General features: G+C 56.4%; 44 protein-coding genes and 9 pseudogenes. 24 read left to right on the forward strand and 29 right to left on the reverse strand.

Annotation, left to right across the window (positions count from 1 at the left end; translation table 11 throughout):
* The 3 genes and pseudogenes from C492_RS14470 to C492_RS23065 form a co-directional block, all read right to left on the reverse strand.
* Positions 1-731 (reverse strand): annotated as a pseudogene (locus C492_RS14470) (transposase); the annotation flags it as partial.
* Between the two features lie 91 nt (positions 732-822).
* A complete protein-coding gene (locus C492_RS23060; protein WP_083898856.1) occupies positions 823-1428 on the reverse strand; it encodes a GNAT family N-acetyltransferase in 606 nt (201 codons plus the stop codon).
* Between the two features lie 50 nt (positions 1429-1478).
* A pseudogene (locus C492_RS23065) lies at positions 1479-2190 on the reverse strand (DDE-type integrase/transposase/recombinase).
* A 102-nt stretch (positions 2191-2292) separates the two neighbouring features.
* Between C492_RS23065 and C492_RS24995 the strand changes: the two are divergent.
* Complete coding sequence (locus C492_RS24995; protein WP_083898857.1) at positions 2293-2751, forward strand: helix-turn-helix domain-containing protein; 459 nt, start codon at positions 2293-2295, stop codon at positions 2749-2751.
* Positions 2752-2867: 116 nt separating this feature from the next.
* The gene (locus C492_RS25000) at positions 2868-3506 is read left to right on the forward strand and encodes an IS630 family transposase (protein ID WP_049893085.1); all 639 of its coding nucleotides are present in this window, start codon (positions 2868-2870) and stop codon (positions 3504-3506) included.
* Positions 3507-3609: 103 nt separating this feature from the next.
* Here C492_RS25000 and C492_RS23075 read toward each other — a convergent pair whose 3' ends face one another.
* Entirely contained in the window at positions 3610-5079 is a 1470-nt protein-coding gene (locus C492_RS23075) for a flippase (RefSeq protein ID WP_008424868.1), read from the reverse strand.
* Positions 5080-5341: 262 nt separating this feature from the next.
* Here C492_RS23075 and C492_RS23820 point away from each other — a divergent pair, with 262 nt between their 5' ends.
* Complete coding sequence (locus C492_RS23820) at positions 5342-6244, forward strand: hypothetical protein (RefSeq protein WP_152424921.1); 903 nt, start codon at positions 5342-5344, stop codon at positions 6242-6244.
* 59 nt (positions 6245-6303) lie between these two features.
* On the opposite strand, the gene C492_RS25945 is transcribed toward C492_RS23820, so the two are convergent.
* Together C492_RS25945 and C492_RS23085 are read right to left on the reverse strand one after the other, a co-directional pair.
* Positions 6304-7131, reverse strand: a complete 828-nt coding sequence (locus C492_RS25945) for an AAC(3) family N-acetyltransferase (protein WP_083898859.1) — start codon at positions 7129-7131, stop codon at positions 6304-6306.
* A 309-nt stretch (positions 7132-7440) separates the two neighbouring features.
* Positions 7441-7782, reverse strand: a pseudogene (locus C492_RS23085) (ISH3 family transposase); the annotation flags it as partial.
* A gap of 227 nt (positions 7783-8009) precedes the next feature.
* Between C492_RS23085 and C492_RS14495 the strand changes: the two are divergent.
* Entirely contained in the window at positions 8010-9185 is a 1176-nt protein-coding gene (locus C492_RS14495; RefSeq protein WP_239643445.1) for an O-antigen ligase domain-containing protein, read from the forward strand.
* Positions 9186-9444: 259 nt separating this feature from the next.
* Here C492_RS14495 and C492_RS14500 read toward each other — a convergent pair whose 3' ends face one another.
* Positions 9445-9660 (reverse strand): helix-turn-helix transcriptional regulator, encoded by a 216-nt coding sequence (locus C492_RS14500; RefSeq protein ID WP_049893096.1) that lies wholly within the window; start codon positions 9658-9660, stop codon positions 9445-9447.
* A 203-nt stretch (positions 9661-9863) separates the two neighbouring features.
* On the opposite strand from C492_RS14500, the gene C492_RS14505 reads away from it, so the two are divergent.
* Positions 9864-10748: a hypothetical protein gene (locus C492_RS14505; protein ID WP_049893087.1), complete on the forward strand. Its 885-nt coding sequence runs from the start codon at positions 9864-9866 to the stop codon at positions 10746-10748.
* Between the two features lie 383 nt (positions 10749-11131).
* Positions 11132-12367, forward strand: coding sequence for a Zn-dependent hydrolase (locus C492_RS14510; protein ID WP_008424879.1), 1236 nt, complete (start codon positions 11132-11134; stop codon positions 12365-12367).
* Here the strand turns inward: C492_RS14510 and C492_RS14515 are convergent.
* Entirely contained in the window at positions 12351-13655 is a 1305-nt protein-coding gene (locus tag C492_RS14515) for an amidohydrolase (protein WP_049893088.1), read from the reverse strand. The two genes, C492_RS14510 and C492_RS14515, sit on opposite strands and share 17 nt — an antisense overlap.
* Before the next feature lie 190 nt (positions 13656-13845).
* Between C492_RS14515 and C492_RS14520 the strand changes: the two genes are divergently transcribed.
* Together C492_RS14520 and C492_RS14525 are read left to right on the forward strand one after the other, a co-directional pair.
* Positions 13846-14583 (forward strand): DUF5058 family protein, encoded by a 738-nt coding sequence (locus C492_RS14520; RefSeq protein WP_239643446.1) that lies wholly within the window; start codon positions 13846-13848, stop codon positions 14581-14583.
* Between the two features lies 1 nt (position 14584).
* Entirely contained in the window at positions 14585-14845 is a 261-nt protein-coding gene (locus tag C492_RS14525; protein WP_008424883.1) for a hypothetical protein, read from the forward strand.
* A 174-nt stretch (positions 14846-15019) separates the two neighbouring features.
* On the opposite strand, the gene C492_RS14530 is transcribed toward C492_RS14525, so the two are convergent.
* Positions 15020-16192 (reverse strand): ISH3 family transposase, encoded by a 1173-nt coding sequence (locus C492_RS14530; RefSeq protein ID WP_049893089.1) that lies wholly within the window; start codon positions 16190-16192, stop codon positions 15020-15022.
* 61 nt (positions 16193-16253) lie between these two features.
* On the opposite strand from C492_RS14530, the gene C492_RS14535 reads away from it, so the two are divergent.
* A complete protein-coding gene (locus tag C492_RS14535) occupies positions 16254-16763 on the forward strand; it encodes a hypothetical protein (RefSeq protein ID WP_239643447.1) in 510 nt (169 codons plus the stop codon).
* A 1306-nt stretch (positions 16764-18069) separates the two neighbouring features.
* Here the strand turns inward: C492_RS14535 and C492_RS14540 are convergent.
* The 5 genes and pseudogenes from C492_RS14540 to C492_RS25385 all read right to left on the reverse strand — a co-directional run.
* Positions 18070-18426: a calcium-binding protein gene (locus C492_RS14540; RefSeq protein WP_049893098.1), complete on the reverse strand. Its 357-nt coding sequence runs from the start codon at positions 18424-18426 to the stop codon at positions 18070-18072.
* A 169-nt stretch (positions 18427-18595) separates the two neighbouring features.
* A complete protein-coding gene (locus C492_RS14545; protein ID WP_008424890.1) occupies positions 18596-19090 on the reverse strand; it encodes a hypothetical protein in 495 nt (164 codons plus the stop codon).
* Positions 19087-19446 (reverse strand): hypothetical protein, encoded by a 360-nt coding sequence (locus C492_RS14550; RefSeq protein WP_049893090.1) that lies wholly within the window; start codon positions 19444-19446, stop codon positions 19087-19089. Before C492_RS14550 ends, C492_RS14545 begins: the two co-directional genes overlap by 4 nt.
* 303 nt (positions 19447-19749) lie before the next feature.
* Complete coding sequence (locus C492_RS14555) at positions 19750-20070, reverse strand: DUF7344 domain-containing protein (RefSeq protein WP_008424892.1); 321 nt, start codon at positions 20068-20070, stop codon at positions 19750-19752.
* Between the two features lie 131 nt (positions 20071-20201).
* Positions 20202-20570: pseudogene (locus tag C492_RS25385) on the reverse strand (hypothetical protein); the annotation flags it as partial.
* A gap of 1115 nt (positions 20571-21685) precedes the next feature.
* Between C492_RS25385 and C492_RS14565 the strand changes: the two are divergent.
* Positions 21686-22447 (forward strand): annotated as a pseudogene (locus tag C492_RS14565) (transposase); the annotation flags it as partial.
* A gap of 98 nt (positions 22448-22545) precedes the next feature.
* On the opposite strand, the gene tnpC reads toward C492_RS14565, so the two are convergent.
* Positions 22546-23916: an IS66 family transposase gene (gene tnpC, locus C492_RS14570; protein ID WP_394295478.1), complete on the reverse strand. Its 1371-nt coding sequence runs from the start codon at positions 23914-23916 to the stop codon at positions 22546-22548.
* Between the two features lie 228 nt (positions 23917-24144).
* Between tnpC and C492_RS14575 the strand changes: the two are divergent.
* Both C492_RS14575 and C492_RS25950 read left to right on the forward strand, forming a co-directional pair.
* A pseudogene (locus C492_RS14575) lies at positions 24145-24324 on the forward strand (IS5/IS1182 family transposase); the annotation flags it as partial.
* A 54-nt stretch (positions 24325-24378) separates the two neighbouring features.
* Positions 24379-24825 (forward strand): annotated as a pseudogene (locus C492_RS25950) (sugar-transfer associated ATP-grasp domain-containing protein); the annotation flags it as partial.
* A 20-nt stretch (positions 24826-24845) separates the two neighbouring features.
* Here the strand turns inward: C492_RS25950 and C492_RS14580 are convergent.
* From C492_RS14580 to C492_RS14585, 3 genes are all read right to left on the reverse strand, one after another.
* Complete coding sequence (locus C492_RS14580; RefSeq protein WP_008424899.1) at positions 24846-26075, reverse strand: RNA-guided endonuclease InsQ/TnpB family protein; 1230 nt, start codon at positions 26073-26075, stop codon at positions 24846-24848.
* Complete coding sequence (locus C492_RS23835; RefSeq protein ID WP_152424923.1) at positions 26076-26219, reverse strand: DUF2080 family transposase-associated protein; 144 nt, start codon at positions 26217-26219, stop codon at positions 26076-26078.
* 1227 nt (positions 26220-27446) lie between these two features.
* Positions 27447-28859: an SWIM zinc finger family protein gene (locus C492_RS14585; protein ID WP_008424903.1), complete on the reverse strand. Its 1413-nt coding sequence runs from the start codon at positions 28857-28859 to the stop codon at positions 27447-27449.
* Between the two features lie 183 nt (positions 28860-29042).
* Here C492_RS14585 and C492_RS14590 point away from each other — a divergent pair, with 183 nt between their 5' ends.
* Positions 29043-30014, forward strand: a complete 972-nt coding sequence (locus C492_RS14590; protein WP_008424905.1) for a hypothetical protein — start codon at positions 29043-29045, stop codon at positions 30012-30014.
* A 427-nt stretch (positions 30015-30441) separates the two neighbouring features.
* Here the strand turns inward: C492_RS14590 and C492_RS14595 are convergent, their stop codons facing one another.
* Complete coding sequence (locus C492_RS14595) at positions 30442-30753, reverse strand: MTH1187 family thiamine-binding protein (RefSeq protein WP_008424907.1); 312 nt, start codon at positions 30751-30753, stop codon at positions 30442-30444.
* Between the two features lie 762 nt (positions 30754-31515).
* Between C492_RS14595 and C492_RS14600 the strand changes: the two genes are divergently transcribed.
* Positions 31516-31821 (forward strand): hypothetical protein, encoded by a 306-nt coding sequence (locus C492_RS14600; RefSeq protein ID WP_008424909.1) that lies wholly within the window; start codon positions 31516-31518, stop codon positions 31819-31821.
* 414 nt (positions 31822-32235) lie between these two features.
* On the opposite strand, the gene C492_RS14605 is transcribed toward C492_RS14600, so the two are convergent.
* A complete protein-coding gene (locus C492_RS14605; protein WP_008424911.1) occupies positions 32236-33462 on the reverse strand; it encodes a Cdc6/Cdc18 family protein in 1227 nt (408 codons plus the stop codon).
* Between the two features lie 397 nt (positions 33463-33859).
* On the opposite strand from C492_RS14605, the gene C492_RS14610 reads away from it, so the two are divergent.
* Together C492_RS14610 and C492_RS25390 are read left to right on the forward strand one after the other, a co-directional pair.
* Positions 33860-35056 (forward strand): Cdc6/Cdc18 family protein, encoded by a 1197-nt coding sequence (locus C492_RS14610; RefSeq protein ID WP_008424913.1) that lies wholly within the window; start codon positions 33860-33862, stop codon positions 35054-35056.
* A gap of 391 nt (positions 35057-35447) precedes the next feature.
* A pseudogene (locus tag C492_RS25390) lies at positions 35448-35896 on the forward strand (hypothetical protein); the annotation flags it as partial.
* 430 nt (positions 35897-36326) lie between these two features.
* Here C492_RS25390 and C492_RS14615 read toward each other — a convergent pair.
* Positions 36327-37307: a M14 family zinc carboxypeptidase gene (locus C492_RS14615; protein WP_008424914.1), complete on the reverse strand. Its 981-nt coding sequence runs from the start codon at positions 37305-37307 to the stop codon at positions 36327-36329.
* 312 nt (positions 37308-37619) lie between these two features.
* Between C492_RS14615 and C492_RS14620 the strand changes: the two genes are divergently transcribed.
* Positions 37620-38612, forward strand: coding sequence for a M14 family zinc carboxypeptidase (locus C492_RS14620; protein ID WP_008424917.1), 993 nt, complete (start codon positions 37620-37622; stop codon positions 38610-38612).
* 206 nt (positions 38613-38818) lie between these two features.
* Here C492_RS14620 and C492_RS14625 read toward each other — a convergent pair whose 3' ends face one another.
* Positions 38819-39100 (reverse strand): helix-turn-helix domain-containing protein, encoded by a 282-nt coding sequence (locus C492_RS14625; protein WP_394295479.1) that lies wholly within the window; start codon positions 39098-39100, stop codon positions 38819-38821.
* 244 nt (positions 39101-39344) lie between these two features.
* Here C492_RS14625 and C492_RS14630 point away from each other — a divergent pair, with 244 nt between their 5' ends.
* Complete coding sequence (locus tag C492_RS14630; protein WP_008424921.1) at positions 39345-40322, forward strand: hypothetical protein; 978 nt, start codon at positions 39345-39347, stop codon at positions 40320-40322.
* Positions 40323-40570: 248 nt separating this feature from the next.
* On the opposite strand, the gene C492_RS14635 is transcribed toward C492_RS14630, so the two are convergent.
* From C492_RS14635 to C492_RS14645, 3 genes are all read right to left on the reverse strand, one after another.
* Positions 40571-41227, reverse strand: a complete 657-nt coding sequence (locus C492_RS14635) for a hypothetical protein (protein ID WP_008424923.1) — start codon at positions 41225-41227, stop codon at positions 40571-40573.
* 33 nt (positions 41228-41260) lie between these two features.
* Positions 41261-41527 carry a hypothetical protein gene (locus C492_RS14640; RefSeq protein WP_008424925.1) on the reverse strand — a complete coding sequence of 89 codons (267 nt, stop codon included), beginning with the start codon at positions 41525-41527 and terminating at the stop codon, positions 41261-41263.
* A gap of 757 nt (positions 41528-42284) precedes the next feature.
* Positions 42285-42509, reverse strand: a complete 225-nt coding sequence (locus tag C492_RS14645) for a hypothetical protein (protein ID WP_008424927.1) — start codon at positions 42507-42509, stop codon at positions 42285-42287.
* A 495-nt stretch (positions 42510-43004) separates the two neighbouring features.
* Here C492_RS14645 and C492_RS14650 point away from each other — a divergent pair, with 495 nt between their 5' ends.
* Complete coding sequence (locus tag C492_RS14650) at positions 43005-44222, forward strand: O-antigen ligase family protein (protein WP_008424930.1); 1218 nt, start codon at positions 43005-43007, stop codon at positions 44220-44222.
* A gap of 132 nt (positions 44223-44354) precedes the next feature.
* Here C492_RS14650 and C492_RS14655 read toward each other — a convergent pair whose 3' ends face one another.
* Positions 44355-45617 carry an O-antigen ligase family protein gene (locus C492_RS14655; protein ID WP_008424932.1) on the reverse strand — a complete coding sequence of 421 codons (1263 nt, stop codon included), beginning with the start codon at positions 45615-45617 and terminating at the stop codon, positions 44355-44357.
* A 185-nt stretch (positions 45618-45802) separates the two neighbouring features.
* Between C492_RS14655 and C492_RS23110 the strand changes: the two genes are divergently transcribed.
* A complete protein-coding gene (locus C492_RS23110; protein WP_083898860.1) occupies positions 45803-46984 on the forward strand; it encodes a glycosyltransferase in 1182 nt (393 codons plus the stop codon).
* The gene (locus C492_RS14670; protein ID WP_008424937.1) at positions 46981-47826 is read left to right on the forward strand and encodes a hypothetical protein; all 846 of its coding nucleotides are present in this window, start codon (positions 46981-46983) and stop codon (positions 47824-47826) included. The genes C492_RS23110 and C492_RS14670 overlap by 4 nt, the downstream gene beginning before the upstream one ends.
* 70 nt (positions 47827-47896) lie before the next feature.
* On the opposite strand, the gene C492_RS14675 is transcribed toward C492_RS14670, so the two are convergent.
* Both C492_RS14675 and glmS read right to left on the reverse strand, forming a co-directional pair.
* Positions 47897-49219, reverse strand: a complete 1323-nt coding sequence (locus C492_RS14675; protein ID WP_008424940.1) for a phenylacetate--CoA ligase family protein — start codon at positions 49217-49219, stop codon at positions 47897-47899.
* A gap of 449 nt (positions 49220-49668) precedes the next feature.
* Complete coding sequence (glmS, locus tag C492_RS14680) at positions 49669-51456, reverse strand: glutamine--fructose-6-phosphate transaminase (isomerizing) (protein WP_049893095.1); 1788 nt, start codon at positions 51454-51456, stop codon at positions 49669-49671.
* Between the two features lie 552 nt (positions 51457-52008).
* Here glmS and C492_RS25395 point away from each other — a divergent pair.
* The 3 genes from C492_RS25395 (at position 52009) to C492_RS14690 (ending at position 54470) form a co-directional block, all read left to right on the forward strand.
* Positions 52009-52209, forward strand: a complete 201-nt coding sequence (locus C492_RS25395; protein ID WP_083898861.1) for a DUF7835 family putative zinc beta-ribbon protein — start codon at positions 52009-52011, stop codon at positions 52207-52209.
* A gap of 302 nt (positions 52210-52511) precedes the next feature.
* On the forward strand, positions 52512-53333 hold the full coding sequence (locus C492_RS14685) for an undecaprenyl-diphosphate phosphatase (protein WP_008424943.1): 822 nt from the start codon (positions 52512-52514) through the stop codon (positions 53331-53333).
* Between the two features lie 579 nt (positions 53334-53912).
* Positions 53913-54470: an exopolysaccharide biosynthesis polyprenyl glycosylphosphotransferase gene (locus C492_RS14690; RefSeq protein ID WP_008424946.1), complete on the forward strand. Its 558-nt coding sequence runs from the start codon at positions 53913-53915 to the stop codon at positions 54468-54470.
* Between the two features lie 154 nt (positions 54471-54624).
* On the opposite strand, the pseudogene C492_RS14695 reads toward C492_RS14690, so the two are convergent.
* Positions 54625-54827, reverse strand: a pseudogene (locus C492_RS14695) (ISH3 family transposase); the annotation flags it as partial.

Raw genomic sequence — 54827 nt, forward strand, 5'->3', positions numbered from 1 at the left:
TCGCCGAGCGAGCGCTTGGCTGTCGAGTACGACGTTTCGGCCATCCAGCGCTGTGAGTAGCCCTTTGCCCGGTTGAGCACGTTGTTCAGAGCTGCTTTCGGTGAGGATCCACGATAGTGAACGAGGTACTCAACGTCAAATGCGGCAATCTCGTACTCGGTATGCCAGTCTTGGAAGCCGTTGTCGGCGGCGACGGACTACAGGTCGTCCGCGTTTCGGCGGACGACCTGCGGTCCAGTCTTCGTATCGTGCTTCCACCGTGCTGTGATGTGAACGTCGAGAACCGCAAGCGATTCCACATCAGTTAATGTCGTCACTTTCAGCGTCTGTACGGTACTTCCTGACCGCTGGCGGAAGTACGACGACGTACGACGACGGTCGAAGAACGTGCTGTCGAGAGCGGCATGGCCAGACTGCGGGTGCTGCTGCGCGGAAACGCGCAGCAGCGCCCGCCATACCCACATTTTCAGCCGGTCGAACGATTTGTAGATCGTGGTGTAGTCCGGCAGATCGTCCCGATCTAAGCCGAGTGTTTCACGAATCTCGGCCATATACTTCAGCCGATTCGGCGTTTCACGGTAGCTGTGGCCTTCTTCGAGCCGAAAGCAGTGCAGAACAACGTGGACCCAGCGGGCGAACCCGCCGCTGGCGGGCTCGCCCGCGTGCTTCCCCAACGCTTGTTTAGCTAGATCACGACACTGCTCAACGAAGTCGAGGAGATCGATTTCCATAGGACAGAATCGAATTCCTCGGCTTCATCCTTCTAAGCCACCGATATCGGCTGATGAGATCGCTATTCAACAGAGCACTTTCATCAATCTATCAAACACGGCAAGTATCGAGAATACGCCTCTTTAATTGAGGTATACTTGGTACGTCAATTTGGACCGTTGTATATTCTCTACCGCCACGCTCAACAGAAAGGAAATTTACGCCGAAAAATTTCACCAGGTGATTTACTGATAGAAGTTTCATTCCAAGATCGCGGTTTGCTTTGAGAGAAGCTTTATTAGCTGACTCAACCACGGTAAGTACAACATCAGCTTTTTCAGATAGAGATTTTTCCACTCGTGCAGAATGAAGATCAGAGTAAATTCCTTGCCGTCGGTAGTCTGGATCAACAGACGCATCGAACAACAGAGCTTCACCAGGCCGAACGGCAATCTTATCGTGCCAGACAATTTTCTGCGGTATTAGCAGCCAACTAGTACCGACAATTTCTCCATCCCTTCGGGCAACTGCAATAGATGTATGGCTTGCTTCTACCCGCTTAGTAAGTATATCTTTATTCCGTTTATTTTCTAAATAATTAAAAACATCGCCTGGTGGCTTGTCGTAAAGCATAATATCCGCATCTGAATTTCCTCCCGACGTTCTATCGGTAGTTGCGAGTACATATCTGTTTTTATAGAACAGCGTTTCAATCATAGCATAACTGTTCTATCTCAATATGCATATATCCTAAGAATCAATATTGACTATCTTCTTTCCGTGTTCTCAATATCTTGCCAATGGCATTGTCTAGTTAGCACCTTTTCCGGTGTCTGTCCGTTGAGTGACTGATGCGGTCGCTGTGTGTTATAATAGTGTGCATATTGTTCAGGCCAACTTCTGACACTCGTCCGACTGCCTATCCACGAATTGTGGAAGCGGTCAACCCATATCTTTGATGTGGGAAACCGGTTTTCGATGCGGTTTGATTGATATAGTTGAGTTGACCGCTCAAATCGTGACGACTGAGGGCAGTCAGATAGCCGTAGTCATCGACGAGAAACACCGTCTCAGAGAGATCGAGTTTCTCGGTGAGTCGATGGAGGAACGCAACAGCTGGATCGGTGCCGCGTCATCCGAACATTGCGACATCAGGTATTAGCCGTGACTCTAGGTCTATTTCGGCATACACCCAAGACCAGTTACCGTTGATCTTGACAGCGGTCTCATCAATAGCGAGCCGCAACGGCTTTGTCGTTAACGGGTTTGGAACGCTGTCAGCCAGCCAATGTACCTATCGTAGCCACTGAAAGTCAGTGCGCACCCGATCGCACGACTACTGTGCGATCGGTGTGCAAACAGTTTCAGTTGTTACTATAGTACCAGACCGTTCTGTGAGAGCGCTCAACGCCTAAGCTCGTTCTCCCAAGCTTCTTCTAAATTCCCCTCGTAGCTCTCGCTGAGAAGGTCTGCGAGCATTATTGCTAATCCACCCAATGTTTACTTCTCAAACTGACTCAACTAGTGCGCTCGCAAGCGTCGACTGCTTAGCTTATTTCCTCTGAGCGCCTCTTTACAGGGATGGGACGGAAGAAGCACATCGTCAACCTCTCTGACGAGGAACGAAGCGAACTTGAGGCGTTTATTTCGACGGGTGAACACAGAGCTGAGGACATCACCCGTGCACGAATCCTTCTAAAGGCTGATGAGGGGCTCACAGATCCCGCGATCTGTGAGCACCTCGACTGTTCGATCTCCACACCATATCGCACGTGCAAAGCGTACTCCGAGCGAGGGCTTGCGGCGCTTCACCGCCGCAAGCCCGACCGCGACTACGAGCCAAAGTTCGATGGCCGTGGTGAGGCTCATTTGATCGCACTCGCGTGCTCTGAACCACCAGAGGGGCACTCTCGATGGACGTATCAACTTCTCGCCGATCGGTTGGTCACTCTCGAGGAGATCGACCTCGAGTCGATCTCCCGAGAGACCGTTCGACAGCGACTAAAAAACGATCTGAAACCCCATCGCTCGAAATACTGACTGATTCCAGCAAAACAGAACGCTGAGTTCGTCTACCGCATGGAAGACGTTCTTGCGCTCTACCACGAACCGTATGACGAAGACCGCCCAGTCATCTGCTTCGATGAATCGAGCNCATGGAAGACGTTCTTGCGCTCTACCACGAACCGTATGACGAAGACCGCCCAGTCATCTGCTTCGATGAATCGAGCAAAACGCTCCACAGGCATGTACGCGACCCGCTCCCGGTTGCACCGGGAGCGGTCGCATGCGAAGACACCCACTACGAACGCAACGGTGAGCGAAAAATCCACGTCGCCACCGAACCGCTCACCGGCTGGCGGCACGCCACGGTCACGCCGAGACGACGCAAGCGCGAGTTCGTCGAACAAATGCAAGAGCTTGCGGATGAGCACTACCCGGATGCAGGCTGCATCCGGGTAGTGCTCGACAATCTCAGCACGCATAATCCGGCTGCCTTCTACGAGTTTTATACCCCGAAGGAAGCACGAGAATATCTCGACCGATTCGAGTTTCACTTCACGCCGAAACACGGGAGCTGGCTCAACATGGCGGAAATCGAGCTGAGTGCGCTTCGCACCCAGTGCCTCAACCGACGCATTCCTGACGCGGCGACACTCCGAACGGGGGTCGCCGCGTGGGAAACCGAGCGCAATGAGATTCCCGTCTCGATCGATTGGCAGTTCACTGCCGATAATGCTCGAACGAAGCTACATCGGCTCTATCCAACCATCAAGAAGAAAGAAGCGGACTAGACTATCCACGCTTGCGAGCGCACTAGACGTGCCCTTTAGTGAGGTCTGACAACTACCTGCTTCCTTTGAATGAATAACCTATCTTTCATAGACAGCACGCAACCTACAGTGAGTAAACGCCTTTCAAATCTTCCGAATCGACATATCCAAATGAGATTATCAGTAGAAGCCAAGTGAGGAGACCAGATATTCCACCAATTATCAGAGTGTAGATACCTGCTACTTGATCTACAGCAGTTATTATAACGATTGACAGAATACTGGTTATCAATACTATTTTCATCAGATCAGATATGAAATTACGTATATTAATACCTACGTCAATATGCATTATATAGAGGGTGCTCATGGTATAAGCCCCGTAAGATAAAAGAGTAGCGATCGCAGCACCTTCTACTCCGAAAAAAGGAATAAGCAGTATGTTTAATAGCACGTTTAAGACTGCCGTTATTATCTTAGACCAGGCCCTTATTTTAGCCCTACCAAGGAAATCTAGTCCATTGCTAGTGATTCGAGTGATTGCTTGCAGTATTGTATAACCACACATAATTTGTAAAACAAGCGTAGCACCTGCGTAATCATTTCCAAATACTATCTTCAAGAAATCTTTACTTACTATAACTAACCCCGCGGCCATTGGTACATATAATAAGAGTGAATTTATTAATGATTTATAATACATCTGCCGAACACTATCTAAATTACCAGATGCCTTTTGTGCACCGAACGTAGGTGAAATCACAAACCCCAATGCTGTTGCCGGTGTACCAAGAAACCTTATCACTTGCTTGCTTATAGCGTAATAACTTACAAATATTGGAGAGAGAAAGAACCCAATTAAAATAGTATCAAACTCCTTATCTATTCTGTCTGCTGTATCTGTTGCTGTAAGTGGTAAGGAATATTCTACAATTCTACGCTTTAAACCAGATTCCATAGCTATTTCAGAACCTCCTTTGGTATAGTAATCTCTGTATAGAATTAATAGACCTACGGAAGAAGCAAGTAAAACTCCAGCTAAGTACCCAAGAAGCCCGCCTATTGCGCCATAACCTAGTAATACTAAACCGACAGAGAAAAAAAGTCGAGTCATTCGATCAATTACAAGAATAAGTGAAGAGCTACTAATATCCTCAAAGCCCTGTAAAACTATACGTGAATAGGTAGTTAGTGTCCCGAATAATATATATACAGCACCAATAAATAGGAAACCACCGATACGTGGTTCATTAACTAAAGATATGATAATAGGGCTAATTATAAGAAATATTATTATAGTTAATGCTGCAGTTCCTATATTAAATATCATAGAAAAACGAAGAATATGATTTATCTGCCCGTGATTCTTTTCTTTATATTCAGATATATATCTAGCCGAAGACTTTGCGACACCCAACTTGCTGAAGGTTTTAGCAACTGTTAAAATTGATATCGTCAAGAATAACAATCCGTAGGAGTCAGGATTTAATAGTCTAGCTAATGCAACTATTAAAATTGCACTAGCTATATTCCCGGAGATCCTTCCAAGGAATTCCGATTTAAACCTAGATATCAGAGTCTGCGTTAGCTCCACGCAAATAGACTCTCTCATACACTACCTTTTATCTATGGTTTCTAACTAGGAGAATAGAAAACGTCATTTTAATAAATGTACTAGTGCTAGAGAATTCTGGAAAGAAAGATTTATAAATTCCTATATATAGATAAAAATTTGGGTAATAAAGAATGGTAACTTGATGGTACACCATTTCATATAAAGACGATTCAGAAATCTTTTCAGTTACTGAGTGATTTTATTACTTGGTTTGATGTCAATGGCACCTGGTAAGAATACAATGAAGGACAGCGGTTATACATTCGGACTATGCTTGTCTCATGACGTTGATCGCGTTTACAAAAGCTATCAGTACCTATATGAAGCCCTTATTGAAAAACAACCACAGAAAGCACTGGGCCTACTTTCATCAAACAACCCTTGGTGGCAGTTTGAGCGGATTATGGATCTTGAAGCCTCGTTCGACGTACGGTCATCTTTCAATATTCTTGCGGAGGATCGATTTTCGGAGCGCCCAATCCGAGAACAACTTTCAAAAGACGGTGTCCAACTCTACGCGGGGCGATACGATGTCTTAAATCCTCAACTTAAGTCTACTTTCAAGATACTTGATCGCCACGGTTGGGAAATCTCTCTTCAAGGGTCATTTAACTCTTCGGTCGAGCCCGAACGTTTTGCTGCCGAAAAAGAACGTATTGAGCTGGCATCGGGCACCGAGGTCAACGGTAATCGACAACACCACTGGCGTCTTGAACCTCCAAATACTTGGCAGCATTTACGCGATGTTGGGGTCAAATATGATACATCCCTTGGGGACTCCCATACTGTTTCTCCACCTCGAGATATCGGGGAAGTTATTCGTCCATTTGGCGACGAATTCGTTGTTTTCCCGTGGACTCTCATGGATGGGGCCGTTATGGGGGCTGGTGAGTACAGAGACTGCATTGACAGTGCTAAGCAAGTTCTTGAACAGGCTCGCGACTCGCGGGGCGTCATCGTTGCAGATTGGCACCAAAGGGTCTTTCACGAGCCTGATTTTCCGGGATGGGCCCGAGCATATCGGGAGATAATTGAGATGGCTCTTGATATGGGGGCATGGGTTGGCCCTCCTAGGAAGTTCTATGACGCGCTCTCTCACCCTGATGGGAGTGTCGACGGTGCTCTTAAAACGTTAGCCGAATAGAAGTCAGCTAACGTGTAGAGAGTTAGATAAAGGCCCGATCTATATCTCTGATAGAAATTCTAAATCAATGGCTGGCATGCAGAAACAAGATAATAAGGGTCGTTCTGAATTTTCTTTGCAATAAATCGCCGGTATTCTTGGGCTCGAAACACTAGGACAAGGAGTCCATTCAAATTAAATTCCTCGACAACCCCTACATCAACAGCATCACGCTGGACTTTTCGGGCGGCACGTCGGGCATATAGTGTATATGAATCATTCCGTTGTTTAACACTTTCCGTGAGCCCATCCTTATAGGTTATATTACCCGTAAAGGTAGGATACTCTTGATATGGGACCCCACACCTTCGTTCAATATAATGGTGTTGGGTTGTCATTAGCCACGGGGTTCCGATATTAAATATTAAGATGTTATCCGTATCAATTTGGGCAAAACAACCGTCCTGAGCAAAGGTGTCTCTCGTATTGCAACCATTAAATCGATATGGTCCATTAACAAGGATTGAGTGGATTGGATCGTCAGTCCGATGGTCTGAATCACCCAAAAAAAGTCGAGACCAAGCCCCGTAGGCTGGTTCACTATTCTGGATATCAAACTCGCCAGATTCTCGAAACTGTGGTGTATACCCTGGTGCGAGAACGGAATTAAACTCATTACATAGTTCATTAAATAGAAAGGAATAGGGATTTTGTCCAAATGCCGACTTTACCCCACTCAACCCAACGTGTGTGAACACCGTATCGGAATTATAGCGGCAAAGAAGATCATGGAATACCTCTGGATCAGTATCTGAAGGGGTGGCTTGTGTAGACAATGGTCCCTTCCGATATGCGAAATCAGCCACTGAGTTTGTATAGACCCTGATTGCCTCTTCTATTGACACCATATTATAAAACTCTCAATATGGTACTAAAAAGGTGTTGGCCATAAGTCTTGTTGATCTACTAATCAGTTGATGCAGTGGATATGACTTGGAACAAACAGCATCCAGTTGCTGGCACTGCTAGATTCAGTCGATCACATCAAGAAACTCACGATCTCCGCCATAGGTACTGACTCCGCGTCTGTGACGCCTGGATAGCCTTCGGAACGATGATAACTGTGAGCTCTGGCGGCGGTCGGTCGCTGTCGGCGGCGGCTCCCCGCCGACGCGGCAGTGTCGTCACTCACGACTGCCGCCCCAATTCAGGGACAGCTACCGGAAGAACCGGTCGTCAAGTGGTTGACTCGCTGGGATAGCTCTGCGCACACCGAGAGCTGTCCAAGCAGCACGAACTACCATTTCACAGAATTCCGTGAACGACCACTCCCAGAGGCGGCGCCCCCCGCGGCGGGGCGCCGCCACGTACATCCAGTGGAAGTATCGCCAGACGTTCTGCAGCAACAGACTCACGACGAACAGCAATAATCGAAGCCCGGCGTCCCGAGAACTGGTGAGAGCGAGACTCTGCTTGGCTAATCGATAGCTTGACTCGATACCGAAGCGCTTACGATAGTGTTCTCGTTCATCCTGTGGTGTGTCGATGAACGGCGGTTCGGGGCCGGGACGCCGGCCAGCCGGCGGTCAAGTCTGGTCCGACGATCGCTGGTCGAACTGGCTCGAGGTGTCATCCGCGTCGCGGTCTCGTGCGAACCCAGGAGCACGACCGTACTACCCAGTAGACTGTCCCGCTACGAGATATAAATACACGGCGAGCATAGTACCGCACGAACTCGATGACAATAGATCTACGACGGCACATCTTCGGACAATCGGAGGGCGAAATGTCGGTCCCGGTCTATTTCCCGCTACTCGCGCTCCTGCCGATCATCAGTAGCCTCATTATCACGAGCTGGCTCTTCTCCGAGAATATCGGCTACATCCTCACGGGTGCGCTCCTGGTCTCGATTTCCGCGTACGGCCTGTTGCACCCCGAGATTCGGCTGCAGTTCGACGCGGCGTTCCTGCTCCTGATCGGCGGCTACTGGCTTGGCCTACTCGCGCACTACTACCACAACCCGCACGCGGAGATCCTCCTCTATATCGCCGCGACCCCGGTCGCCGTGTTCGCGACGGTGTTCGTGCTTCCCACTCTCATTATCGGTCGGCGACAGATATTCGCGATGGGGCTTACGCTCATTGCTGTCGCGCTCACTGCGGTCGGGCTCGCAATGGTTTGGCAGGAAACCCAGACGAGCCATACCCTGTACGACACCGTTGGAGGCACGGTGATGGGAATCGACGGGATACGGACACCGTCGATCTTCTCGAATCCTAACGGCTACGGCTTCGTTATGATGGTTGGAACGCTCACGGCACTATACACCTACTTTGCCCGGCGCGGCGTGGTCTGGTTCGGTGTCCTCCTACTCTGCCTCGGGGGGCTCGTGCTGAGCGAGGGCGACGCCGCGCTCCTGGGGTTCACCGCGGGCTCGGTTCTCGTCCTCTCCGGCTCCGATCGCCGGTTCGGATTTCTCGGCCTCGTCGTGGCGATCCTCGGCGTCTACGTTGCGATTCGTCTCGGCCACGTCGGCGACGTGATGGAAACGACGCTGCTGACCCGCGTCGACAGATGGGTGGCCTCACTCGAGCGCCTCGCTCTCGATCCGATGTTCGGCATTGGATTTGCCGATACCGCTGAAGAGATTGGTGAAGCGAGAGGGCCGCACAACTCCTACATCTATCCTATTCTAAACACTGGAATCATCGCCGGCGGACTCTACCTCGGGTCGTTCGTTTACGCGCTCGGCCAGGGAATCCGAAAGCGCTGGACGCTCTGGAACGCGTACGTCGTCGGCCTCTCCGTCGGGATATTCTGCTATATGGGCTTCGAGTCGCTGTTTCTCGGCGGCTTCAGTATCTCTTCGATCATGCTGGGACTTTGTCTCGGCCTCCTGCTCTACTCGCCGGAGGCGGACGGACCGGTTACCGACATTCGATCGAAGTTCACGATTCGATAGCGCAATTCCTTCTCTTCAGCCGGTTCTGAGACAATGATTATCCGCTTTGACAGCCACCAAAGACAGCCCTCTAACAAACTACCGCGGGTGGAATGACAGGGGCTGGCGGTATAGGCGAAGCACGACAAAGTCCCCTCGAACGGAGTGAGCGAGGCAAACGAAACAAAGTCTCACTGTGTAAGCACTGCAGCGCAGCGAGGCGCGCGAGTCTATACCGCCAGGGGCTTTCGGAGTATTCCCCGCTCCGATGACGAATCCACTACCCGGAGTCTCGAGGATCATCGACTAACTCGAACAACCGCGTCCCCTCGTGGACGCAGTTCACGTGGCCGGCAGCCTCGAGGACCTCGAGCCGGTTATACACCGTGTTCCGCGAGAACTCCGTCCAGTCGACGAGTGCACCCTTCGTCGCTCGCCCCTGCTGTAGTTGATCGAGAATTTGCTCGTCGGCTGGCCGCAGATCCTCTGGGTCCATCGGTTTACTGATCCGTGACGTAGCCATGGCCATATATCCCGATAGTACGCACTTAGAACTGTTCGTAAGAACATCTACTATGCATATGCATATTGCACAACTACTAAGAGCGACGCCGACCCACTGCTCAATGAGCACGGAGCGCCTCGGAGAATCTGAGGCCGGTGTTCAAGGCACCGACCCCCGTGCTGGAGTAGCCAGCAATGTCGCATACGCCACCGACTACAGTAGATGTTTCGGACGGAGAGCACCGCGAGAACGCCACCCTCGAGGACCTCGCTCGAGCTGTCGACGACCTCCGAGCGCAGAACGAACGGCTCGCTGAGCGCGTGACCGAACTCGAGACGACCCTCGAGCGGACCGAACGCAGGGTCCGGTCCCTCGAGGAGGAGAACGAAGCCTTGCAGAAAAGAGTCGACAAGACGGAAGCGCTCACCGAGGCCACTAGAAACCGCACGGGCGCCAACAAGGACCGAATCGAGGAGCTCCAGGCGCGCGAACTCGAGAAGGGCGCCCACCTCCGAACCGACACTGTCGACGAACACGACCTCGAGATCAAGGCCGAGTACCTCGAGCGATTCACCAAATCCGACGGAACCTACTACCGCCTCCCCGACGCCGAGGACCCGCTCGATCGCACCGAGGCGACACTCGCCCACGGCGACCTGCTCCCGATCCAACAGCTTGCCAGACTCGACGAGGATATGCGTCGATCGACCACCAACGCCCTTCCAACGAGACTCGCCGCAAAGCTCTGGAAGGCTCGCACCGACTCGACGGTCGGCGACGATCCCTGGGAGACGGGTTGCAAGAACATCCAAGCATACATCAACGCCGGCGACCTGAAACACTGGATCCGTCGCCAGGAGGACGGCATCAGCGACGCCTACGCCAAGAAGCTGGTCTCGCGGACGATCGATGCCGTCCTCGAGCTCTCGAAGCACCGCCTCGCGGTCCACAGGAAGTCCCAGCGCAAGAACGGGCTCTCCTACACTGAACGGCGGCTCGTCCTCCCGACGGACGCGGACATCCCTGGAACGACGGCCGACAGCACACCGGAGACAGCCGACGTCCACGGCGAGAGATAGTCCCCACCCCAGCGAGGGCGCTCGAGCGAGTACTCACACGCTCCCACCGCATCACCATCGCGACACGTCTACCTCGTACGCAGGGACGAGTAGCCGTCGGGCCGTCCTCGATCGGTCGTCGTCGGTCATTGCTCGAGACGCGCCCCACACCGTCCCCCGAGGACACCAGCTGTCACCGGAGCCAATCGACGACTCGAGAGCGTCGAGGACGGATCGATGACTCGAACTCATTGGAACTCTCTAGTTCCACGTCTCTCGAGTACCCTGACGTCCACGAGCGTTCGTCCCGCTCGAACGCTCTCGCTCGGGACCGCGAGAGAGCGCCGATCGAACGGACAGTTATCGCCCTCCCAATTTAATGTCCGAGAATGAGACCAAAGAGTATGGAATTCACGCTGACCGAGGACCGGTTCGTCGAAACGATGCAGACACAGGCGGAAATCGGTGGGACGGAAAACGGCGGCCTGCACCGCTTGGCGCTGTCCGACGAGGACAAGGAGGTAAGAGATTGGTTTCACGAACGGATGGAGCGAGCGGGGTTGGACGTTCGAATCGACGAGTTTGGAAATATGTTCGGCCGCCGGGAGGGAACACGAGATCTCGAGCCGGTGCTAGTCGGCTCGCATCTCGATTCCCAGCCCTACGGTGGCATCTACGACGGTGCGCTGGGAACGGTCGCCGCTCTAGAGTTCGTTCGCGAACTCAACGACCGCGGAATCGAAACCGAGCGTCCCGTCGAGATCGTCAATTGGACGAACGAGGAGGGATCGCGGTTCCAACCGACGCTACAGGGAAGTGGCGTCTGGGCCGGAACGCTCGATGTAGCGGAGCAATACGCGGTGACCGACGAGGACGGCGTTACCGTCGAGGAAGCGCTCGAACGGATCGGCTACAAGGGAGATCACCCAGCGGAGCCGGCCACCGACTACGATTCGTACCTAGAACTGCACATCGAACAGGGGCCGTATCTCGAAAGCAACGAGAAAGACGTCGGCATCGTCACGGGCATCGTCGGCCTGACCTGGGGGGAGATCACGTTCTACGGGGAGGCGAACCACTCGGGGGCGACGCCGATGCACCACCGCAGCGATGCGATGGTTGCGGCGGCCGACGTCGTTACGCAGGTCAGACGGATTCCGAGCACGCTCGGTGAGCGAACGGTCGGTACTGTTGGATCCGTCCATGTACAGCCGGACTCGATCAACGTAATTCCGGGTGAGGTCTCGGTTACGTACGGCTTTCGCGATGCGAACGCCGAGACGATTCGGGAGGCCGAAAAGCGCGTTCTACGGGAGGCCGAGGCTGCCGCCGAACGCGAGGGCGTAACATTCGAGCACGAAGACCGCGCCAGTGCGGATCCGGTTTACTTCGACGACCGGTGTGTCGACGCCGTGCGGCGGGCGGCCGACGAACTACACTACGATTCTATGGAGGTGTTCAGCGGGGGCGTTCACGACGCGACTCACGCCGACGAGGTGTGCGATGCGGGAATGGTCTTCGCGGTCAGCGAGGACGGCAAGAGCCATACCGAAGCGGAGTACACCAGCTGGGAGGACTGCTACAGCGCGGCGAACACGCTGGCAAGAGCGGCGCTCAAACTGGCTACCGACGACGTGTGACTCCCGAGGCCAGCAGTTCGAGCACGGTGTTCGAGAGGACGGCAACGCCAATCGAGAGGCTGTCCTCGTCGACGTCGAACGTCGGCGTGTGGTGGCCGCCGGGATGATCGGTTCCGATGCCGACGAACGCCCCCGTGCCGCCGTTCGATTTGACAGCCTGTAAGAGATGCGTGAAGTCCTCGCTGGCCCCTAACGCGTCGCGCCGAACGGTTGAGGAGACGTCGCTTCGATCCGCGGTGATTCGCGCAACGAGATCGACGACGCCCTCGTCGCTGTCCGCTCTCGGCGCGTGTCCTTCGAGCGACGTCTCGACGGTACAGTCGTGCATTTCGGCGGCGGAGTCGAGAATTCGAACGGACGTGTCGCGCATGTATTGCATCAGTTCGGTGGTTTCGCCGCGAACTTCGACGTCGACCGAAGCCCGATCCGCGATAACGTTCGAAGCGTTTTCAGAGCGGAGGTTGCCGAGGTTCACGCGCGTGTTGCCACCTCCGTGCCGGGGGATCCCGTACAGGTTTCCGCCGGCGGTTATGAGAGCCTGGACCGCGTTTCGTCCCCGATTGGGCGCTAATCCGGCGTGTGCGGATTCGCCCTGGAACTCGACGTGGAACTTGCTCAGCGCGAGTGCGTCGTCGATACCCGCCACTACTTCACCCGTCGGGTGACCGAGACCGACGTGGACCCCGAGTAGATACTCGACGTCCTCGACGTGCGGACCGGCAGCTATCGGCTTCCCGCCACCCAGAACCTCCTCGGCGGGCTGGAAAAAGACCTTGAACGTTCCCTCGAAATCGCTCTCGAGAACGGTCTTGAGCGTTCCCAGCCCGAACGTGATGTGAGAATCGTGCCCGCAGGCGTGCATCGTGCCGTCGTTTTCTGACCGGAACCCCTCGACGGCGGGCAGATGACCGTCGGCGGTCGCCTCCTCGATCGGAAGCGCGTCGATATCGACCCGAAGCCCGACGGTCGGCCCGGTACCGCGCTCGACAACTGCGACGACTCCCGTATTCCCGCCCCGGATTCGCTCGAGGACGTCGGATCGATCCGTCGTCGATTCCGCTCGCTCGAACCACCGCGAGAGTTCCGGTTCGTCGGGAACACCTAAGCGCTCGGTAGGATCGATAGCGTCGGGACCGACGTGTATCTCGTCGACATCCAGTCGCTCAAGCTCGTCGACGATCCGTGCGGTAGTTCGGAACTCGCGCCATGCGGGTTCGGGATATCGGTGAAACTCACGCCGCAGCTCCACGAGATACTCGTTATCCGGTGTCCGAACAGCTGATACCATGACACGCAGTTATCTGCTGCTGTGTCTTAAAACTATGAATGGACGCTCGCGTTGGAGAATGGAGAAGAATCGGGGCGGACGTCCGTCTTCATAGTACTCTGAGCGACGAGTTCAAAGTCCAGTTCTCCCCTCCACAATCCAAAGAATAAAGTCGTTTGCAGGGTGGATTTCGGGTGATATGATACAACATATGGGACTTCTGAGAAACCCCCTCTATATGGACGTTGCAAACAGCGCATATATGTGGGCTGCTGCAGGTCTTGTCGTCCTGTTAGTAATCGCCCAGGCGGGTCTCTTCATGCGACGCGCCTACAGATCGGGAAAACGGATGGGAATGTCTGAGGACCAGCTCAAAACGGGAATGAGGGCCGGCATGATCTCGGCTGTCGGACCGGCGGTCGCAATCCTCATCGGGATGATGGCGCTGGTCGCGACGGTCGGGGGCGCGATCGCGTGGATGCGACTCTCCGCGATCGGGTCCGTGATGTTCGAACTTTCGGCGGCCGAACTTGGGACACAACAGTTAGGGTACTCTCTCGGTGACGAGGGGCTTACGGAGGTCGCGTACGCGAACGCAGTTTGGGTGATGACCTTCGGAGCGGTTGGCTGGCTCGTCATCTCCGGGTTGTTCACTCCGCATATGGAAACGGTCAGACAACGGATCGGGAGCGGAAGAGAGGCACTGCTCCCGGTCATCAGTGCTGCAGCCATGCTTGGCGCATTTGGGTATCTCGCTACCGGAGAGGTGATGTCCGGCAGCCCGTTTACGGCCTCCGTTGCTGTCGGCGGACTCATGATGCTCGCACTGCTCCAAATCGCGGACAACAGAGACATTCAGTGGATCAGAGAGTGGGCTCTCGGAACGGCAATGATCGTCGGATTGTTCGCGGGAGTCGTCACCGAAGTGACGCTCGGAGGGCTGTGGTAATATGGCTGGAAAACAGACGCAACAACGGTCTAAGGGTCGTGAAAAGGAGGAGGTCTACGAAGAGGAGTTCATTCCGTATATACACAAGTGGGGACGGAGAGCGAACCTGCTCGCTGTTGCGCTCTCGTTCGGACCGGCCTTGGTCCTACTTAGCGTGTACGGAATCCTGCCGCCGACGGGCGCCATTCTGGGTGGTTTCGTGTCCGTGATCGGTGCGTGGGGTGCGTTTTGGCTCGTCGAACCGATCTCCTACTATCGGTAGTTCCCATCGTTGCTGATTGCTGACTCGATTTCTGGAGCAAAGCGAACAAGATCAGAGCACCGAATTCATCGATTCGAACAAAGACGGCGGTCTCACAACTGTGAGAGCGCCGTCTCCTGAAAGAGGATCTACAGCAGTCGCTCTTTCCAGGACTAGCGCTGGACGCGGGCGGATTCAGCCCGCGTCCAGCTGGCCGTAGGTTGCTGGGATGCCGACACCATTGGTCGGTGCTTCCCACTTCCGACACAACGTGTCGTCAAGAGCGTGGTCGAGCCACTCACGGAAGACTTCAAAACGAAACCAAACAGGCAGTGCTCGCCCGCCGCGCCGCGGCGTGGCGAGCACACCCCAGCGAACGATGAGCCAGAGGTTCCGCACCAAGAAACTCACGAGAACGAACAACAACCGAACGACTGGATCAGTTGTACTTGTCCGCGCACGCGCTTCGCGCATTGTCCTGAACGCGGTCTCAATGGCTGAGCGTTTCTGGTAGAGAGCTTCGACCTCCTTCGGCGTGCGATCGGCCAGATCGCACGCCACGTACGCTCGGACGAGCAAGCCGTGTTTGCCTCGGTTGCCCTGCTGGTAAGAGACACAGACCGCGAGCGGGAAGCGCAGTTCCCGCTCGCTTCCCTCGTACATCACGTACTCCGTCCAGTAGGAAACTGTCGTGTCCAGTTTTTCGGCCATCTGCTTTCCACGGCGGATGATTGGGAGAGCGACTGCTGCTGCAGCATCCAGTCGCTTGATCGACGCACCGTCGTAGAATCCACGGTCGGCGAGGAGGCCAGCGACTTCAAACGGAAGAGCCGCGACGTGGTCGAGCAATCGCTCGACTGCGTCGCTCTTTGGTTCGTCACTTCGAACGGGTGTGACTGCGACGACGAGAGGTTTGGCCTGACAGAGGACGAATCCAGCAAGGTAGCGATGGCACTGGGAGGTGCCATCGCGAGGCTTCGTGTGACAGAGTTCTCCATCATCGGCGTGTGGGCAGCCGTGATAATGGATATCGACGAAGTCGAGGCAGATGATCCTCGGCCCGGTGCCGAGGATCATCGCCGCCTGCTGGCAGAGAAGACGGTTGGCAGTAGCTTCGAGTTCGGCAGCTGGAACGGTGTGAAGCTGGGCAAGCGTATAGTCATCGGAGTATGCTTTACGAGTGGTGTCAGTGACAGCCTTGATCGACTTCTGATCGACAGCAGCCTGGAGGAGCGTCTGTCGGATGATCCCGGAGTCGAAGCCGCAGCCTTCGACTCCGGGGATCGGGATCTCAGAGAGGAGATCAAGCGCTAAGGTTTCAAGGTCAGAGGCCGTAAGAACAGTGTCTGGATGGTAGAGGAACTTCATACACCCATCCAGACGCTTCCTGAGAATCTAACCTTATCAGTCCTGACTAACTTCTGATTCGATGGGAACTACCGACTATCCAGTACTTGGCGTCTCGGGAACGTATATGGCGTTTCTGTCGGGGAACATCTCGAATCTCCGGCTGCCGAGTTCTGCGGCAGCGCAGGAGGCTGCTGATGTCGAGATCGGCACGCCGGAGGGAGACATCATCTCCACGCTAGGTATCGCTGGATCGATATTCGTGAATATCTCGATCCTCACTGTCGGCGTTATCGGTCTCGTCTCCGTGTTTCAGGCGCTCCCGGGGCTGTGGCAAAACGCTCTCGAAAGTTATCTCGTCCCGGCGATATTCGGGGCGATTTTTGCACAGTTCGGACGGGACTTCCCCAAAGTCGCAGCTATCGCCCTCGCTCTGGCTTTCGTGTCGAATCTGCTGTACGAATTCGGATACTTCGCGCTCCTACCCGGTGACCCGATTTACGTGGTGATCATCGTCGCCGTCTTCGGTACGATGTTCATCTCGAAATGGATGTGGGAACGAGGAATGATACGCACGACGGATAGCTCTTGACATCCTACCATGACTAAGATCAGGGGATTCTCCGAAGGGGAGTTCAAGGTTGCACGTTTCCTTGGGCCTCAAGTACGCTTTCGCGTGGGCCGTCAGCGGTTGCCCCCCAATTATGACTGTCTTGGTTGTACCACGCGTTAGCAGGCGACTTTCAAGCCACTATACTGGTGCCTGCTCATGGAGAGCATCCATCCGTCGGCGGGCTGTGTACCCACAACGCGAGTTCGGTCAGACACAGTTGTGGCCTGCGTGGCGTAGGCAGTGCGATCGTACCGAGACGGCCGCCGACCAGCACTTCGGTCGCCCCGAGTGTTGGCGATCGAATCCGGCCAGGCGCACAGCCCCAACAATATAGCCGCGGAACGTCCCACTGTGTGGCGTCGGCACAGCGATACGCGTACGCGAATACGATGTCGGTCTCGTGGAGAGGTGATCCACAGCCGATGCAGACGGCCGTGTCGGGTCTGGATCCGACCGGGTGGCCGTGAAGGATCTGTGTCGGCGTTGCTGTGACGGTTGGCTCCTCGTGATGTTCGGCACGATACCACCGGCAATTGTCAGCGACCATCTTCCTCCTCTGTGCTGCGGACGCTGAAACACGCGAAGCAGGGCAACTGGTCCCCGGCCGGCCCATTACACCAGTCGTGTTTGCACAGTTCGTCAGCAGTACGCTTTTCAACGGTTGCGTTCGTAGTTGGCATGCTTCTCGTACCTCGAGAAGCGCAGGTGGTGCTAGGACACCACCTGATTTGACTCAGGAGTCCTGCGCTTCTTCAGTCTCTACTACGACACCCAGCAATATATAGTTTGCTTCTCAAACTTGATTCGGGAGCTTGTTTTAGATCCAGGAAACGCTCAACCGAAGATCAGATAGCGATAAGTATGTAATGCAAGTGTGCGAATCAAGCAGTATGGCTCTCTCTGATAGTGATCTACGCGATGTTGATCGAGATCTGTTGGAGTATCTACTTGAGGGGCGTGTAACACCAGTGTACGCACGTGACCGAATGAACGATGAGGGTCGGAGAGATGTAACAAGCACGTATCTCGGACAGCGCCTTCAACGTCTCGAGGAGCACGGCCACGTACGAAATCTATACGATACCGGACTGTACGAACTTGTTAGCGACCCACGTGACAACGATAGCAATTAATTCTAGAGCCCCGAGGCACTTCACGCTCCAGGGATTTCAGCGGGGTTCTCATAGAGCTACCTCTGCTGAGTGAATCGGTCCACGTCAGAGCATATCTGAATTACCGCCTCTGGACCCTGTACGACAATTCGGGTCACCGCAGTCAAGCGGCTTTACTGATCCAACCAATAGTGCCAATCTGCGATCGCTTGCTTGGTCTCACCACTGGCTTCAACGGACTCCAGTTGACGCAGTGGTACGCCGAGTTCCCGATCCATCCACTCCACCGTCACGAACATCTGACTGAGCGTCGGCTCTGTCGGAGACATACCGACTACCCGTACCGTTTCACCCTTCTCCAGGGGCGACTCCTCGCGTTCCATGGCACATCGCGCTTCAAAGGGGAAGTCCATCGTGTCATCCAGATAGGCACACCAGCCCATCGCTTGCTCTTCTAGACTGTAGGTATCGACGATGATGTCCATCTCGATACGTTCCTCCCGTTCTTCGTCCTTGTCTGATGGCACCATGATCCACAGTAGGGTGCCTGAGAGTAAGACGTTCCGGGATGTCGGCATCTCGAACCCACCAACCGAGTCGGTATCGAGGTGGCTACCCGGTGTGTTCGTTGTCGGAGGCTCACCGAAACCGAGGATGAATACTGGCAAGGTCGTGTTGTCGATCCGCCAGTGTACTGCGCTACGGAAGTTCACAACCACAGTTCGGACAGAAATTTTCGTCGCCGTCCAGCAGCGAGAGGCAGTCGACACAGAGACGGTTGCTCGGCGAGGTGGCGATGTCCTCCAAGAAGTCCATCGCGGTCCGTGACGCGGCACCCGGCCTATAACCGTCTGCGTAGCCCGGAAGCGTCGAGGCCCACTGGACAGTTCCCTCGTCATCAACGACCGCGATGTTCCCAGCGACGTCAAGTTTTCCGTAGCGTTTAAACGCCTCTGAAGGAGTCTGGTCGATGGTTTGGTTCAGGTTCTGGTTGCGTTTGAGGTCACGCTCGTAGACTTCCGCGGGCGTCAGGGACCGTACTTCGCCGGGGAACTCTGTGAGAGGTCCGTGTTGTTCGTCGATTCGGTCGATCTCGACTGCGATGCCGTGCACGTCGTGAAGTGTTCCCAAGAGCCGGAGCGTGTGATCGTGCCACTCTCGGACATCCGCATCGGCGTAGTAGCGCAGGATCATGTGTCCGGTTCAGTCTTTTCTGCGGCCGCGATGCGATCTGAGAGACTTTGCGCGAGCCACTCGTTGGCGAGTTCGCTCGCATGATCGACGATCTCTTGATGGCTCATCCCCTCCGTTTCGAAGGACTTGTAGACCTGCCATTGTTCCGCGCTTCGATTAAAGACAATCACGTACGTCCTCGCTTCCATCTCCAGTAAGAACGCTTCGATTTCGCTGGGTGTCGATCCTGGAAAACCCATGGCTCCGCGAATCTTCGAAGTATCACTTTCGCCAATCTGCTTCACAATGTCGTCTGTAATAGGTTGGCTCGGGAGCGATGTAAGAAACGACGGTGACGTTTCTGAATCATCGGACATATGTGGTGACTCGCAGAGAGAGACCTTGAATCCGTGGACTCAAGCGTGTCTTCCTGCTGTACCTTATCCCCTTCTCACTGCAAATAAAGAAAATGAACAGACCTCGGGCGTCGTCTCGCCGAAGCAGTCGTCGTACGTGCTCATGTTCGACGGAACTACGTGTGTCTGTGTGGGAGTCACCCACGGAACGTACCGGTTCGGGACCCGCGGCACGGTCGCTCGACCGCCGAGGTCCCGCTGGTGCCCGAGCTGGTCACCGCCTCGAGCCCTCACACACCGCGAGCGCCGCGCCGCAGGCGCCGTCTACGGATCGAGCGGGATCGTCTGCCTGCGCGTCGGGTCGGTCAGATACGGCTCGAGGTCGGCGGCGTCCTCGAGAACCACTACCCCGCGTTCGCGGTCGTACTCGATCACGCCGTGGTCGGCCAGCCGCGGGAGGTGATCGTGGACCAGCCGCAGTTCGGCGCGCTCCCGGTCGAACTCGGCGGCACGATTTCGCCGCCGGGCGGCGAGCTGGTCGGCTAGGATACCCACCGTGGCACGGCCATCGTTCTCGAGCAGTTCCGTCAGGACGTGCTGGCGATCGGTGTCGGCGAGAAGGGCGAACACCTCGTGGGTTTCCATACCTGTCCTCGGGAGGGAGCAGAAAAAAGGCACCTCCCAAAGCACGTGGGCGCTGTTGCATGAACGGTTCAGCTCGCGAACCCGCCGGGCGGCTGCCAGCACCGCGCCGGCGACCGGCTCACACTCGCGGTTTACCGTGGTGAGACGGATACCACGCCACTCACCCCGGGCGATCGGGCGATCACACCCGGTGTGTACCCACGGCGGTATGCTATCGTGCCCATCACGGCGTAGCGAAGCGCGTCTAGGCAATGGTCGACGGCAGTCGGCCCGCCGACGTGGTCTTCCTTATAGCCGTAGAACTCTCGGATGAGTTCTTGGCACCGCTCCGAGACCAACAGTCCGCCCGCGGGCTCGCCGGCCTGGCGAAACAGCGTCAGCGCCTGCCGGGCGTCACTCCAGCGCTGGGCCGCCTTGCGGACGCCGTATATGCGGACGTCATCGGGCACCGCCCCCGCACGGAAGGCGCGCTCGAGGCGGGGTTCAAGGATCGCAATCAGTGCCATGGGTGCACTACTGCTGGCAACTCGAGCTGATGGGCTGCTCGCACTGTGCGATTTCGCTGCTCGATTTCACCCGGTTCGAAATACAGCCAGGGTATACTGGATAGTGGGAAATATAGTTGTACGTAGATTCTGCAATACCGATCACCGACAGTGTGGCTGTCGAGAGAACGGAACTGATTGCCTGTCGTAACTGGTCGGTTGGCATCTAGACCCCCGACGGTGTCAATCAGTGGGAGCCCTGGTGCCACCGATCAGTTCACCCCAGCAGGGAACCGGGATCGTGGTGCGAGTCCTTCACTCATTTATGTGGAGATACTTCTTCCTCGAGAACGTGGATTGCTAAGAGATGAAACGACGGAGGAGTGGATCGATCTATTCCGAAAGACCATTATATATTGAGTAGAGACCAGTGAGGTGTCGGTGCGGCTGTCCGAACTCAATCGTGGAGCGGACCACCGTCCCCTCACGAACCGCACCGATATCGTAATCATGGACAGTCAGGAGAGTCCTCTCCTAGAACTCTCCTGTTCAATCCAGCGGTAGAGAAGTAGAGATACAGCACAAAAGCCGACGACTATCGCTGTGGACGGATATCAGTCTAATCCAATGTCTTCTGGGCCGAACTCCGGATTCGCTAATTTCCGATGGATCTCTTTCCACCCACCCCGACTTTTGCGTTCTCCTGTGCAAAGAGAGCAGAGTTCGCTGTCGCTAGAATATACAGACTGGGGCTTTGGGCCATACACCTCATTCGCCCTCTGCAGTGCCGAACAGTTGGGTGAAGTATGAAGCTGTGTCTTCCCGCCTGACCGACACGAGGCAGTCCAGACTTGCTGCTCCTCGTCAGTCATATAGTTCACTAAGGTAGTCATTCTGACCTTCGTGTTTCATCTTCTCGTAGTCTTTCAGCTCATCTATTGTTAATTCACCGAATACAGATATAAACCTCAAAATATAATATGATATTCTAATTATTGCGCACCTGATACTGATGTACTCGACATACTGTGCTCGAGCGACGCCTACCTCGAGGGCTCTGTTGAATCACTAGACGGCGTTGGGGTAGGTCGCTAAGTCAAAGGAGTTGAAGCGGGAGACTGCGAGTATCCATGACGCAAATCTCCCGCTTCATTAGCGAAGTTGTCCCGGTTGCTCAAACCGTTACTGGTGATGGAGGCGAATCCGCCGCCCCGGAAGGTGGCGGCGGATTCGCCGACTATGCGCTCGTTTCCCTGCACTGTCTGCGGATTTACCTTGACACGTCCTACCGGATGACGATTGACCTGCTCAAGGAGATGCCACAAATAACCGGGGAGATCGGCCTCAGAGCGGCCGATCTCCCCTCTCCATCTACGTTGTGTAAAGCGTTCGACCAAATCAGCATGAGCATCTGTCGAGTGCTGCTGCGCCAGTCGGCGCAGCTGCACGATCCCTCGAAGCATGGCGCGATCGACGCCACGTTCTACGAACGATCTGCCGCGAGCCGTCACTACTGCCAGCGAATCAGCTACAGCGTGCAGAAGCTCAAAGTNGGCGCGATCGACGCCACGTTCTACGAACGATCTGCCGCGAGCCGTCACTACTGCCAGCGAATCAGCTACAGCGTGCAGAAGCTCAAAGTCACGAAACTCGTTGATACAGAGTCTCAAGCCATCCTTGACGTTCACTGTTCGACGAACCGTGAAGGAAGCGATGCAGACCTTGCCGAGCAGATCGCCCGCCGAAACGCGGGCGATCTGCGGTCTCTTGCCGCGGATAAAGGCTATGACAAGCAGTCACTCCGTGAAGCGTTGCGTGATATCAACATCAGACCGCTGATCAAGCATCGTATCTTCGCGCCTTACGACTACGCACACAACGCCAGAATCAACGTATGAGTTTACCCCGAAGTCTCGACAGCCGGCACAGCGTGAGCCCGTGAGATCATCTCATTGTTGCTGACGACTCGGCGAAGTTCTTCNGTATGAGTTTACCCCGAAGTCTCGACAGCCGGCACAGCGTGAGCCCGTGAGATCATCTCATTGTTGCTGACGACTCGGCGAAGTTCTTCGTAGGGATTGCGTCCCTGCTGGCGCCATGTCGCCAGCAGGGACAAGATCGTCTCGTGAACGAACATACCTCGATCGTTCCGGAGTGTCCCGATGATTTTCCGGAGAACGACTGGTTCACGAAGTGCGTTCTCAGCTGCGTTGTTCGTCGGGGAGACCGCTGGCTCACCGACGAAGGTGAGCCAGTGGTCGATCCCTCCTTCGATCTTCCCGAGTAGTGTTGCCACTGCCTCGTCGGTTACTGACCGCTCAACGAGCGATCTAAGCCCGTTCTGGCATGATCGGTGCATCTGTGCTCTCTCACGAGGACTCGGGTCGGTCTCCAGCCACGACTGGAGACCGACGAACATCTGTTTGAGATACCGGTGAACCGGCTCTGCCTCCTCGTGGTCACTAGCAACGTCCTCGGCTTCCCGGAGAAGATGTGCCCAGCACCGCTGAAGATTACTGCTGAACGCTGGATACGCCGTCCACCCATCGCAGATGACTGTTCCCGCGAAGTCCTCGCCGAGGACTTCCGCGGGGACATCACTCCCACGACTCTCTCTTACGGCGTACAGCGTGTGCTTTCTCGTCCGAAACGTCCAGATCCACGCTTGCTCACCCTCGCGTTTGATACCAGTTTCATCGACGTGAACGATCTCTGCTTGCTGAATCTGTCTTCGAATCTGTTCGTATTCGCAGCGACCGGCGCGCGCAGCGCGCTCGGTCGCGTGNGCTTGGGAGATGACGTTCACCCCGAACTGCCCCTCATCGGGGCAGTCGGGGTGTGTAGCAACGGTTTCTGTTCCACAAGAGTCGCACTGGTAGCAGTGGCGGTTGTACTGGGTGACTTCAGGAGGCTGCGGATCAGGAACCTCCTCGACGAGTCGGGGGCTGACGCCCACCGACTCGTCGAAGTGTTCGCCACACTCGGGACAACAGTCACGGGAGACTTCGATCTCTTTGTCGGGATCAGCTGTTACACGCCACTCTGGATCATGACCGTCCTTCCGTCCGGGAGTGCCGCCGTCGGTTCGAACATTCTCGTCTTCGTCGTCCTGCGAGGTCGGGGACTCGTCAGTCCCCGACCGTCGCTTACTGGGCGGTGTATGCGGATTTTCGTATTTGCGAAGACGTGTTTCGAGTTCTTCTATCCGCTCGTCCTTCTGGTCAAGTTGCTCTTGCAACTGATCGATCTTCTTGTCCTTCCGCTTGTTTTCTTGCTCAAGTTCTTCGACCCGCTGCTCAAGCTGAAGCAACCGAGAAAATAGCTCTTCTTTGGTGAAATCGTCTGCGTTCACAGACTCCACCAACTAGTTATGACAGCAGAGGCAACGGGATGGGCTCCGCAGCGGAGCCCATCCCTGAGAGTCGTATCCGATGTCTGCTGCCTGTTCATATCGCGTCCGTTGAACGCTTCCTACGAGACAGTACCGAAATCAGCTCGGGCTAAACACATACNCGTATCCGATGTCTGCTGCCTGTTCATATCGCGTCCGTTGAACGCTTCCTACGAGACAGTACCGAAATCAGCTCGGGCTAAACACATACGAATCAACGAACAATGCTACAATCAGCGCTCTATGACTGAAACCGTCAACTCGGCTGTCAAGCGCTCGCTCGGCTTCGCCGTGCGAGCGCGGTCCTGGTTTCGTGAGTTTCGAGAAATCGCTCTGATGTGTGTCGTCTATAACATCAAGCGTGCCGTGAAACAGTGAATTCCACCGCCCTATGGCGATTCAACACAGCCACTGACACCGAAGTCTGGGCAGTTGTATGATCTCGAGTCCAAGCGTCCGTCCTCCTACGTTACTGATCTTGACGAAGAGTTTGCGAGTTCGATCAGCGGTTCTGCCGCCGACCTTGCAGACGACAAACAGGCGTTTCGTGACGTGCTTCGAGAACGAGGCTATAGTGAGCTCCTGCCGGAGCAATTCGGCACACTTTCTCAGGGAACCGTAGTTGAACAAGGGACTGCCCTTCGATCCTTGCTGGACGACCAGGGCTCTCTTGTCGTGAAATCCCGAACCGGTGCAGCAGGGGAAGGCGTTCACATCCTTTCGTCAGTAGACGATGGATACGAAACAGATGGGACCAGCGTGTCGTCCCAACGGCTGCAGGAGCGAGTTGCCGAAATGGACGGGTATCTCGTCACTGAGTACTGTCTCCCAGGAGAATACATTCGATCGGTCTACCCGCATGCTGCCAATACACTGCGCATCGTGACTTCCTCCCCACCCTACTCGCTCACCGCTAACGCGGTTCGCTCCTTGAGGGTGGGGTTTCCTGTTTCCACGACGCGCTTTGCAGACACCGAATCGGTGTCCGTAGGGAGCGCAGTCTCCACAGGCGTTGATTCGGGACAGCCCATCCCTACTTGTTCGAGACCGCGAGAAAGGATGTTCCACGACGCATTCGAGTCTCTGTCCGCCTCGAACCCACACGACGGACACGAATGCTCGCGTACCCACAACGGTTTGTCCGTCTCGACGCCACATGACGCGCACTCTTTGGTCGTGCCTTGGGGGTCCACGGCGACGAAGTGCGTTCCTTCTCGCTCGCACTTGTATTCGAGCATTCGCAAGAACGCCCCCCACGAGGCCCCGGCTCGGTTCCGAGAGTTGCCCGGTAGTTCGACCAGTCCCTTCGCGTCCAAGTCCTCGACGGCTACCAAGTCGTACTCGGTGGCGTAGTAGTTCGACAACTTGTGGAGGAAATCTCGACGCTTGCGCTTCAGGTCGGCGTGGCGTCGAGCGACCGTCTTGCGTTGTTCCTCCCAGTTGTTCGAGCCGTATTCCTTCTGCGAGAGGTTGCGTTGAGCGCGTTCCAACCGCTCGCGTTCGTCGGAAAGGTCTGGCGACTCGACGGCGGTCCCGTCGCTGTCGTGGACGTATTTCAGGATTCCCACGTCGATGCCGACTGCATCAGTTACTTCGTCGGGCTTCTCGGGTGGGTCGTCAGGGATTTCGACGCCAAAGATGGCGTACCACTTGCCGGTGGGTTCGCGTTTGACCGTGACAGTCTTGATGGTGGCGTCGTCGGGCAGGTCGCGGTGGAACGTGATGGGAATGTCTCCAATCTTCGAGAGCCACAGCCGGGTCCGACCACTCGTGTTTTTGAGTTTGAAGCCGGACTGACTATAGGTGAACGATTGGTACTCACCCGGTGCTTTCCACTTCAACTCCCCGACGCTGTAGCCGTTCTGCTTCCGGCCTCTGAGCGTGGAGAGGTTGTCGTACAACCGCTGGACGACTTTCTGCAACACCTTCGAGTGAACGTCTCGCAGGTCAGTCCACCAGTCTTTCAGGTCCGGCAGACGCTCCTGCTCGGAGTACGCTGAGGTGCCGCCGTGGCGGTTGAATCGGTGGAGGAAATGGTTGTAGACCTGCCTACAGGTATTGACAGTCCACGCTAATTGCTCGCGGATGTCGTCGGATGGGTTCAGCCAATACCTGTAGTTGTAGTTCATCTATTCGTCGTTAGGGTCGGATGTGCGGATGATTTTCACGTCTGCGCCACGCCATCGCTTCGGGACGTAGACGTGAGCGCCGTTGCCGGTGGGTTTCACGTTGCCGTCTACAACTTCGTGGCCGTTGATTGTGAACTGTTCCATGTACAATGTAGATACATTGTCGGGACTCATAAACGCTTCGGTGGGCCTGTGGGCCGGTCGTTGCAGAGTGTATGTGAGACGATGACGGCGCTGTATCCCCGCCCTACTGCGTCCTCAGAACGCGAAGCGTTCTGATGTGCGAACGAGAGCGAAGCTCTCGTTAACGCTACTCGGTCGCTTTGCTCCCTGCGTTGCTCCTTGAGGACAGGGCATTAGCGCCTGATTTTTATAGTAGCCAATGAAAGTCAGTGCGCACCCGATCGCACGACTACTGTGCGACCGGTGTGCAAACAGTTTCAGTTGTTACTATAGGTAAACGGCGCTGCGCCCCGATGACGGAGCCACCCGTTCGGCGTAATGTCCCGACATGATCAGCTGGGAGCTCGATCTCGATTCGGGAACCGCCGTCGGTCGAGTCCTCGAGGCGAGCGACGTCCCGCTGGTCGATCACAAGTAGTCTATCGACGACGCAAGCAGCACCGTGATTGATGGGATGCTCCTCAAACGCCGCGCGATCTGGGCCATCTTCCGTTCGATACCCTCGAGAAGACAGCCGCGACAAATAGACCATCCATTGAACCCACTGAGTAGAGCACTTCGCGAACACCCACTATGTGCCTCGAGACTCGACCCTAAAAGTGAAAACCATCAACATAGATAAGAGCATTAATAATCAATTTGCATATACCAAATTTACTAGGGAAAGCAGTAAAACCCAATCGATGAGATAGTCGCTGCTATTGTACCCCTTTAGCGAGTGCCAGGATTGCGGGTTCGTTCTTCAAGCAAAGAGTAGAGGTAACGCTCGTCCGAAACGGTGGAGTTCGTGTCCGTGCTGTGGCGGAACCGATTTCGAGCTCGTCACCTCTTAACATCCTCCCCCACCTTCGCTCCAGAGCTTCGATGCAGCCCATCTGCGCTGGTCGAGGTTGGCACGAACCTGTTGGTGAGTCAGGATGCTGGCCTCGACTGTTCGGACGAGACGCATCGAGACCCCTTCAGACAACTGATACGGTACTGGTAGACCGAGGCCGTCGGTGGGGGAAACCGTCGTATACACCACTAAATAGTCGCCGGCTCTCGTTCCTGAGAATGGCCGACGTTGCGGTCCGTCGCTCCACTCACTCTTAGTGGGGTCTTCGACGCTGTGGAACAGCGAGTCGAAATATCCCAAGATCGGCAGAGTAGCACCGGTGGTCCGCGTGATCGGCGAGCCGTCGGCTGCACTCACTCCTCTCCGAGTTCCTCGTAAATTCGCTTGCGGAGTGTTACGTCGGCTGCGAAATCCCGAAGAAGCGTTCGAAGCTCCTCGGCAGACGCCGCCGCGAGGAGCGCGTCCAGTGATTGCTCCTCACCGACGGGATCTACGTCACCGCTTGCCAACACGGTTGCGACGATATGCTTACAGGGAACAGCATCATCGGGACAGCTACACCGGCCGTCGGCATACCGTCCCTCTGAGAGCGTCACCTGGACATCGTACGTGCGGCTTCCCCGGACTGTCGCCTGCACGAGATTCTCGACACGCTCGATCTCGGTCACGGCCCCGCGTTCGTAGTATCGTGTGCCCCGCTCGTAGCGACCCGGCTCGCTCGCCTGTTGCAGCGCCTCTGTATCGACTCCCTGCGCCGGCGACTGTGTCTGAAGGCGTGGAAATACATCCGTGACGGGCTCATTCCCGGGAATCGAGGGGTCGGCCGCCCGGCGGTGGATCCGTCCCTGCTCCGGCCACCCGATCGGGACCCAGTTGGCTGGATCGCTCACGACGCCCCAACACTCGTCGATCACCGACGCCCGGTCCTCGGGGAGCAGTCCATCGAGCGTGACCGTCCGTGGCGTCATCGCGACCTCGAGCGTAACGTCTGTCCGGTGAGCGTCGTCGGCAGCGATCTGGTCAGCATAGCTCGCACGGATCCGCTCGAGCGCAGCGATCCCCTCGGCCGAGAAGCCATGGCCGGTCCGCTCGAGCTCGAACACCATCTCCGCGTACTTGTGCTTGGCACGGTACTTGATCAGCGGTCGGTTGCTCCCACCCAGCTCGGTGGGGTCGTACTCGGGGAGCGTCGTTCCGATCACGATCGGTGTGATCGGCTCCGCCGGCGTCTCCGGGAGACGATCAACGTCTGGCGTGTTCTCGGCCGTTGGCTCCCCAAGTGGCGTCTCGAAGAGCCGTCCACAGGCCGGACACACTGTGCAGCCGAGTCGCTCACTCTGCCAGGTCGTACGTTCGTGGGCTCGACACCAGTCACAGGCCCGCCGAATCTCGTGCTCGCTCTCCTCCCAGTCGACGTCGCGGAGCGGCGTCACCTGCTTGAGCCCGGAAATGAGCCGAGCCCGCCGCTTTTGGTGGCGCTGCAGACGTGAGCGGCACGACTCACACAGCTCAGCACTGCTCTCGCGAACGGCGGTCGGGAAGACGAGTCGTTGCTCGTCACTCCCCTGAGCGGCCCTCGTTCCGAGGGAGACGGAGACCGGATTGGGCTGATCGTCATCCGGCGGCTCGTACGCGACGATATCGGTGGCTGTGACGGTTTCGTCCGGGGAGGTGTCCGTCTCGCCCGCAAATGCTCGCCCGTACCGGCAGCCATCAGGGCCGACGAGGTGCCACTTTCCGGACGCCGTTCGACCAAACGTTGGCACAGGTAGTTGGGAGAACGAGACGGACCCTCATAGCGTCTTCCAAACACAACCCCGCGGCGGGTTCTCTGGGCGGGGTGCCACGATCGACATCACTGACGGAGAGACACGAGCCGGTTCTCGTGATCGGGCTGCACCAGCGATTGGGCGGAGGGTTTTCCTCGGCGCCCTGCGATACTTCCAGCCATGGTGTTCCAGGCAACCTGGAGGAACCTGCTCGAGGAGTGTGAAGCGTTGGGAGCCGGTGCGACGCTGGTGACACCGCTGTCGAACGACCCGTTTCGGATCACAGACGTTCAGGAGCAGCGGATCGTCATCGAGTTTCCCGACGATGGCGAGAAGCGGCCGCTCCAGCGCGCGCAGTTCGAGACGCTCGCGCGCCGCATCGGCGACGCGGCCGACGCGTTCGACCTCGAACGGTTGCCGCCCGACGCCGATCCCTATCCGGCAGTGTTGAGCCTCCATCCCCGATTCGAAATCGATGAGCGTGAGGGGCTCATTCGTGAGAGCGACGAGCCGGGCCCCTCCCAGCTCGTCCGGGCACCCGAGCGCGACGCCGAGACTGAGCGTACCGAGCCTGACCTCGCCGTCTACGCCGACGCGTTACTTCTCACCGATGCCCTCGAACGCCACGACGTGACAGCGCTGGGCGACCAGGAGACGTCGACACTGGTGAATCTCTACACGCTGCTCTCGGACGTCCAGCGCAATGCCGATGACCTCCGCCAGGACGTTGCCGACGTCTTACTCGAACGGGTGCATCACGACCAACCGGTTCACGCGCAGTTCGGCTCCGTCCAACGGACGAGCCGCGAGTACAGATCGTTGCGCGACGCAGACGACGTGCTGACAACCCTCGAAGACGCGGGCATCCCGCGTGAACGCGTCACCAGTGTTGACTCGAGCAAGGTCGACGACGCCCTCGAGGTCACGGAACTCAGCGCGAGTGATGTCTACGAGATCGACCAACGGGAGTACGTCCGAAAAGCCGACGTCGACGAAGAGCACAAAGAAACACGGCTACAGGGCCTCAAGGATCAGCTGGCGGCCAGCGACGAGCCCGAAGCCGGCGACCTGCGCGAGGAAATCGACGAACTCGAGGCCCGCATCGAGGAGCTCACTGAGTTCAAATCCGGTACTGAGTTCCAGGTTGGGTGATCGGGTTCCTGTCTTGACAGTCTCCCGTCGAAAGGGGAAGGATGCCCGCGTTGGGAGAGTGTGGGTTACGAGGACAGCTTTCGTTGCCAAAAAGTACATACGACAACTACAGAGTTCCGGGTCCTAGCCAGTGAGACAGCACCTAGGGCCACGTTCGAAGCGGTGCCCACGCCTGTCGGTGTGCTCGAGCCGGTGATCACAGCAGCGAATTTCGAACTGTAGTGGGTGAAGCTGATCTGGCATCGATCAACGCTGCGCTCGAAACCGCTCCGACTGTGATGGTGTATTCGCCGATCACAGGCACTGCTGAGCGGCTGCTCCACGAAATCGAGTTCGCAGAAGCGGTTTCGAAGCTCCGTTCGCTGAGCGTTGCCGAGGGCGAGCCAGTGCTCCTCGGACCGCGAACCGGCCAGTGGGTCGTCGCTGCTCACCGGTCGCGTTTGGGGTCGCGGCCGAGGACGCTGGCGACCGACTCGACCCGGTCGGCGGCCCCCTGCTCGCGGTTCTGATAATCGTCGAGCTCGAGCGAGGTGATGATGCGGTCGCTCTCGACGGCGGTGTGGGCCGCCTGGATCGCGTCGAACACCTCGCCGACGTCGTCGGCTTCGATCACCGTGTCCGTCGCCGTCAGTTCGTACGAGATGTCGAACTCCTCGAGCGCGTCGATGGCCTGTGCGATGTCGTCCGAGAGGCTCCCGTCACGGACGGGGATGACCTCGAATCTGGCGATTACTGTCATGGGTTCCTCGGGTTCGGCTGGGGCGCGCGAGTGCGGTTGCTCACGAGCACCGCTCTGCTACGCCCACACACAGTATAGTCCTTCGGGGGTGGTACTCGCTGCATCCGAACCCGACACCAGCCACGCGCCGAGCCGGGAGTCGTGTTCGATGGTCCGAACGACCGTGCTGGCTGTGTCCAGGGCCTCAGCCCGTGGGAAGCGAAGGGGTGGGATTGTGGGGTGCGCTCCGTGCGCCCGGTTCCTGGGAAAGCGGCGAGCATGCCGAGCTGGCACAGCGGCAGTGGGGTGCGCTCGCGGCGACCGGACGGGCTCGGTCCGCTCGTGCCCGCCCCGCGGCCTTCTAGGCAAGGCGAGTACAGGTCGGGGGAAGGGAGGCAGGGGGCCAACCGGGCGCTGTGGCTTCCACCGGGATCCCGACGGGGTTCGCTCGCGGAGGCTCCGATACACTATAGTAACCTGCAAAAATCTTTACTCGTACCGATTGGCGGACCGATGAGAATTGATGTACAGCAGCTGGCTACGTTAGTTCGTACTGCAAAGACTTCCAAATTCTACTATAGCTCCTCTGTCGGCGAGTACCCAGACGGATGCCGCCGGAGCGATCCACACACCGGGAAAGCGGCTCCACAGTGGTCCTATGGGCCTGATGCGATCCCTGCCTTGAGCACGGCGTCAGCGATGGCTGCGCCCTCCAGGACCGGCTCCCGGTCACTGGGTGCGGGAGCCCTGACATTCTTCTTCCCGGGGGTTGAGCCACCCGTTATGCACGACGAGACGCCAGCGCGGACCTACCACCTGCCGTCGCCGGTCGATCTCCAGACGGCGCTCGGGTCGCTGGGGATCGATCATCTTATTGTGGAGCCGATGCGGCTGTTCGTCATCTTCCGGAGTGCCGTACTCGATCTCAGAGTCCGGCAGGGCGATCTGGAGGCCGCAGATGTAGTCGCGCTCGCAGTCCTCGATGGACCACCCCGATCGATGGAGACCGGGGTCGCCCTCCGGAAGCAGTTACTGGAACAGCTCGCACCCTCGACGGGAACGGACTGGATCGACAACGCCGGCCGCTGAGCGGAACATAGTGCCACTCAGTGGTGGGCTCTGTCTCCGGATAGGTCGTGGTTCATTTATTGACCGGCCGCACAGCGGGTAGCAACCTCGAGTGGGCAGCGGTTCCGCAAGCAGGCAAGGCTTGTCAGCCTGCTGGCCTCGTCTTCGGTTCGGCTCGAGCGCGCTTCGGGGAAGCCACTGAATCGGTTGTGAGCTGTCGTTTCTCGCTTAGGCGCAGGCCACCCCTGTTGCCATCGGATTCGAGGTGTGTACCTCTCTTTGCAAACTCTGTGCTGGTGTCCGTAACCAGGGTACTACGGAACCGGTCGTGCGCTCGAGTGTCTCGATGGGGACGGAATCGTGATCACACTCAATCACTTCCGATAGTCGGACTGATCGAGTATGGTTTTGCCAACCTCGAGGTCAACGTATAGCTCATTCCTCGTTAGCGACAATCGCCTTGAGATACGTCGACTCGGTCGCATAATCTGTCATCGCATCCTGAACCCACTGTGGCTCGAACGTCGTCTCGATCTGTTTCTGCCGTCCCTCACGGCCTTTCGATTCGATCCAGGTCTCGATAAGTCCCATCGTCTCGAGATCGGTCAGGAGCGTACGGATCGTGCGCTCACTGAGAGAGAACTCTTCGGGATATTCGTCCTGATGGAGAAACTCGTGTACCTTCGCCGTCGTGACGGGCTGTCTGATCTCACCGCCGCGTTTCCAGCCAGTAATCCCAGTGAGCACCAGGAAGTGGTTGAACGGCAGGTCAAGTAGCGTCTCCATCGTCGTGTCCCGGTCGGTCGTCTCGAGGTTCACCTCGAGACAGTCTTTCGTCACTTCATCGAGCCCTCGCTCGCTGGCGGTTTCGCCGGCCTGCCGGAAGAGCGTCAGCGCCTTCCGTGCGTCGCCCCACCGGCGGGCCGCCTCCCGGATCCCGTACTCGAACGCGTCCTCAGGCACTGCCCCGTCACGGAACGCTCGCTCGACGCGGGGCTCGAGAATCGCCACCAGTTCCTCCTCGCCGTACGGCGGGAAGAAGACGGTTTCGTCGCTCATCGTGCTCTCGACGCGACTATCCAGTCGCAGATCGACCTCCAGCAGTTCGTTGCTCAGCAGCCAGACCGAGAGGTTGATCCCGCGGGCGAGTTTCCCCTCCCCGCGCAGGAGCCGGTAGAAGAAATCGCTGGGATCGTAGTTCGTATCCTGCTGGATATGATCGATCTCATCGAGCAACAGGACCGTCCACTCGGGGTACTCCTCGAGTGCGTTCCAGATCCCCTCGAAGACGCCGTCCAGCCCCGCATAGGCGCCTTTCTTCTCGCCGGAGAGCTCGTAGTAGATCTCGTTGGCGGCGCTAAACAGCGTTCGACACTCCTTCAGGTTGACGTACTCGACGGCAATTGACTCGGTTCGTGCGGCGAATTCGCGACACACACGCCGCGTCGTGATCGTTTTGCCGGTTCCCGGCGGCCCGTGGATCGACACTGTCGGGGGCAGATACTCGTCGTGGATCCCATTGAGGTGCGTGGCTAGTTCGCGTTCCTGGGACTCTCGAGCGCGAACTTCCTCAGGATCGGCGAGCGGGTCAAGCACGCCCTTTGCAGTGAAGAGGCTGTCATCGGGTGCAGTCTCGGTGAAGAGGTCGTCGTAGTCAGTCATATTCCAACGAAGCTACGTGTATACTACCAGAAACCCAGAAGACGGATAACGATTCTGGGGCTCACAGCACGACCAGTCGAAAGAGACGCCGAGCGAGTACTGAGGACGGGTACCCGGCTGCTATTGTGGATTGAATCGAGGATACGAACGGACTTGTCGATACCAGTGATCGCTCGCTACGTTTGGGGATCCAGAGGGAGAGTAGATTTCGTGTGTTCTGAACGATTGTCTCCAAGCGTTCCGAAGAGGGAGAGTGGATTTCGTGTGTTCTCGATTCAGATAGCGTCTAAGGACGGTTAGATCGAGGGATATCGGTAATACCGAATAGAGTGCGAAAACATGCGAAACAGACGAACGCTGGTTTTAAGTATTATAGTGAGATGATTGTGAATGAGGAATGTCATCACCGTTTAGTGATATTACAGACACGATTTTCGACGAAAAGGAGGTGCTTAGCGAGAGCTATCAACCCGAGGCAATCCTCGAGCGAGAAAAGGAGATTGACGCGTTCAGCCATGCGCTTCAGGACGTCTTGTTTGGCCGTGAGCCTGAAAACGTGTTTCTCTATGGAAAAGCAGGTCTTGGGAAGACAGCAGTAACAACGTACATGATGAGCGAGCTACAGGCGGAAGTGACGACTCGAGAAGAAGCGGACGACCTCTACGTTCACGAACTCAACTGCAACGGAAAGACGCTCTTCATGGTCGTTCGACGGTTAGTCAATACGTTGCTTCCTCCTGACGCAAGCCCATTTCCGAAACGTGGCCTTGGAACTGGCGACGCGTTCGACGAACTTTATACACAGCTTGATCGGCGTGGCGGGACTCATCTTCTCGTCTTCGACGAAATCGATCATCTGGATGAAGTTGATACACTCCTCTATGAACTCCCGCGAGCACGATCGAACGGCCATATTACGGACGCAGTGGTCGGGATCATTGGAATTAGCAATAACTATACGTTTCGCCAGTCACTTTCATCAAAGGTAAGAGACACACTGATGGAGACGGAGATCTCGTTTAGTCCGTACGACGCTGGCGAACTTCGGACGATTCTCACTAATCGAGCCGAGCAAGCGTTCGCTGCGGAGGCGTGTGATAGCTCTGCAATCGCGAAAGCCGCGGCACTCTCGGCACAGGATATGGGAAACGCGCGACAGGCAATCGATCTCCTTCGTGTCGGTGGCGAGGTAGCACAGCGAGCGAATGATCAGACCGTGACGGATGAGCACATTGAGGAAGCACGAAAGCTAGTGCAACGTGGTCGGCTACAGAACAAGATCCGTGATCAAACGAAACACGCACAGTATATTTTAGAAACGATTGCCAAATTGGAACAGCGTGACGAAATCCCTGCTCGATCGAAGACGATCCAGAGCAGGTATGAACAGGTCGCGAACGCATATGGCGCATCCCCGCTGACGACGCTGAAAAGTATTCAGGATCATCTCTCTGATCTCCACATGCTGGGCTTTCTGATTCGACACGAACGAAATCAGGGACGCAGTGGTGGGCAGTACTATGAGTACGAACTCGACCTTGATCCACTGATCGTCCTCGAAAGCCGGGAGGAGATCGAGCGGTCAACTGGATAAGAACACACGAAGTCTACTCTTCCTCTTCGGAACGCTTGGAGGCGATCGTCCAGAACACACGAAATCTACTCTCCCTCTTCGGAACGCTTGGAGGCGATCGTCCAGAACACACGAAATCTACTCTCCCTCTTCGGAACGCTTGGAGACAATCGTTCAGAACACACGAAATCTACTCTCCCTCTTCGGAACGCTTGGAGACAATCGTTCAGAACACACGAAATCTACTCTCGGACTCTTCCAACACCCAGAAAGATGTAACCAGAACTCGATCAGCCAAGAACACACGAAATCCACTCTCTCTTAGTAGCACACATGCTCGGGATAGACGGAATGAGGTGCAACTATAGTAGCATTCAGGGTGCTGGCGGCATATGCGAGGCATGCTAACGTTCTCGCTCACGAAGATCTTCTGCCGATTCAGCAACTTGTCCGATTAGAGGAGGACATGCGTCGATCACAACGAATGCTCTCCCAACCCAACTCGCCGCAAAGCTCTGGAAGGCCCGGACCGACTCGACCGTCGGCGACAATCCCTGGGAGACCGGCTGCAAGAACATCCAAGCGTACGTTAATGGCAGTGACCTGAAACACTGGATCCGTCGCTAAGAAGACGGCGTCAGCGACGCCTACGCCAAGAAGTTAGTCTCGAGAACGATCGACGCCCTCCTCGAGCTCTCGAAACATCGCCTTGCGGTCCACAGAAAGACCCAGCAAAAGAACGGACTCTCATATACCGAACGACGGATCGTTCTCCCGGTTGACGCGGATATCCCTGGCGAACGTCCCACGGACGAAAACGCGCCCACACCGGAGACAGCCGACGTCCACGGCGGGAGCTAGTCGACCCCTGCGGAGCGCGCTCGAGCGTGCACTTACACGCTCAGGAGACCACACCGCCACGGCGCATGCAGTTAGTAGGGAGGGACGAGTAGTTATCGGACCGTCCTCGATCGGTTGTCGTCGGTTACCGCTCGAAACCCATTCCACACGTTCCACCAAGACACCAGCTGTCACCAGGCATCCCTGAACCAACAATGATCGAATCGGTGATCGGCGTTCCTGTTCGGGATGGCAGACGTCTATCTCCTTGAAGACGTTCCGAACAGCTGTCTCCTCGAGTCCTCGGCACACATCGAACATAGTGCCGAGATCAAGTATGCAGGTAGTCCGACTGAATCGAGCGAAGCACGACGATCTCTCTCTCGAGCATCCGCCGATGGCTCACGTGGACACTTGCAAAGAACAAGAACGTGGACCGCGCTGAAACGCCCTACTCGGAGTCCCAGGGCCACGGCGACCGGGACCCGCGCTCCGGAATCGTCTCAGCGTTGGCCGGATCCCGCTCGTACAGCGAGCCGTCCGCCGTCTCCTCGAGCAGGACCTCGACCTCCGAGCGCATGTGTCGGACCATCATTCCCTCCATGCGCTCGCCTCGGTCGTCTACCTGCCCGGTCATCTCGAGCAGCACGCTGCCGTAGCCGCGCACACCGTAGGCGTTCCGGGCGATGTTCGTTCCCGTTCCACCCGGATACTGCGAGATGTTCGCGTAGCCGTACTGGTCGTCGACCTCGTCGTAGATCGCCCAGTTCATCCGCTTCGAGAGTTCGACGGCCGCCGGGTCAGCCTCCTCTGCGATCGGCCAGAAGTTCGACGCCCGAATCGACTCGCCGTCGTCGTCGACGTAGTCGCCGGTCTGGGTGTGCAGGTCTGCCACCCACTCCGGATCGAGGTCGGTGACGTAGTCGATCATCGCCTGCGTTTCTGGCGAAGGGTTGTCGTCCGACCCGGGTGCATAGTGGTGCTGGCGGTTCGGATCGATTCCGTCAAGGTTCGTCCGCTGGTTGCGCATACCACCGTCGGGATTGTGCATCGGCAGCGCGTGGACCGTCAACTCCTCGAGGATCTGTCCAACGTTCTGGCCCCCCGCCGCGAGCCCCTGAAGTACCTGCAGGATCGTCAGCGTCCCCGTCGGCTCGTCGCCGTGCTGTTCAGCCGTGAAGAACACGTCCGTATCGCCCTCACCGATGGTCGCGACGACGAGCTCGCGCCCTTCGATGCTTGCTCCGATTTCCGTCAGCGAGACGGGATCCTGGCTCGTCTGTTCCAGCCGGGCTAGGCGATCCAATACTTCCTCGTGGGTATAGTACCGTGAGTTCTCGCGAGGGAACTCCTGGCCGCTCACGACGCCCGGAGCGACGGCGCTCGTTCCGGCGATACCGCCGATCAGTTTTAACGTGTCACGTCGTTTCATGACACGGTAAGCAAACTATTTGATTGCTATTATACTTATCGTTATTAGATATGTGAGGATTAAATATAGATAACAAGAAGCATGTTAATTTCTTCCTTATATCTATTTGGAGGTATTGCAAAAACTGTAACAGAACTCCGACGGCGACGCGCTCGCAAATCGGACTCGATCATCTGCCATCGAAGCCAGTGAACTGCGATTCTCACACTCCTTGAGAGGCGTAGTCGCCTGCTGATACTACATTGCTATCAATTCAATTTTTGAGTTTCCAGTGAATTATTTTATACTAGTAGGGAAGACCCAAAGTACAGTATGAACCGACGAACCACACTCAAGACGGTAGCCGGAATCACTGGCGCGAGCCTGTTCGGACCAGGAATCGTAAGCGCAGCTGAGCCGTGGGCACGCGAGAAGACACAGCTGTGGTATACCCATCAGGAACTCCTCGCAGAACTCGAGAGTCTCGAGCAACGGGCGAGTGCCCTTTCGCTCGAGGGGATCGGCGAGAGTCTCGAGGGACGCGAACTCGTCGCCGCGACGGTCGGCGACGGCGACGAAGACGTCTTTATCGTGACGGAACAGCACGGTAACGAGCCCCATCCAACGAACGCGATGATGGACGAGCTCCGCCACCTCTCGACAGCTGACGGCTACACGGCCCGCGTTCGCGAGGAACTGACCGTTCATGTTGTTCCGATGCTCAATCCGGATGGGGCGATGCGCAACCAGCGCGAGAACCTCGACGGTATTGATTTGAATCGCCAGCATGACTACGATCCAGGAGCCGATGACAACCCCTCACCGGAGGCCCAGGCGATGATCGACTACGTCACGGCTATCGATCCACTGTGGGTCGCCGACCTCCACATTCAGGGCGGTCCCTGGCCGGACGAGAAGGACAATCCGGGCGACTACATCACGATGTCGAACTTCTGGTCAAGCAATCCGGATATCGAACCCGCTGTCGTCGACCGCGGCAAGCAGTTGAACGTCGCGATGTGGGATCGCGTCGAGGGATTCGCCAACGCACAGTTGTCGGTCTACCCCGGCGGGACGGGCGCGAACATCGCCCGGAACGCCTACGGACTTCGGGGGTATGCGACGGTACTGAGCGAGATGGGGGCGAGCCACCCCTACGAGGGCATGAATGGACAGCTGGTCCGTCAGTGTCGCAAGGCGAATCAAGTCTTGCTCGAGGAAACGGCTGACGGAACAGCTTTCGATCGCGATCCCGACCGTGTCGCAGAGATCCCAGAACGGCCGGACTGGGACGAGATGGGCGAGTGGCCGTGGGAGCAGTCGTAGGCTCCTCCGACCGGTTCGGACTCGAATCGGTAACCGAGACTTGAGTTACTGCCGATAATTCTCACTCAGCCACCCTGAGCAGGACTGAAAGGAATGCCAGTAGTTGGCAAAGTACACCGACACAAGCCCTGCAGCAAGGCACGAGTTACACGTTCATTAGGCTTTCAGATCTTCTACCTCCGGAATCTCCCTTTTCGCGATAACGACTACTCTCGCTCGAGATCCTCAGAGCCGAGTTCGCTCTCGAGGTAGGCGATTCCCAGATCGGTCACACGATAATAACCACGCTTCGCATCGGTTTTCTCGAGCAGTCCAGCCTCAGAAAGGATATTCATTCGTCGTGAAACGGTATTCTGACTCCGATCCAATAGCTCGAGTTCTTCGACAATGTTGTACCAGACGGCAGTCGGTGGAAGCGCAATCCGATGGCCTGAGTCAGTCTCTAACTCCTGTAGGTACTCCAAAATCGCGTCGTCGGCCTCGTTCATCCACGAGACACGGGCTCGCATACGCCGAGAGATCATCGGGTAGCGATTAATTACACCGACTCCGCCCCTTCTTGGAGTATACGATCCACAATTGAGCTATATGATCTAGAATTAAGTGGGCGGAGAACACACGTTGATTCACGGAAGCTATACGCGGATCCGAGGCTCAGAGTTTCGGAACGTAGCGGATCGGTGCTGGAGACACCGAGTCCGCGAGAAGCTCCCGTATCCAGACTACGGAAGCATGATCAACGATGATTCACGGGGTAATCAAACTCCCGACCGACAGGACGAACCGAACGGCAAGCAGGCGACACTCACGGCAATCCTCGAGGAATTGCGGGCCCTGAGAACGGAAAACGAGCGACTCGCAACCTGCGTCACTGAACTGGAGGAGTGCGTCGAGGACCTCGAGGATCGCGTCACTGACCTCGAGAGCGAACGAGATAGACTATCTGAGCGACTCGATCATTACGAGGCAATGATCGAAGAGCAGAGCTCGACGATCGAGAGCCACGGCTCAACCCTCGAGGCCCTCGAGACAACGACCGACGAACTCGCAGCAATCACCGAAGCCACCAGAAACCGTACGGGTGCCAACAAGACCCGCATCGAGGAACTCCAATCGCGCGAACTCGAGAAGGGCGCCCATCTCCGCGAGGCCAACGTCGATGAACACGACCTCGAACTCGACGCCGACTACCTCGAACGGCTCACGAAGGCCGACGGGCAGACCTACTACCGGACCCCCGATGCAGACGATCCGCTCGATCGTACCGACACCACACTCGCCCACGGCGATCTCCTGCCGATTCAACAACTCGCCCGGCTCGACGAAGACATGCGCCGCTCGACAACGAATTCCCTCCCGACCCGACTCGCCGCAAAACTGTGGAAGGCACGGACCGATTCGACGGTCGGCGATAACCCCTGGAAGAACGGCTGCAAGTCGGTCCGTGAGTACGTAAAAGCCAGCGATCTCAAACACTGGATACGCCGCCAGGAAGAGGGCATCAGCGAGGCCTACGCCAAAAAACTCGTCTCGCGCACGATCGACGCGGTCCTCGAGCTCTCGAAACACCGCCTCGCGGTCCGCAAGCAGACCGAGCGAAAGAACGGGCTCTCCTATACGGAGCGCCGACTCCTCGTGCCGTCCGATGCGGCACTCCCTGGTGAGACAGCCGCGAGTTCGGAGACAGCTGGCGTCCACGGAGAAAGCTGACCACGGACCCAACACACTGCTCGAGAGAGTATCCTCTCACCCACGAACCCCATCCCCCTCGCACGAAGTGGTTGTTCGAACGAGTCGGATACCGTGGGGTCTCTCGCTCGATCGGTCGTCGTCGGTTCAGACTCGAGACGGGCGGGGCTGGTGTGTCCGAGGACACCAGCTGTCCCCGGACCCCCCTGCAGCCAACGATGTCGAGCGACGATCCGCCCGACAGTTGCCGACAGTACGGGGCTTCGCTGCTACAGTCCATCGAGTGCGTCATCCCACATCTCGACGTGCGCCTCGTATCGGATGGTCGCAACGTCATCGAGTGTGATCCACTCCTCGTCGTCGGGCTCGGTATCGGATGGATTCAGATTTTCTGTAGCGAGACGCTTCATATGGGTATCCTCGAGTGTCTCCGCGACAGCCATAGCAACGGTGTCCCCATTGAGACAGGAACCGAGCCACGTCTCGAGAGCGACACCGAGTTCCTCTTCGGAAAACTGTCGATACCCATGATACACCGTGTACAGTTCACCGAAAAACAGCTGAAGCTGCTCGGCTCGTTCGCTGGCCTCCGCTTCTGTTTCCTCGTCAGGGTCTTCATCACGGTTGGAATCTATAACCCACTGAAGGTATTGTCGTTGCCGTTTCTTCTGGAACTCCAGAAGGGTCGTATGGAGCTCATACACTGCGTGTTGTCGAACCTGTATCGCGACTCGATTGCGCTCGGTAAACGCCTGGTCCACCATCCGATAACGATGTTTCGGGCAGGTCTCCCAAAGCGCCTCGAGCCAGTCGTCCCTGTTGTCGGCTGCTGCCTTTAGAAACACCTCGAGACGCTCGTCGGGTGACAGTTCCTCGAGGAGGTCACGCTGCTCCTCGAGATCGCGCTCGAGCCGACGCTTCGTCATCGGGACCACCTCTCAAGTGATCGCAGAGACTGCTTAGTCATTGGACCGTGCCTCCTTGGCGGCTTCCAGTAACTCGAGATCTGACTGCATCTCGTCGATATCCGTATCCTTCATCAGCAGGCGATACTGGCCCGCAAGCGACCCAAGCGTTCGCGTCCACTTGATCGCGAGTTCTTGGTTCTCCTTCGAGTCCAGGTCCATTTCCTCGAGATGAGTATCAATGAACTGGATTCGCTCTGAGAGCGTCTCGAGGATCTGTTCGCGCTCAGTGTCCTCATCGGAGGTGCTCGAGAACGTCATAGCGACCCCCTCTTTAGAGCGGAGTAGACTGGCTGCGCAGGGCTGTGGCTGAGGCGAGATACGGACGCGCCATTGGTTGTAGACTGTGAGATAGATTGATAGTACATCTTCAGCGGAGACTATTGCCGCAATCAAAATAAGGGCTGGTATATCGGAGGGTGAAAGTGAAATAATACGACTATTAGAGCTAAAGCGAGGTCGAGGGTTCTCAAGTGACCTTCTCGAGATCTATCACTCGAGAGATAGCGGACGCTACCCGCTCTGGAATCGCTTGTGTTGGCTATGATTCGATCCGAATCCACCGCTTATGCGACGACTCAAGTTCGAGGTCGGAAGGGCCGTTGAGAACGGCCTCGCTGCTTGAGTGGTCGTACTCAAGCACATCAGAATCTACCACCGAAAGCGATAAGCACCACTGAAACGTCTCTCCGGGAACTAGTCTAATTTGCATAGATTGTCCTAACAGATAATTATTAGTAGTATGGGCGACTACCCGTAGATGGGTGGATGCACTCGGACCCTCCGACGGCGCCATCCGACGAGCGTCCGATGCTCCGACCCGTCTCGAGAGGGGACTCACGATCCAGGCTGATCCCTCCCCTCTTCTCCCCCCCTACCCGCCCCTTCATTCATACTAATTCCTAGTGAAACCGAATCGGTGAGACTCACCCTCCGCGGACCACCGCTTTGGCTCCCGTCTCCTATCGAGTGACCGACCCGGCGTATGGGGAGTCTCACAACGTCATCCATAGGGATGTCAATCCCGGCCGCTTTCTGTCTCCTGTTCGTCCGTATCAGCCGCTTGTTCGTCCTCGGCCGAAGAATCCTGAGGGAGCTCGGTATCGGATTCCTGGTCAGTAGCTACCGCTTCGTCGCCCACGGAGTCGTCTCCTCGAGCGAGCAGTGCTGGATACCTCATCCAGATCACACCGATGACCATAATCACAATACCGAGTAGCGCGAGTAATGGATCCTCTATCATATCCCACAGACCATATTTCGTATGACTTGCCTCTGATTCTAGTACTCGTCTTCCGGGTAGCTATCAACGTGCAAACAATCTGTCGAGAACAGGCGGTATATCAGTTGCTATCTATGATACAGTTTTCAGACTGATCTAGAATATACTTATTTGAGTTGCAACCAAAGACGTAGCAGAGTGACCCAGCCGATTCCGACTCAGTGTCCTGAGTGTGGCGCCATGGAGATCCGTGTCTCGAAAATCCCTCCATACGATCACGACCGCGGTGATGGATGGGTAACGCGTGCGGACTGCAAAGTCTGTGACGAGTACGTCAACTGGTTCGATTGAGACCCTGCGAGCCGGCTACACCACTCTGAGGTCACTCTTCGCATCCCATCTGGCGCTCTTGAGAACAGATCTAGTCGATACTCTATTCTATATCCAACAGGTACTGATCAAAATTCATATCTCATACCTATAAATGCATGGATAACACTATATCTCGAGAACACAATGGATCTCCAACGGCGGCTTCGGGAACCGATACGAAACAGCTCACCACTGCCGTATGCGTTCCCGGTTCTTGCGGTACTCCCGATTCTCAGCAGCTTCTTGGTCTCGAGCTGGCTCGTCTCCCAGACGGTCGGCTACCTTCTGACGGGATCCGTAATCCTGGTGATCGTCGCGTATGGCCTCCTCTACCCCGGACTTCGGTTGCAACTCGCTCCGGGATTTCTTGTTCTGTTTGGTGGGTACTGGGTCGGACTGGTCGTCCACTACTTCGCAACGACTCACTCGGAAGTCCTCCAGTATATCCTCGTGACGCCGCCGACGGTCATCGCAACCGTGATCGTCCTCCCAGCGCTGATTGACGACCGGCGACAGGCGTTCACGATGGAGGTGACCGTCGTCGCCGTGCTGCTCACCCTGGTCGGACTCGGGATGCTCTGGCAGGATGCTCAGACGAGCGAGTCACTCTATGCGTATGTCGGGGGGACTGTGTTGGGTATCGATGGTATTCGGACGGTCTCGATCTTTCACAACCCGAATACCTACGGGTTCGTCATGATGGTTGGGAGCCTGACTGCACTGTATACCGCCCTCGTTCGCCGTCGTTCGGCCTGGATCGGAGCGCTTGGACTCTGTCTCCTCGGCCTTTTCCTGAGCGACGGAACGACCTCTCTCGTCGGATTTGTCGTTGGAGCGATCCTCGTCCTGTCGGGAACCGATCGGCGACTTGGCTTTGTCGGCGTTGCAATCGCGCTTCTCGGTGGCTACGTTGCGATCCGCCTCGGCCATGTTACCACCGTAATGGAGGGGACTCTGATGATCCGAGTCCACAGCTGGGTTGCCTCACTCGAGCGCCTCGCCGCGGATCCCCTGCTCGGCATCGGGTTTGCTGATACGGCTGCCCAGATCGGTGAGACGTACGGCCCGCACAACTCCTATCTGTATCCACCCTTGAGTACTGGACTCCTTGCCGGGAGTCTCTACCTCGGAGCGCTTGCCTACGCGCTCGGTCAGGGTCTCCGAAAATCCTGGACCCCCTGGAACGCCTTCGTCGTTGGGCTCTCGATAGCGATGTTTGTCTACATGTGCTTCGAATCGCTCTTCTTGGGCGGTCTCAGCGTCTCGTCGATCGTGCTGGGGCTCTGTCTCGGGTTACTGCTGTATTCCTCAGCGGCAGACGGTCAGGTCGAGGGGCTCTCCGCAAAGTTTGATATCCAGTAGGCAGCGTTCTCTCGAGAGCCCGTCCTACAGTACTTCTTACTTCTCTGGCCCAAACCTGGAGACCTCGAGCGCGGAAGTGTCAGGATCACTAACAGCAAAACGACGCCAAGAGTGAGCGAGGCAAGAGACAGCTCACAACACAGTCCTTGTCCGTTGAACTCGTCGCGACGGGAGAAGCAGATAGCCAACCGTGATCGATAGAACGACCGAAAGCACAGTGTATCCGAAGACGTTCTGTGTTTCCATGAGCTGGATAATAGCAAATCCGAACACGAGAACGAGGGGAGCGAGACTAGGGAGACGTCGTCGTAGCGCGTAGACGATCGAACCGAAGTAGAGCATCATGTATGCAAGTCCCCCGAGAAGCCCCGTTGTGAGGGTCAGATACAGGTACGCATTGTGCGTTCCGTCGCCCTGGAACTGCGGCTCGGCCGTATAGGGCTCGATCAGTCCACCACTGCCGCCAAAGCCGTACCCAAGAATCGGTTCCTGTGCGATCGCTTGTACGGTCGCTTCCCACAGAACAAGCCGGCCGCTGAGTGTGGTCCCGGTGATCGGCGCGATTACGAAATACATCACGGCGACCCCGAATAGGACGCCTGCAGCAGCCAATCCGAGCATCTTGACGAACCACTTCCGACCCGCGTAAACGTAGACACCGATCAGGACAAGCGAAACGAAAAACACGATCAAACTTGTCATCGAGTTACTCAGGAACAGTCCCAGTACGTTCAGCCCGAGGAACAGGCGATCAGTAACGGTGTCTCGCTCAAGGATGAAGAGGACGCTGATGATTGCACCGGCGAAGGTGAGCCGACCCAGGACGTTGGGATTGTCGACGACGGAACTCATACGCGGGAGTTCGATGAACCCAAACGAGAGTGGCGTTTGCCACAGATACGGGGTGAGTGCTGCCGAGTCGATTACCAGTGCAAGAAGGAACACTGGAAGTCCAAGAATAACGAGCGAGCCGCTCACCCACATGACGAACTCGAGGAACCGCTCCAGGGAGAGCAGTCGCGGAATGAGAAAGAGGTTTATGGCAACGATGACGGGAGTTGCGAGAGCCGACCCGACGTTTGTTATCGATTCGAAGTTTCCAAGGACGATCTGGAGGAGGTAGAGTGTGCTAATGACCACCCACGAGAGAAGTGCAAATCGGGGGATCGTATCGATCCATCGACGAACGTTTGCCCGAGGATTCCCCTCTATCAACACACCGTACAGCAGAGCCGTTCCAAGGCCGGCATAGGCCAGAAACACAACCGCAGAGCCGACCGCACTGGGGAGCCAGACGGTAACCGGTAAAATACTCGCAACGAGAATACCGAGCACTGCCAGAGCGAGCGCATCGTAGTCACGTCCCCGCTCCGGAGTGAGTGTCTCAGTTGCCATTCTTCGTTACAAAAAATTTCCATTCAGTAGCTCTGTCATTCAGCATAGCGGACCATGCAGTCTCTCAGCACTAAGGTATACCGCTATCTACGAAGATAACCTCACATAGTCAAACATCATACAATTTCAACCCTTCGCCAATATTTTTGGGAAGGTTTTTAACTTTATTAGCTAACTGAAAGAGTATGGATTTACCGGGGGTGAACAGACCTGATATCTCGATGTATGTCCCCTCACTGCGAGGAGGAGGCGCTGAACGGGTTATCGTTCGGCTTGCGAACCAGTTCGCAGAGCAAGGGTATTCCGTAGAGCTTGTTCTTGGGCGGGAAGAGGGAGCATATCTTGATCACGTCTCCGAGGCAGTCACCGTCGTCGATCTCGACACACGTCGCTATCTCGCAGCGGTCCCGAAACTCGTCGACTATCTCCGTACACGGCGTCCGACGGTCCTCCTGTCGACGATTGATACCGCAAACGTTGCAGCGATCGTCGCCACAAAACTGTCGCGAGTGGAGACTCGCGTGGTTATCCGCATTTCGAACATGATGAGCGTCAAAGAGGAGATGTTGGATCAACCGAAACATCGACTCGTCCATCTGACTGCGAAACGCACATACAAACACGCCGATCACGTGATCGGGGTTTCTGCGGAGGTAACCGACGATGTGGTTACGAACTTCGGCGTTCCACAGCGTCGTGCCAGTACGGTCTACAATCCCGTTGTCAACGAGGATCTCCGTTCGCAGAGCAGCGAACGTGTCGACCATCCCTGGTTTCACTCTGATCGCGAGCGGCCGATCGTTCTCGGGGTCGGAGAGTTGGCTGACCAGAAGGATTTCGCGACGCTCATCGAAGCGCTTGCAGCTACCGATTACGACCCCGAGCCCCGACTCGTCATCCTGGGAGAGGGACAGAACCGGGAACCCCTCGAGCGGCTCGCGAGGGAGCACGATATCGCCCATCGTGTTGATTTGCCAGGATTTGTGGACAATCCCTATAGCTATATGGCAGACAGTGACGTGTTTGCGCTGTCATCGAAGTGGGAAGGGTGTCCGAACGTCCTGATTGAAGCGATGGCGTGTGGCACTCCACTCGTCGCAACGGACTGTCGGAGTGGTCCACGGGAGATCCTGGCAGCCGGAGAGTATGGGGAACTCGTCCCCGTTGGTGACGTCGAGAAACTGTCCCAGGCGATCTCGAGTACACTCGCCGCAGACCACGACACGGACACCCTCGCGCAACGCGCAGAACGCTTCAGCGTCTCCGCGATTGCGGACGAGTATCTCCACGTGCTCGAACACGGAGTTGTACACGAGAGCCACGCTCGCCACTCTGAAACGACCTCAACAACGGACACTCACTCGTGACTGAGGGAGTCCTGTACATTGCCTCCGGCAAGCCGTTCGTCAAGGAGGCGGCGGTCTCTGCTGCGCGGCTCAGGGAGTTCATGCCACACACGCCCGTTGCAATTGTTACGGACGTTGCCGGCGTCAAGACAGAGGGGACACCGTTCGATCAGGTGATTCAGGCTGATGACTCTGACCGAGATTTCGGAGACCAGATCCGATATCTCGAGAAGACACCGTTTGATCGCACGCTGTGTCTTGATACCGATATCTATCTCGATGCCTCTGTGGAAGACGTGTTCGAGGTTCTGGACGCGTTTGATATCGCTGCTGCACACAATCAGGACGGAAGTGCGTATGAGGTGTCTGGAGTACCAGACGCGTTCCCGGAGTACAACACCGGGGTTGTCGCCTATCGAATGAGCCCCCCGTTCCGAACGTTTCTCGAGGAGTGGCGCGACTACTACACCGAACTGGCGTCGGGCGAGAACAGCCAGAACCAGCCCGCGTTTCGGAAGGCGCTGTACGAATCCGAGCTTCGAGTCGCGACACTGCCGTCAGAGTACAACACAATGGTACGGTACCCTGGCCACGCCAAGGGGCCTGTCAAGATGTTTCACGGGCGGCTCTTAGATATCAACTCTCCGGGCGCCGGGAAGTATATCGACGTCCCGAAAGCCGCCGCGATCATCAACTCGACCGAGCAACACCGCACGTGGACACTTCTGGGTGGGCTCCAGCTCCATACTGATAAACGAGATTCCCCGCTACACAAGTATCGGCTCCGAGCCCAGGAGCATGGAATCAGAGAGGCAACCCGGCGTGCTATTTCGAAGATTCGGTCCCGAACCACGAGTGAGTAGGGGGCTTGTTCCGGCCGGAAAGCCCCATTTGCTTGCGTCTGTGATCCCGTCCTGTGGTCGAGGAAACGAGCTACGATGAGACGTCCGAGATCGTATATCGATACTTCCCGGAATCCGAGCGCTGGATTGCACTGGGGAACTCGAAGTCAACAGCGACCTCCTCGCCCATAATCCGTTCTGTCTGGGAGATGATCTCCTCGAGAGCCGATTGCGGCGGGTCATCCCGGGACACCACGAGCCGAAACACGATCGTATCAGTACTGGTCTGGTGAATCTGGAACCGATTGATCCACTCGTAATGATACAGTGTCTTGCGAAGCGCGCCCGGATACACAAGCGTCCCGTCGGGCGTGACGAAGTGATCAGTCACGCGACCACGGACGTTGGCGATCATCGGCCAGTTACACCGACAGTCACAATCCCCCGTATGGAAGGCGGCAACGTCGCCGATCCGATACCGAATAAGCGGCATCGAGTAGTTTGACAGCAGAGTGATCACGATCTCTCCCGGTTCACCCGGTTCGACAGGCTCGAGGGTGTCAGGATCGAGGATTTCGATATAATGAATCAGCGGGCAGTAGTGAAGTCCCGTCCCGTAACGGCACTCGCTCGCGACGGTCCCGAACTCTCGCGAGCCGTAGCGGTTGTGCACTGGACAGTCAAATACCCGCTCGATTTGCGCTCGCATTTCTGGCCGAAGCGTTCCAGCCGTCGTCATTACCGAGGAGGGAGAGTAGACAGCAAGGTCGTTCTCTTCGATAAATGCAGCAACGTTCGTAATCGCCTCCACGTAGGCGTGTATCGTCGCCGGCTGTTCGCTGTTTATTGTCTGGACTGCATCGCGAAAATCGTCCTCGGACATCGAATACGCGTTGATCCAGGTGATATTCCGAAGCCATTCTCGGGCCTTTGATTTGACCGATTTCTCGCCAAACAGATCGTCCTGCGATCCCCAGACCTTGACTTTCGGATCCGAAAGGGTTCGACCGCCCCACTCGTCAAACACCAATTTCAGCCCCTCTCTCATCGAGAGATAGTGGCCATCTTGAACGAACTCAGTCGGCTGGCCGGTCGACCCACTGGTTGCGTTCGTCTTCCACTCTCGAGCGGACAGATCATCGCTCTTGAGTCGTTCAAACTCGTTTTGCAAATCGGCCTTCTCTAAGAGCGGGAGCTCCTCGAACTCCGTCGCTTTCGGCTGTTCCTCGAACGTCTCTCTATAGTATGGGACGTTCTCATATGCATGATCCAGTAACGATTGCAGTCGACGGGTGGTCCGTCGCTCGAGTTCAGCAGAAGAAAGCGATTCCCAGCCGCTGATAGTCTCATATCTTTTCGGAACTGAATGCCTATAGTTAAGAATTGGTTTCCAGAGATGTTTTCTTAACGCCATATCGGGTCGTACGCTGGATTTCTCTTAGATGTACTGGTCTGCTGTGGGAAATCTCTCCCTTCTATTGCTTCATAAGGGTGAGTACTATCAAGTAATATTCCTGGGAAAGTATTAATTGATGGTAGATGGGAGCTAAATATAGATGCCCGAGTCGATACCGCCACGATGTCCCGAGTGTGGGTCTACAGATATGAAACTAACTCGTGTCTCTCCAACGGAACACGAGAAGGGCGAGGAGTGGGTCACACACGCTGAATGCGAACAGTGTGACGACTATCTCGAATGGTTCGAATGAATCTCACATTGATCGTTTAATCCGGAAATTCGTATGGTGTTGGCTCACCCGATTACAACGGCAAAGCCGCCCTCTGCCGGATCCGTGAGCCGTTCGTCTCACACTACCAGTAACAAGCGAACGGCAGTAGTCCAAGCAAGTAACTGGGAAGCGGTTACTCGACCGTGACGCTTTTCGCGAGATTGCGTGGCTTATCGATCGACCGGCCGAGTCGGTTTGCGAGCCAGTAGGAGGCCAACTGCAGCTGGATGTTCGCTAAGATCGGTGTCAGATAGGGGTGTGTTGACGGCACTTCGAGAACGTGGTCGACGTATCGTTCGACCGTCTGCGGCGCGTCGGTCACCGCAATAACGGGCGCACCACGAGCCTGTACCTCCTTGACGTTGCCAAGCGTCTTTTCCAGACGCGATCCCTCAGTCAACAGTGCAAAGACCGGCGTCCGTTCGGTGACGAGCGCGAGCGGCCCGTGCTTGAGCTCGCCGGCGGCGAATCCCTCGGCGTGTTTGTACGTGATCTCCTTCATCTTCAGGGCCCCCTCGAGGGCGACCGGGGCGGTATACTCCCGACCGATGAAGAAGTAGGCGTCCGAGTCGACGTACGCATCGGCGAGCGCCTGTGCCTGTGAGTTCTCGAGAACGGTCTGAATCTGCGCGGGCAGCTCAGCCAACCCCTGCAAAAACGCCGGCTCGGCAGTCTCCGCTAACACACCAGTTACCAACGCCAGCGCGACTTGCTGGCTCGCGAACGTCTTCGTCGCCGCGACACCGATCTCAGGACCGGCCCGGATGTAACAGACATGGTCGCACTCGCGAGCGGCCGAACTGCCGACCGTATTCGTCAGTGCCAGTGTGACTGCACCAGCCCCGTTGGCTTCCCGCAGTGCCCGCATCGTATCAGCAGTCTCACCACTCTGGGTGACGCCGATTACGAGCGTCTCCTCGTCGACGGGGACGGTCTCAGCGCGGTACTCACTGGCAAGGAAGGTCTGGGCGGCGATGCCGTGTTCACGCAACAGGCGGGCCCCGTAACGCGCAGCGTGATACGACGTGCCACAGGCAACGAGCTGGACTGTGGCCGGCAGGTCGAGCTCGGCGAGCTCCTCGAGCAGAATGTGGTTTGTCTCGGGATCGACCCGCCCACGCAGACAGTCCTGGATCGCCCGGGACTGTTCGTGAATTTCCTTTTTCATGTAGTGCTCGTACGATCCCTTGCCAGCGTCCTCGGGATCCCAGGCGATTTCGTTAACGACAGGCTCGACAACAGCTCCCGTCTCGTCACTGACCGTTACGGTCTCCGGTGTGAGGGTCGCGAACTCGCCGTCCTCGAGGTAGATCACCTGATCGGTGTACTCGATGAAGGCGGGGACGTCGCTCGCGAGATACTGGCCTTCGTCACCGAGCCCGATAACGAGCGGTGACTCGTGGCGTGCGGCATAGACGGTATCGCTGTCGGCGAACACGGCGGCAATAGCGTAGCTCCCCTCCAAGCGGGCGATCGCTTCGCGGAACGCGGGTCCATGGTCGAGCCCGACCTCGAGACGCTCCTCGATCAGATGGGGGATAACCTCCGTATCGGTCTCGCTCTCAAAGACGTGGCCACGCGCAGTGAGCTCATCGCGCAGTTCCTGGTAGTTCTCGATGATCCCGTTGTGCACGACCGCAATCTGTCCCGTTTCATCGGTATGGGGATGAGCGTTAGCGTCCGATGGGGGCCCGTGTGTACTCCAGCGAGTGTGTCCGAGTCCGGTCGCCCCAGGAACGGGTCCCTCCGGAAGAGCCGACTCGAGTGCTGATACCTCGCCCTCGCGTTTGTAGACATCTACTGCCTCATCGACGAGGGCAACGCCTGCGGAATCGTAGCCGCGGTACTCTAACCCAGAGAGCCCAGTCAGTAACACATCGATCGCATCGTTAGTACCGGTATATCCAATAATTCCACACATTAGTGATCCCCACGGTTGCCGTTCGATTGGACCTGTACTGGAAGAGGGAAAGCACAGATAGTCTGCACACTCAACATACTCAATACTAACGAGAGTAGTATTGTTTATTTATTTCGGTTATTGGTTAGTCAGGAATCATTAGTGAGCATGTGTAATTCCGTCGAATACGGGTCATGTCTTGAGTTCACAAACAGCCTGGTTAAGCCTACCAGTTCTTCTGCTCACAGACCCGAGACACTGTACAGCACCACGACTATCGTAAGCAGGATCCCAGTGATGCCCGCGATAAGCCGTAGCTGTGATTCGTTCATGGAATATTACTTAATTTCCAGAAACAAAATTCTACTGCAGTATCCAGATATATTATTGCCGGAAAGACTCTTTCTTGTCGGCCGCTCGTTTTTGAGGACCGACTCTCGATTGTGCAGAGGTATCCCGATAGACGTTCCGCATAAGCGTTCTATTCATGATAAAAACAATGAACTTATGACTCAGTACCAACAGTAGTGAGTGATGAACAAACTTATATTGACGACTACATAGAGATTGACAATGGCAACAACGAGTGGCCGTGGAGATGGGATAACCGAATACTGTGATCGATGTGAGAGCGACACAGTACATTCGGTGACGATTCAGATTCGAACGGAGAGTTCAAAACAAGAAAATATGGAATTTTCTCGAGAACCGTATCGGATCAGCACATGTAACAGATGCGGAACCCAACAGAGTCAACGAATGAACAATGCTTGAAAGATACTGTCTTCCGAGAAGTCTTCACTCCCGGGTTCCAAGGAACGGGCTCTCCCTACGGTCAACCGCTTAGCGATGCCTGCTGTACTGGTATTCGCTTGTAACATTGAGGTGTAACTATCGTCGTTTCAAGCACTGGAGGCGATCCAATATTGGATACCTATTCGGCTGCTGGAACCGTCTTTGACGGCCAAGCGAGCAAAGTGGTTCTCGCCCAATGAACTACGATATCCACTCTAATATAAAGATAGAATACAAACGAATATATGATCGTAGAAACTGGGTAGAACCAACAACCACGGATGAGAGAGTATTTAGTCGCAGTCATTGCGGGGATCGTTCAGGGAATCGTCGAGTGGCTCCCAGTCTCGAGTCAGGGGAATCTCTCAATCGTTCTCACGATGTTGCAAGTGGACCCCGAAGTTGCGGTCCAACTTGCACTCTTTTTCCAGGTTGGAACGACCCTCTCCGCAACAGTGTACTATCGGGACGATCTGAGGACGATCCTCCAGAGCTTACCGAACTGGCGTCCGAGTTCGGCGTACGATGGCGACAACGCGATTACATCCTATATCGTTGTAGCGTGTCTGATGACCGGCCTCATCGGGATTCCGCTGTATGTGTTTGCAGTCGATCTCGCTGGCCAGCTGTCGGGAGGCCTCTTTGTCGCCGCGATCGGTGTGCTTCTGATCCTCACGGGGTGGATCCAACTCACCTCGAAATCGGTTTCGATGGGAGGACGTGACAAGCCGACACTGTGGGATTCGATCATCGTTGGCTCCGTACAGGGCGTTGCGATTCTCCCCGGAATCTCTCGATCTGGTATCACGACGAGTGCGCTCTTGTTCAGGAGCTATGAGCCGCCGACCGCGTTCCGTCTGTCGTTCTTGCTTTCGATTCCTGCGAGCCTCGGAGCAGCCGCACTGACGATGGCGGGCGCCGGTGGTCTCCCAGGAATCGGGTTGGGCCCTGCCCTCACGGCGTTCGTTATGAGTGGGCTTGTGGGTTACCTGATGATCGATACACTCATGCGAGTTGTCGATCGGATTCCCTTTGCAGCAGTCTGTTTTGGGCTCGGCGGACTGGCCATCGTTGGAGGGGGAGTCGTCTCGCTAATCGCCTGACCCTCCGTCTCGGTGCTCCGAGACTCGGTCGTGCCGAATCGCTGTCCTCGAGACGCTTGTACTGACCCCTCAGTAGATCTTACTTCAATACCAGACGTCAATCGATTCTTAACTGAACCCTGATTCATTGCCATCACGATCAAGTTTTTATCATCTCAATTTCTCTCACAAGGTTTAATATGATCCACAGAAGAGAAAACATACTGAATGGTAACTGGGTGGCTCTATCGTGGAACAGCAGCAGGAGGGACGCTCCTGCTGGCACTCGGGGCAGGCCTACTCGGGAGTTCCGTCAGTGGGACTTCTCAATCGCCGACCCTGCTTTCGGTCGCGCTTATCGGTGGGCTTGTGAGCGTTGTGCTAACTCCACTGTATACACCGCGGCCACGGCCAGTACCGACGGTACTCACGCGGACTGCAACTCGACTTGGTGTCGCATGTTTCACCCTTCTGGTCCTCAATGGAATCGGACTGACCGCCGCACCGGGACTCCTGACGACGGCTGTAACAGGCGTTCTCCTGGTTTTGACACTCCCGGCCTGGTATCTGGCATGCCGACGCTATGGCAGAGACCAACGCGTGCTGGTACTCGGTGAAGATCCCACCCGTCTCAGAACGACGATTCGCTCGCTGCCGACGACGCCCGTTGGCTTCCTTTCGCCGGTCCTCACCACCCACTCATCCGAAACAGACTCCGCAGAGAAAGAAGCGGCCGATTCGAAAGCTGCGATTGCAACCGACGGCGGCGTTCAACCGGACACACAGATCAGAACGATTGCTGGCACTGACCGTATCAACGGACTCTCCCGGTTTCCGTCTGTTCTTACGAAATACGATATTGATTCCGTCGCGCTCGCGTTCGACGAGAACAGTCGAACACAACACTTCGAAATCCTACAGATCTGCCATACTCACGGGGTGAACGTACTGGTTCACGATTCGTTTGCCGACTATGTCCTCACCACTGACACCGTCGGCGAACACCTCGCACAGGTCGATCTGAAGCCCTGGCCGTGGTACAGTCGAGTAACGAAGCGGCTGTTTGATCTGGTCTTTGCAGTGGGGGCGTTGATGGTTGCGACACCGCTGTTGGTGATTATCGGTACTTCCCGAACGTCGCTTCGTGAACTGTGCTGAGCCATGGATGAACAGAGCGAATGCCAGTGTGGTAACTGAGTGAACAGGAAATAGAATCCACGGATGAGGAGAAGTGAAGTAAGAAGGCTGAGATACGCTGTTCTAGGCGAATGCTGTTGCTCACCAGGAGCTTGCCCAAGGCCGCGGGCTGGCGTCAGCCCGCGGCCGGCGCGTATGCTTCTGGCACACCTGTTCCGTTCATCTCGATCTCCCAAGTCCGCTCTAGCTCTTCCTCTAATGCATGTCTGATCCAGTCAGAGAAGGTCTTGAACGTGAATTCCTCGGGCAGGTCGCGCCCGCCCCGCTGGGGGCGGGCGACGACCGCCCATCGAAGCACAAGCCAGAGGTTCTCCAACA

This window comes from Natronococcus jeotgali DSM 18795 (genome assembly GCF_000337695.1).
GTDB classification, from domain to species: domain Archaea; phylum Halobacteriota; class Halobacteria; order Halobacteriales; family Natrialbaceae; genus Natronococcus; species Natronococcus jeotgali.

Bases quoted from the DNA above. Each gene is read 5' to 3' on its own strand.
- C492_RS23060 (WP_083898856.1), bottom strand. From the start codon at position 1,428: ATGATTGAAACGCTGTTCTATAAAAACAGATATGTACTCGCAACTACC.
- C492_RS24995 (WP_083898857.1), top strand. From the start codon at position 2,293: ATGGGACGGAAGAAGCACATCGTCAACCTCTCTGACGAGGAACGAAGC.
- C492_RS25000 (WP_049893085.1), top strand. From the start codon at position 2,868: ATGGAAGACGTTCTTGCGCTCTACCACGAACCGTATGACGAAGACCGC.
- C492_RS23820 (WP_152424921.1), top strand. From the start codon at position 5,342: ATGAAGGACAGCGGTTATACATTCGGACTATGCTTGTCTCATGACGTT.
- C492_RS25945 (WP_083898859.1), bottom strand. From the start codon at position 7,131: ATGGTGTCAATAGAAGAGGCAATCAGGGTCTATACAAACTCAGTGGCT.
- C492_RS14495 (WP_239643445.1), top strand. From the start codon at position 8,010: ATGTCGGTCCCGGTCTATTTCCCGCTACTCGCGCTCCTGCCGATCATC.
- C492_RS14500 (WP_049893096.1), bottom strand. From the start codon at position 9,660: ATGGACCCAGAGGATCTGCGGCCAGCCGACGAGCAAATTCTCGATCAA.
- C492_RS14505 (WP_049893087.1), top strand. From the start codon at position 9,864: ATGTCGCATACGCCACCGACTACAGTAGATGTTTCGGACGGAGAGCAC.
- C492_RS14510 (WP_008424879.1), top strand. From the start codon at position 11,132: ATGGAATTCACGCTGACCGAGGACCGGTTCGTCGAAACGATGCAGACA.
- C492_RS14515 (WP_049893088.1), bottom strand. From the start codon at position 13,655: ATGGTATCAGCTGTTCGGACACCGGATAACGAGTATCTCGTGGAGCTG.
- C492_RS14520 (WP_239643446.1), top strand. From the start codon at position 13,846: ATGGGACTTCTGAGAAACCCCCTCTATATGGACGTTGCAAACAGCGCA.
- C492_RS14525 (WP_008424883.1), top strand. From the start codon at position 14,585: ATGGCTGGAAAACAGACGCAACAACGGTCTAAGGGTCGTGAAAAGGAG.
- C492_RS14530 (WP_049893089.1), bottom strand. From the start codon at position 16,192: ATGAAGTTCCTCTACCATCCAGACACTGTTCTTACGGCCTCTGACCTT.
- C492_RS14535 (WP_239643447.1), top strand. From the start codon at position 16,254: ATGGGAACTACCGACTATCCAGTACTTGGCGTCTCGGGAACGTATATG.
- C492_RS14540 (WP_049893098.1), bottom strand. From the start codon at position 18,426: ATGGTGCCATCAGACAAGGACGAAGAACGGGAGGAACGTATCGAGATG.
- C492_RS14545 (WP_008424890.1), bottom strand. From the start codon at position 19,090: ATGATCCTGCGCTACTACGCCGATGCGGATGTCCGAGAGTGGCACGAT.
- C492_RS14550 (WP_049893090.1), bottom strand. From the start codon at position 19,446: ATGTCCGATGATTCAGAAACGTCACCGTCGTTTCTTACATCGCTCCCG.
- C492_RS14555 (WP_008424892.1), bottom strand. From the start codon at position 20,070: ATGGAAACCCACGAGGTGTTCGCCCTTCTCGCCGACACCGATCGCCAG.
- C492_RS14580 (WP_008424899.1), bottom strand. From the start codon at position 26,075: ATGAACTACAACTACAGGTATTGGCTGAACCCATCCGACGACATCCGC.
- C492_RS23835 (WP_152424923.1), bottom strand. From the start codon at position 26,219: ATGGAACAGTTCACAATCAACGGCCACGAAGTTGTAGACGGCAACGTG.
- C492_RS14590 (WP_008424905.1), top strand. From the start codon at position 29,043: ATGGTGTTCCAGGCAACCTGGAGGAACCTGCTCGAGGAGTGTGAAGCG.
- C492_RS14595 (WP_008424907.1), bottom strand. From the start codon at position 30,753: ATGACAGTAATCGCCAGATTCGAGGTCATCCCCGTCCGTGACGGGAGC.
- C492_RS14600 (WP_008424909.1), top strand. From the start codon at position 31,516: ATGCACGACGAGACGCCAGCGCGGACCTACCACCTGCCGTCGCCGGTC.
- C492_RS14605 (WP_008424911.1), bottom strand. From the start codon at position 33,462: ATGACTGACTACGACGACCTCTTCACCGAGACTGCACCCGATGACAGC.
- C492_RS14610 (WP_008424913.1), top strand. From the start codon at position 33,860: ATGTCATCACCGTTTAGTGATATTACAGACACGATTTTCGACGAAAAG.
- C492_RS14615 (WP_008424914.1), bottom strand. From the start codon at position 37,307: ATGAAACGACGTGACACGTTAAAACTGATCGGCGGTATCGCCGGAACG.
- C492_RS14620 (WP_008424917.1), top strand. From the start codon at position 37,620: ATGAACCGACGAACCACACTCAAGACGGTAGCCGGAATCACTGGCGCG.
- C492_RS14625 (WP_394295479.1), bottom strand. From the start codon at position 39,100: ATGAACGAGGCCGACGACGCGATTTTGGAGTACCTACAGGAGTTAGAG.
- C492_RS14630 (WP_008424921.1), top strand. From the start codon at position 39,345: ATGATCAACGATGATTCACGGGGTAATCAAACTCCCGACCGACAGGAC.
- C492_RS14635 (WP_008424923.1), bottom strand. From the start codon at position 41,227: ATGACGAAGCGTCGGCTCGAGCGCGATCTCGAGGAGCAGCGTGACCTC.
- C492_RS14640 (WP_008424925.1), bottom strand. From the start codon at position 41,527: ATGACGTTCTCGAGCACCTCCGATGAGGACACTGAGCGCGAACAGATC.
- C492_RS14645 (WP_008424927.1), bottom strand. From the start codon at position 42,509: ATGATAGAGGATCCATTACTCGCGCTACTCGGTATTGTGATTATGGTC.
- C492_RS14650 (WP_008424930.1), top strand. From the start codon at position 43,005: ATGGATCTCCAACGGCGGCTTCGGGAACCGATACGAAACAGCTCACCA.
- C492_RS14655 (WP_008424932.1), bottom strand. From the start codon at position 45,617: ATGGCAACTGAGACACTCACTCCGGAGCGGGGACGTGACTACGATGCG.
- C492_RS23110 (WP_083898860.1), top strand. From the start codon at position 45,803: ATGGATTTACCGGGGGTGAACAGACCTGATATCTCGATGTATGTCCCC.
- C492_RS14675 (WP_008424940.1), bottom strand. From the start codon at position 49,219: ATGGCGTTAAGAAAACATCTCTGGAAACCAATTCTTAACTATAGGCAT.
- glmS (WP_049893095.1), bottom strand. From the start codon at position 51,456: ATGTGTGGAATTATTGGATATACCGGTACTAACGATGCGATCGATGTG.
- C492_RS25395 (WP_083898861.1), top strand. From the start codon at position 52,009: ATGGCAACAACGAGTGGCCGTGGAGATGGGATAACCGAATACTGTGAT.
- C492_RS14685 (WP_008424943.1), top strand. From the start codon at position 52,512: ATGAGAGAGTATTTAGTCGCAGTCATTGCGGGGATCGTTCAGGGAATC.